This is a genomic window from Bacteroidia bacterium (genome assembly GCA_033391075.1).
Lineage (GTDB): Bacteria > Bacteroidota > Bacteroidia > J057 > J057 > JAWPMV01.
Window position 1 is genome coordinate 403,698 of sequence record JAWPMV010000001.1, and the last position, 57,671, is coordinate 461,368.

Annotated in this window: 35 protein-coding genes, 1 tRNA gene and 1 other RNA gene (1 of these 37 only partly in view); 16 read left to right on the top strand and 21 right to left on the bottom strand. The window is 42.3% G+C overall.

The genetic code is table 11. The annotated features are described in order from the left end of the window. The 3 genes in view from R8P61_01565 to R8P61_01575 are tightly spaced (at most 1 nt apart) and all read left to right on the top strand, a layout consistent with a single transcriptional unit that may run on beyond the window. Positions 1-2,002: the 3' portion of a hypothetical protein gene (locus tag R8P61_01565; GenBank protein ID MDW3645735.1), read on the top strand. It extends 188 nt beyond the left edge of the window; only the last 2,002 of its 2,190 coding nucleotides appear in the window; its start codon lies off the left edge, out of view; its stop codon occupies positions 2,000-2,002. Between the two features lies 1 nt (position 2,003). Next, on the top strand, positions 2,004-2,861 hold the full coding sequence (locus R8P61_01570; protein MDW3645736.1) for an aminoglycoside phosphotransferase family protein: 858 nt from the start codon (positions 2,004-2,006) through the stop codon (positions 2,859-2,861). 1 nt (position 2,862) lies between these two features. Continuing rightward, entirely contained in the window at positions 2,863-3,237 is a 375-nt protein-coding gene (locus R8P61_01575; GenBank protein ID MDW3645737.1) for a hypothetical protein, read from the top strand. 12 nt (positions 3,238-3,249) lie between these two features. On the opposite strand, the gene R8P61_01580 is transcribed toward R8P61_01575, so the two are convergent. The 13 genes from R8P61_01580 to R8P61_01640 form a co-directional block, all read right to left on the bottom strand. Then, positions 3,250-3,612 carry a hypothetical protein gene (locus R8P61_01580; GenBank protein MDW3645738.1) on the bottom strand — a complete coding sequence of 121 codons (363 nt, stop codon included), beginning with the start codon at positions 3,610-3,612 and terminating at the stop codon, positions 3,250-3,252. A 513-nt stretch (positions 3,613-4,125) separates the two neighbouring features. After that, a complete protein-coding gene (locus tag R8P61_01585) occupies positions 4,126-4,641 on the bottom strand; it encodes a hypothetical protein (protein MDW3645739.1) in 516 nt (171 codons plus the stop codon). A gap of 20 nt (positions 4,642-4,661) precedes the next feature. Continuing rightward, the gene (locus R8P61_01590) at positions 4,662-6,068 is read right to left on the bottom strand and encodes a SusD/RagB family nutrient-binding outer membrane lipoprotein (GenBank protein ID MDW3645740.1); all 1,407 of its coding nucleotides are present in this window, start codon (positions 6,066-6,068) and stop codon (positions 4,662-4,664) included. A 26-nt stretch (positions 6,069-6,094) separates the two neighbouring features. Beyond that, complete coding sequence (locus R8P61_01595; protein MDW3645741.1) at positions 6,095-9,208, bottom strand: SusC/RagA family TonB-linked outer membrane protein; 3,114 nt, start codon at positions 9,206-9,208, stop codon at positions 6,095-6,097. A 719-nt stretch (positions 9,209-9,927) separates the two neighbouring features. Beyond that, positions 9,928-13,383: a T9SS type A sorting domain-containing protein gene (locus R8P61_01600; protein ID MDW3645742.1), complete on the bottom strand. Its 3,456-nt coding sequence runs from the start codon at positions 13,381-13,383 to the stop codon at positions 9,928-9,930. A gap of 630 nt (positions 13,384-14,013) precedes the next feature. Beyond that, the gene (locus tag R8P61_01605; GenBank protein MDW3645743.1) at positions 14,014-15,645 is read right to left on the bottom strand and encodes a hypothetical protein; all 1,632 of its coding nucleotides are present in this window, start codon (positions 15,643-15,645) and stop codon (positions 14,014-14,016) included. A gap of 186 nt (positions 15,646-15,831) precedes the next feature. Further along, positions 15,832-18,867 carry a response regulator gene (locus tag R8P61_01610; GenBank protein ID MDW3645744.1) on the bottom strand — a complete coding sequence of 1,012 codons (3,036 nt, stop codon included), beginning with the start codon at positions 18,865-18,867 and terminating at the stop codon, positions 15,832-15,834. A gap of 207 nt (positions 18,868-19,074) precedes the next feature. After that, positions 19,075-20,511: an ATP-binding protein gene (locus R8P61_01615; GenBank protein ID MDW3645745.1), complete on the bottom strand. Its 1,437-nt coding sequence runs from the start codon at positions 20,509-20,511 to the stop codon at positions 19,075-19,077. Positions 20,512-20,513: 2 nt separating this feature from the next. Further along, positions 20,514-20,804: a PAAR domain-containing protein gene (locus R8P61_01620; GenBank protein ID MDW3645746.1), complete on the bottom strand. Its 291-nt coding sequence runs from the start codon at positions 20,802-20,804 to the stop codon at positions 20,514-20,516. 10 nt (positions 20,805-20,814) lie between these two features. After that, the gene (locus tag R8P61_01625) at positions 20,815-22,530 is read right to left on the bottom strand and encodes a phage baseplate assembly protein V (GenBank protein ID MDW3645747.1); all 1,716 of its coding nucleotides are present in this window, start codon (positions 22,528-22,530) and stop codon (positions 20,815-20,817) included. 13 nt (positions 22,531-22,543) lie between these two features. Next, on the bottom strand, positions 22,544-22,999 hold the full coding sequence (locus R8P61_01630; protein ID MDW3645748.1) for a phage tail protein: 456 nt from the start codon (positions 22,997-22,999) through the stop codon (positions 22,544-22,546). 37 nt (positions 23,000-23,036) lie between these two features. Then, positions 23,037-23,570 carry a DUF4255 domain-containing protein gene (locus R8P61_01635; GenBank protein ID MDW3645749.1) on the bottom strand — a complete coding sequence of 178 codons (534 nt, stop codon included), beginning with the start codon at positions 23,568-23,570 and terminating at the stop codon, positions 23,037-23,039. Between the two features lie 301 nt (positions 23,571-23,871). Further along, complete coding sequence (locus R8P61_01640) at positions 23,872-27,120, bottom strand: tetratricopeptide repeat protein (GenBank protein ID MDW3645750.1); 3,249 nt, start codon at positions 27,118-27,120, stop codon at positions 23,872-23,874. 621 nt (positions 27,121-27,741) lie between these two features. Between R8P61_01640 and R8P61_01645 the strand changes: the two genes are divergently transcribed. From R8P61_01645 to R8P61_01675, 7 genes are all read left to right on the top strand, one after another. Then, positions 27,742-28,461 carry a FadR/GntR family transcriptional regulator gene (locus R8P61_01645; protein MDW3645751.1) on the top strand — a complete coding sequence of 240 codons (720 nt, stop codon included), beginning with the start codon at positions 27,742-27,744 and terminating at the stop codon, positions 28,459-28,461. Between the two features lie 861 nt (positions 28,462-29,322). After that, positions 29,323-30,366 carry a PKD domain-containing protein gene (locus R8P61_01650; GenBank protein ID MDW3645752.1) on the top strand — a complete coding sequence of 348 codons (1,044 nt, stop codon included), beginning with the start codon at positions 29,323-29,325 and terminating at the stop codon, positions 30,364-30,366. A gap of 226 nt (positions 30,367-30,592) precedes the next feature. After that, the gene (locus R8P61_01655) at positions 30,593-32,773 is read left to right on the top strand and encodes a T9SS type A sorting domain-containing protein (GenBank protein MDW3645753.1); all 2,181 of its coding nucleotides are present in this window, start codon (positions 30,593-30,595) and stop codon (positions 32,771-32,773) included. A 391-nt stretch (positions 32,774-33,164) separates the two neighbouring features. Next, positions 33,165-36,251: a TonB-dependent receptor gene (locus R8P61_01660; GenBank protein MDW3645754.1), complete on the top strand. Its 3,087-nt coding sequence runs from the start codon at positions 33,165-33,167 to the stop codon at positions 36,249-36,251. 21 nt (positions 36,252-36,272) lie between these two features. Then, a complete protein-coding gene (locus R8P61_01665; GenBank protein ID MDW3645755.1) occupies positions 36,273-37,823 on the top strand; it encodes a RagB/SusD family nutrient uptake outer membrane protein in 1,551 nt (516 codons plus the stop codon). Positions 37,824-38,340: 517 nt separating this feature from the next. Next, entirely contained in the window at positions 38,341-41,160 is a 2,820-nt protein-coding gene (locus tag R8P61_01670; GenBank protein ID MDW3645756.1) for a polysaccharide lyase family 7 protein, read from the top strand. A 107-nt stretch (positions 41,161-41,267) separates the two neighbouring features. After that, entirely contained in the window at positions 41,268-43,205 is a 1,938-nt protein-coding gene (locus tag R8P61_01675; protein ID MDW3645757.1) for a chondroitinase-B domain-containing protein, read from the top strand. 552 nt (positions 43,206-43,757) lie between these two features. On the opposite strand, the gene R8P61_01680 is transcribed toward R8P61_01675, so the two are convergent. Beyond that, positions 43,758-43,832 (bottom strand) — tRNA-Val (locus R8P61_01680). Between the two features lie 82 nt (positions 43,833-43,914). Here R8P61_01680 and R8P61_01685 point away from each other — a divergent pair. Further along, entirely contained in the window at positions 43,915-44,460 is a 546-nt protein-coding gene (locus R8P61_01685) for an RNA 2'-phosphotransferase (GenBank protein MDW3645758.1), read from the top strand. Between the two features lie 232 nt (positions 44,461-44,692). Then, positions 44,693-46,087: a Gfo/Idh/MocA family oxidoreductase gene (locus R8P61_01690; protein ID MDW3645759.1), complete on the top strand. Its 1,395-nt coding sequence runs from the start codon at positions 44,693-44,695 to the stop codon at positions 46,085-46,087. Positions 46,088-46,148: 61 nt separating this feature from the next. Here the strand turns inward: R8P61_01690 and R8P61_01695 are convergent, their stop codons facing one another. The 3 genes from R8P61_01695 to R8P61_01705 form a co-directional block, all read right to left on the bottom strand. Beyond that, complete coding sequence (locus R8P61_01695) at positions 46,149-46,625, bottom strand: hypothetical protein (protein ID MDW3645760.1); 477 nt, start codon at positions 46,623-46,625, stop codon at positions 46,149-46,151. 51 nt (positions 46,626-46,676) lie between these two features. Continuing rightward, positions 46,677-47,384, bottom strand: a complete 708-nt coding sequence (locus R8P61_01700; protein ID MDW3645761.1) for a DUF2071 domain-containing protein — start codon at positions 47,382-47,384, stop codon at positions 46,677-46,679. A 270-nt stretch (positions 47,385-47,654) separates the two neighbouring features. Next, positions 47,655-49,205 (bottom strand): DEAD/DEAH box helicase, encoded by a 1,551-nt coding sequence (locus tag R8P61_01705; protein MDW3645762.1) that lies wholly within the window; start codon positions 49,203-49,205, stop codon positions 47,655-47,657. A 319-nt stretch (positions 49,206-49,524) separates the two neighbouring features. On the opposite strand from R8P61_01705, the gene R8P61_01710 reads away from it, so the two are divergent. Beyond that, complete coding sequence (locus R8P61_01710) at positions 49,525-51,258, top strand: hypothetical protein (protein MDW3645763.1); 1,734 nt, start codon at positions 49,525-49,527, stop codon at positions 51,256-51,258. Positions 51,259-51,417: 159 nt separating this feature from the next. Further along, positions 51,418-53,808 carry a thiamine pyrophosphate-dependent enzyme gene (locus tag R8P61_01715; protein MDW3645764.1) on the top strand — a complete coding sequence of 797 codons (2,391 nt, stop codon included), beginning with the start codon at positions 51,418-51,420 and terminating at the stop codon, positions 53,806-53,808. A 269-nt stretch (positions 53,809-54,077) separates the two neighbouring features. Here the strand turns inward: R8P61_01715 and rnpB are convergent. After that, positions 54,078-54,441: RNase P RNA component class A (gene rnpB, locus R8P61_01720), an RNA gene on the bottom strand. A 169-nt stretch (positions 54,442-54,610) separates the two neighbouring features. On the opposite strand from rnpB, the gene R8P61_01725 reads away from it, so the two are divergent. Beyond that, complete coding sequence (locus R8P61_01725) at positions 54,611-54,970, top strand: T9SS type A sorting domain-containing protein (protein MDW3645765.1); 360 nt, start codon at positions 54,611-54,613, stop codon at positions 54,968-54,970. Positions 54,971-54,972: 2 nt separating this feature from the next. Here the strand turns inward: R8P61_01725 and R8P61_01730 are convergent, their stop codons facing one another. The 3 genes from R8P61_01730 to R8P61_01740 all read right to left on the bottom strand — a co-directional run bounded on the left by R8P61_01730 (position 54,973) and on the right by R8P61_01740 (position 57,066). Then, positions 54,973-55,926 (bottom strand): DUF2279 domain-containing protein, encoded by a 954-nt coding sequence (locus R8P61_01730; GenBank protein ID MDW3645766.1) that lies wholly within the window; start codon positions 55,924-55,926, stop codon positions 54,973-54,975. A gap of 188 nt (positions 55,927-56,114) precedes the next feature. Continuing rightward, positions 56,115-56,315 (bottom strand): hypothetical protein, encoded by a 201-nt coding sequence (locus tag R8P61_01735; GenBank protein MDW3645767.1) that lies wholly within the window; start codon positions 56,313-56,315, stop codon positions 56,115-56,117. Positions 56,316-56,493: 178 nt separating this feature from the next. Further along, positions 56,494-57,066: a DUF5675 family protein gene (locus tag R8P61_01740; GenBank protein ID MDW3645768.1), complete on the bottom strand. Its 573-nt coding sequence runs from the start codon at positions 57,064-57,066 to the stop codon at positions 56,494-56,496. A gap of 125 nt (positions 57,067-57,191) precedes the next feature. Here R8P61_01740 and R8P61_01745 point away from each other — a divergent pair, with 125 nt between their 5' ends. Further along, a complete protein-coding gene (locus R8P61_01745; protein ID MDW3645769.1) occupies positions 57,192-57,581 on the top strand; it encodes a RidA family protein in 390 nt (129 codons plus the stop codon). Positions 57,582-57,671: the final 90 nt, after the last annotated feature.

Consider the following 57,671-nt stretch of genomic DNA (forward strand, 5'->3'; position numbering starts at 1 on the left):
GTATAATTTCAAATTTGAAAACTCTGGCAAAAAGGTAAACCAGGTGGAGGCACTTAGGAGGAGAATCAAATTGCAGGACAAGGCTGCAGTTGACCAATATTCAGAATTCTCTTATCAGGAAAAGTTTGATGTGAGTTCGAATTGGAACAAAAGGGTTGAAAAAGTTTTTGCAGGATTCAAGATCATAAAACCCAATGGAGAAGAGCAAATTGTAGATGTAAATACAGCAGTCAGAATTGAGGGGACGGAAGATTATCAACGGAAAATTGCTATACCGGGCCTGGAAGAAGGAGATATGATTGATTATTATTTTTATTCTTTCAATCCCTCGATTTATCAAAGTATGCATGCTTTTGATCCTGTGTATACTCCTTTGAGTGGAGAATATCCGATCAAGGAACAAAGAATCACCTTTGAAGTAGAACGAAAGTTTTTTGTTGCCTTCAATTCTTATCATGATGCTCCCGAACTCAAGCTTGTGAGTGGACCGAAAGATAAACTGGATAGATACAGTCTGGTCGATAAAGATCGGGACAAGATAGAGACAACCCGATGGTTCTATCCCTATCGGGTCTTACCCAGCATCAAGTTTCAGGTGACTTTTGCTCGCAGCAATTTTGAACTCTACCAGCTGAAAGCAAATCTAAAAGCTGGAGAAACGATAAAGAAAGAGATCGATGGAAAGGAAGTTATGGATGCTTATGAGTATAATTTCGTTCCGGGAAAATTTGAGAACAAAAAACTGGCTGCCTATCTCGCAAAGAAAAATCTATCTCTGGAAAAGGATAAGCTAAAAACACTAGAGGCAGTTTTCAATTATCTACGGACTACTCAACAAGTCTATGCTTCTGAATTGAGAGCTGTGAATCAGGCTGGAGGATTAAAGGCTTCGGATAGTTATGCTATGCAGTATGGAAGTAGCTATTTTAAAATATGTAAGGAGTATGCCAGCTATCTTAAAACCAATAAGATTGATTTTCAATTATTGATCGGGGTTCCTCGGCATTATGGGGAAATTCAGGAAGTCCTCTTTTTTCAGGAGCTTTTCATTTTGCTATACATCCCCGAATTTGAAATGTATGTAGCACCCGTAAGTGAACATGCGCCTTTGGCATCCTATCCCGCTTTTATGGAAGGAGTCGAGACCTATACCATTCCCTTTGCCAGGCGAAAAAGTTCCCTCATAAAAAATCATTTTGTCGTTTTGAGTGGCCATGAGGACAATAGTACTTTTCAGAGATCTGTAATAGAGATTGGAGAGGATATGAATAGTTTATCGATAAAAAGGGTAAACACCAGTTGGGGGCATCTAAAGACCGATGAGCAAAATCGTTATCTCGTCCTTTCGGATATTTTAAGCGAGGATTATGCAGAAATAGGGAAGGCTAAATACCTGGACGAAGTCAAACTGAAAAAAGATCTGAGTAGTCAGGCAAAACTCAAATTCAAAGCCAATGCAGAAGAAGAACTGGAAGCTCAAAAAGAACTATTCAAGGCTACTCTGGAGGATGAATTAGATTTGGAAGTGCCGGATTATCTTAGCTATGAGATTACTTCAACCGGAAGGAAAACAGCTAATGAAGCCTTCTCTTATAAGGAGTCTTTTCTGATCAAGGAAGACCTTATCCAAAAAGCAGGACCCAATCTCATTCTGGAAATAGGGAGATTCATTGGAGGACAGGTAGCACTCGAGAAAGAAGAAATTGATCGGACAGAGGATGTGTATCTGGACCATGCACGTAGTTTTGATAATGAGATCGTCCTGAGCATTCCGGAAGGATATAAGGTAGTCGGGCTGGACAAATTGACCTATAATATTGAAAATGAAAGCGGAGGATTTGTGAGTAGTGCCAAAGTAGAAGGCGGAAAATTATTGATCAATACAAAAAAGTTCTATAAGCATACTTTTGAGGAAGCTAAAGATTGGCCTTTGATGGTGGAGTTTTTGGAAGCTGCTTACAAATTTTCGCAAGAAAAGGTCTTGCTGAAGAAAGCATCCTGATATGGATCTGAAAATCCCTTCATTCTTATCTGAACTGGCCCAAAGTCATGTGGAAGTAGCGGATTGGCTGGGAAAACTCCCTCACTATGTTGCTGAATTGAAGCAAGAATGGGAGCTGGAACTCGGTGAGGCATTCTCAACAGACGCGAGCTGCTCTTTTGTCGCTCCTGCAAAAAGAAAAGACGGATCAAGCGCGATTTTTAAACTGGGATTTCCCCATCTAGAGGCCTTACATGAGATTGATGGTTTGAGTTTTTTGCAGGAGAATGTGAGTGTGAAACTCTATGATTTCGATAAAGAGTATAATGCGCTCTTATTGGAGAAATGTGAGCCAGGAATGCATTTGAGGAATGAGCCGGAGGAAAAACAGGATGAAATTCTTGCTGAAATATTCCCACGACTTTGGAATACCGATTTTTCAGCAGCTATCTTTCGGCCCCTCAAAGAAATGGTCGATCAATGGAATCAGGAAACGAAAGAAGCGCTCGCGACTTTCCCCGACAAAGAATTGGCCCTCAAAGGCTGTAGGCTAAAAGATGAGTTGATCGAATCTACAAAGCGGCATCAGTTACTAGCTACCGATCTCCATGCCGGCAATGTGCTATCTGCCCAAAGAAAGCCCTGGTTGGTCATCGATGTCAAACCCTATGTCGGTGATCCACATTATGACCTTACGCAGCACTTACTCAATTGTATGGATAGGGTAGAGCTAAAAGGAAAAGAAGTAATTCAGAAGTTAGCAAAAGCCTGTAAATTGGAAGAAATCCGATTACAAAAGTGGTTCTATGCGAGACTAATTTCTGAGCAGGAAGGAGTGCATCAGAAACTTGCTCAAGAACTTTTCCCTGAATTTCAGTGATATGCAAACGATCAAAACGGAAAAAAGCTATAAAGACATTGGATACTGGCTGCGAAAAAAGAAATTCGCCCATATCGAATTCAATAGTAAAAGTGAATATATCAGCACCTCCTGGCTCAATCAGCCTGTTACCTTTAAGTTGACAGAAAAAGTAGGCTTCGAGACCTGGTATAAGGAAGCATTTGGAGGCTCCTTGATCGTTTTTGAATTGGCTCTGGAAAATGGGAATATGAAAATGATGGGTTACTGTCCCCTCTTACTTTTTGGATTCTGGCCCTTGAAGTTGAGTTTTAAAAAGAAAGCGGGTTTTATATTTAAATACCGCAAGCAGGGCTACAACATCCAAAAAGAATTTCAGGCCTTTCTCTCAAAATAAACTCCTATGCATTTACTTTTCCCGATGCCAGGTATTTACATCCGGGGTAAACTGAGGATGAGATTTTGTTAAAATCTGAATTTGTTCAAAAGCTCCTGAGACCGGTACAGCTTTGGCTTCACCGGGATAGGTGCTCAGGGTATCAGGAGGGAGCTTGGAAAGCTGTTTTTCCATTACCATAGAACTTCTATCCACCATATAAAAGCTGGGCTTGGCATTGATAGCTTCTAATGAGACAGGTTCCGGCAAATTAAAGGCACCGATATTGGCTTGCTTGTAGGCATCTTTCTGGCAATCGCAAGTGGCAACTGCGCTGGCTCTGAAGATGGCGGAGAACACCACCACCGCAACGCAAATCATGATTAATCGGTCCATATGTAAATGTAAGGTGATTTCATAGTAAATAAAAGGTCAACTTCCTTAGTGGTATTGAATATTTCTTTAAACGGGAATTTTATGTTGTTTTCTGTGGGGTAAATAGGTCTTCTTGTTCTTTTTGTCGACAAAAAGAACCAAAAACCGGCAAGATTTTAAAGCCACGCCACTGTCCGCCCCGACCACCATATCTTGCGGGCCATCGCGCCTGGGTAGAGGGGGAGAAGGGAGAGGTGTTAGGGTGTTTGAGTGTTAGGGTGTTAGTGTACGTTGGATAATAATATTAATCCCAAGAAACTACCCACCCACCATCCAAGCGTGGTGGCCCTGTAGAGCCCATCGGGAGCTGGGGCGGCAAGTGGGGCTGGCTTTGGGCTCTGCGCTTTTTTGCCAAACTTTTTTCTAAAAAAAGTTTGAAGATCAACAAGAACTAAATCAACCAAAGGAAGAAGTCTAAAAAACAAGAGGGCCATCTAATAAGACAGCCCTCTTTCCTAGCTTTAATAGATCCGATCAATCAACATCGGCAATAACCACATTGGCAGTTTTGAGCAGGTCTGTACCTCCTCTACCCACTGCAACCGTCCCTTCTGAATTGGACGCATCACTCAAAGTGAGGGTGATTGTTTTTTCGCCATCAGCAACACCATCTGTCAATAGTTCGACAACTATGGTAGTTCTGTTGGTTTCATTTACCGCGCCGGAATTAGGTCTGATTGTCAGGCTACCACCGGAAGCGCTTGCGCCTTCGATATTGTAATCTGTTCCGAAAACTGCTGAGCCACTGAGGGCATAGTTAACGCTGATATCAGACAAAGTTCCTGTTGGGTTTTCTACGATGACTTCTACTGTGCCGTCATCTTCAGCGGCTTCGAAATCATCCAAAATCGCGTTGTTACCATCTGCATCAAATGCCACATATCCGGGCAACTCTTGCAGATCGAAATATTGAGATACTTCGTAATCAGGATCGCAGGCAGTTAGAAAAGCTGCACTTACGAAAAGGATAACTAAATAATATATTTTCATTTCGGTATAAGCTTAAAGGATTAATTCTCAAACCACATAGGCGTATCGGTAGTCGGATTCGCAGGTGTATTTGGGTTAGAAGCAACCTCATCCGGAGGATAGTTGAATCGCTTCAGGATAGTGCTGATATTGGTTCCAGGAACCGGATCCAGCTCAGGTACTCCCGTACGACGTACCGTATTCCAGGCAACAACCGGACGGATGAAAGACTCTAGATACAATTGAATATGAATATCTTCCATAGTAGGTGCATTAAGAGCATCTACGAAGCTCTGAGCATCTACCGGGTTGATGGTCAATTCTGCACCAGGGATATCTCCTCCCCACCAGGCGATGTTGTTTGAAATACCTCTTCTGTACTGCTGGTCTGCAATGTCCAATTGACCATTGGCCATAGCGATCTCCGCACGATAGAAATTGATCTCTGCAGGCATGAACAACATATGAGGCAGGTCATTTCTAATCACATTGTCTCTTACAGAAGGACAAGGACTTGAAAATGCAAAAGTACCAATGTCACAAGGCTCCAGCGCATCAGGATTGCTGATCAAAACATCCGCTCTGGGATCTCCTTGTAGCAATTCATGAACAACAGGTCCGAATGCATATACTCCCTGAGCTTCATTGGAAACCCCAAAGAAAGCTTCCACCAGGTTGTTGTATCCATTCTGTCCACCAGGAGCGTCTGAGTAACGAATCAAGGCAGACTGATTATTGGACTCAATCATGGGCTCATTCAGAACCGCATTGATTTTGTCATCAACGTTGACCTTGTTGCGAAGGATCATGAGAACTCTCAGTTTGAGAGAGTTTGCATATCTTCTCCAAAGATCCATGTCGCCATCATAAATGATGTCTCCTACAGATACATCGAATATTCCTTCATCAGGAATCGCATCGATCAAAGCGATGGATTCATCCAAAATGCCAACTACGCCATTCAATACATCTTCCTGCTTGTCAAAAGCGGGTTCAGGAAAGTCAACAGCATTCAGGGCTTGTGCAAAAGGTACATCTTCCCAGATACTGGTTAACTCAAAGAAGGTATTCGCCTTCAGAATTTTTGCAATGGCAGCTACATTATTGCTCGAAAGACCTGCAGCTTCTGCATCTTGTTCAACCAAAAGCAGGTTGCCCAATACTTGAGAGTACATCATGGCCCAGGTATTTCCGGTTAGGAAGATAGAGGTATTCCCCTGTCTTGGGCTATTGAAACAAGCAGAAAAGTGCTGAGGTACGTCCATGATACGCGTACCGAGCTCTGTTGTATGACGATTTGAATACTGCGCCAATACGAATGGCAACAATACGTTGGGGTCGGCAGTGGTTGCTGCCAGGGGATTTCTGTTGATATCAAGGGCTTCTTGACAAGAAGGACCGATAAGCCCAAAGATCAACAGGATTGCGATTAATCTTATATTTTTCATTTGAAATTTCTTGTTTAAAAGCTTGACTAGAATGCCAGTTTAAGGTTCACACCAAAGCTTCTGGTAGAAGGTACAGAAGAACGTTCTACACCAAATCCATCAGCACCCGCTCCAAAGAGGTTGTTCTCAGGATCTATATGAGGAACTTTGCTATAAAGCAAGGCCAGGTTTCTTCCTTCTACTCCAAGGCTGATTCCTTTGATAAAAGTATTTTGAAGTACGCCTGCAGGAAGGGTGTAATTAACGGCGATTTCCCTCAACTTCACGAAAGAAGCGTCAAAGATGAATGGCTCAGCGATGCTGTTGTCATCCAATGCCTGCCAGAAGTCAGCGGCACTTGCTAGAGGAATATCATTGTCTCTTACAGTTCCATCTGGATTCTGAACTACTCCTTCGAGGTCGATGAAGGTACCTCCTCTGTTGAGCAAAGTTTCTTCAGTCAAGCCACCTGTTTGAAGGTTTTCTACCGTAGAGGATTTCATTACTCCACCAGATCTCCAGTCAACAGTAGCGGAAATATTGAAGTCTCCCAATCTAAAGTTGTTTACAAATCCCATGGTGAAATCTGGCAATACAGATCCCATAGCTTTTGCTTCTCCAGCAAGACGAGTTCCGTCATTTGGGTTGATCAAAGGTCTTCCAGAAGCGCTATCTCTTCTCCAAGGAATTGCAAAAAGCTCAAATCCGGTACCTACTTCAGCTACAACCTGTACACTACTAAATGCACTAGCTTGCAATACGCGGTCTACATTAGCCGAAAGCTCAACAACTTCTACTTGTGCTCTGGAGAAGTTGACAGTAGTATTCCACTCAAAGTTCTTCGTTTTGATAGGAGTCGCATCGATAGAGAATTCAAATCCGCGAGTATTAACCTGTCCTACATTGGTTCTGAGGAATCCAAATCCAGTAGATTCTGGAATAGGCAATGGAAGGATCTGATCTCTGTTCTCTGTGCGGAAAAACGCCACATCAACTCTTACACGGTAGTTGAAAAGATCCAACTGACCCCCAACTTCATAACTGGTTTGTTGTTCTGGTCTCAAATCTGCAGGAGGAATGGTATTCACTTTCGAGAATGCCAGACGATCGTTGAATGGGAAGTTTACATTTAAGCTATACTGTCCCGTTGCAACTGTTATAGGGTTGAATAGGAAGTCCAATTGGTAAGGACCCGTATCATTACCTACCTGGGCATAACTGGCTCTAACCTTCAGGTAGCTGATGATGTCAGATTTGATATCAAGAGCGTCCGAAAGTACCAAAGCAGTACTTACAGAAGGATAAAAATAAGAGTTGTTCTCGATAGGAAGGGTTGAAGACCAGTCATTTCTACCGGTAACTGTTAAAGTTGCCCATCCATCATAGGTCAAGTCAGCAGAACCATAAGCACCAAAGAGTCTTCTTTCGCTGAAGAATCTGGCAGGAACGGTTTGCTCAGTATTACCAGGAGCGAAGAGCTCTGGAACAAGGAGATTGGAACCGAAGAAACCTTCATCTTCTCTTTTTCTGGAGTTGTAGTTGAATCCACCTACGATATTCAAGTCAAACTTATCTCCGAGGCGACCATTGTAATTGGCCAACACATCAATGTTTTGCTGAATATTGTTGATGTTATCAATACGGTAATCTCCTTGTAGTCTTTGGATGGTTCCTTTTCTATTGGAGAAAAAGCGATTGTCCTGGTCAAAGTCATATCCATAACGAGCAGTTACGGCAAGATTGTCCAGGATATCGAAAGTAGTGGCAATGTTACCAATGATACGCGTGTCTTCGCGATCATTTCTGTTCTCATTTCTGATCCACAGATAGTTGTTTGCCGTAGGGCCTGCAAAATTGACCTGGTTGCCTGCATCATCAATCCATGGATTGAAGTCATCAGGATTCAGGGTGCTACTGAAAGAGCTAAGTCCCACAATGTTGGGGTCGTTTGCTCCGGTTGCGCCTGTACCTTCAGAGCTAGTTCTGGCGAATTGAATACCAAAGCTGGTTTTTAGTCTTTTGTTATGCTGAATACCAGCATTCAAACCGGCATTGAAGCGATCCAGAGAAGCTCCAGGTAGAATACCTGTTTGATTCAATGAACCCAGACTCAAACGATAGTTGAACTTTTCGTCGGCATCTGAAATGGCGATGTTATTGATGAAAGTATTTCCTGTGCGGAAAAATCTGTCAATACCATTGTTTTCATATCCCTGCAAAACACCACTCTCCCCTGAAACAGGTAGATAGTTTACCGTTTGTCCGACCAATTGTGGTCCCCAGTCAAAACCAACGGAAGAAGAATCGTATTTAGCGAAATCTCCCATTCCGTAATCTTGCTGAAATTTTGGTGTGATAAACAGATCATCAACACGGTATGAAGAGCTAACTTCTACACGGGTAGATCCGTCTATATTCGATTTGCCTGATTTGGTGGTTACGATTACAGCACCTGCTGCTGCACGAGAACCATAAAGAGCAGTTGCTGCAGCTCCTTTCAAAATACTGATACTTTCAATGTCGTCAGGATTCAGTACAGATGCACCATTACCGAAGTCTCTGTTTCCGGTAATACGGCTTCCATTAGAAACAAACTGATCATTGTTGATCGGAATACCATCTACAACCCATAGGGGGTTGTTATTGCCACTCAAAGAAGTAGCACCACGAATGATGATTTTGGAAGATCCACCCAGGTTTCCATCGGTATTTCCGATGTTTACCCCGGTAACTTTTCCTTGCAATGAGTTTACAACATTGGTAGATCGGGCTCTTGTTAATTCTTCGGATTCGATTTTATCGACTCCATAGCCCAGCGTTTTGGCTTCTTTTTCAATACCCAGGGCCGTAATAACAACTTCTTCAACGACCAGGTATTCTTCCAGGCTCGCATTGACGGTAGATCTGCCGTTGATAGCTACTTCTTGTGTACCATATCCGGTATAGCGAAAGATCAAGGTATCTGCACCTTGGGGGACATTCAAGGAATAGTATCCTTGTCCATCGGTGAGTGTACCCAGAGTTGTACCCTTTACTATAACACTTCCACCTACAAGTGGTGTCCCATCAGTAGTGGTCATGTTACCCGAGACCTTCTGCTGGGCTAATACTGAAAATCCGGAGAAAATCAGTATCGAAATTAATAGAAAGATGTTCTTCATGTCTCTTAATTTCTAGGTTAGTTACTTTAATGATTAAAAATTACTACAGTGAAAAGAACGTTAGACAGACTTATGCCTTTAGGGGGCACAAATCTCCTCCTTTAGCCTCTTTAGGCTTGCGTAAATTTTTAAGTGCACGAGTGCACCTATCGACTAAAAAGCCGATTCACATTATATAAAAGGGTATATAGATTAGACACTGCTGAAATAGCAGAAGGATAGTTGCCGTAATGACGAGTGTAAGCGACTAAATGCTTATAACATATTGAATAGGAAACTGATAGATGTTAGTCGCCAGTGTGGTTTTTCAACTGTTTGGGGATAGCTTGGCTTTCGAGTTTAACTGATCTAATAACGCGGACTTTTGTCCTTTAGTTGTTTCCGTTGGTGTGTACACCTTATTATTTCCTGCTCTGCGGTGATCCTAAACTAGCGTGCTTTCGGTGCGTCAGATTTTTAATTCTATCAGTTGCGAGTGTATTTTTTCTGAAACGGTTTCGAAATTATAGGTTTTTTACTTCTCCCCAAAATTTCTATGCAATATTTCTGAAAAAATATTTAATCAAAAAATATTATTCTCCTGACACTAAGGCTTTTGGAAAATTATTCTCTATCTAAATAATTTTTATACATAGGATCTTTTATATGTAAAAAGCTAAAAAACAAAAGGCCCACCTTTTTCAAGGGGACCTTGTGAAAAACACCTAAGGAAATTAGGATTATCGTTTTAGGACGATTCTTCCAGCTTTGTGGAATCCATCACCACTTATTTTATACAGATACATGCCTTCTGGCCATCCGGCAGTAGATATATCCATGCGGGATTTTCCCGGTATCATGTTTGGCTTTTCTTTTTGATAGAGTAAACGACCCTGAAGGTCAAATAGCTCGATGGTCAAATCCTGCGGACTTTCCAGTTCAATGTCCAGATTCAATATATCCTGGAATGGATTGGGGAAAGCATTGATCTGGAGTTGTGCAAGTAGTTCTTCTTCCGTTGAAGTAACTCCTCCCGGATAGAATATGGCTTCATCTTCTGAGAGTGTGCAATTGGGGTTGAAGAGGCAGGTCCAACCAATATTATTTGAAACTCCATTCCCATTTGGATAATCATGAATTTCATTGGGAAGATTATCAGAAGGATCCAAAATGGCTACAACTTTGGTGTTGGGGCCGAGGTTGGCAGGAATGTTCCAGGGGATACTGATGATGGACCTGTCAAAACCATTGTCTCTTCCCTGTATCCCTTCCCCCAAAATAACCAGACCTATGCTTTCGAGTGTATCTGTACCATCCGGATCGACATAATAGAAGGCAACATCCAAAGAAGTCGTAGGTATATCTGCGAAACCGTAATTGTGGATACGAGCACTGATGGTGATAGCCTCACCCGGAGTTGGACGTTTGTCAAATATGATGTCTCTGGTTCGGTAGCGATCTGTATTATTGTAGGTTTCCTTTGCTTCAATGTCCTTTTGGGTCTTGTGAGGATCGAGTAATAGGAAAGCAGGGTCATAGGAGTTGTAAAAGTTCTGCCAGAATCCGGTTTTGGTGATATCAACGAGATAATCCAACACCAGGGTTCCATCTTCATTCCAATACACAAGAGGTGTTATGGCATAGGGATAATCTCCCGGTATGCTGCTCCCTTCTCCTGCCCCTAAAAATCCACGCATACTTACTGAGTCCTGGTATTTGGCCGAACGGTTTTGAATGTCTGAGGTGCTATAGGAACCCTCAACTGATACATTTATGCCAAATCCTTTAAATGCTCCACCTACATTGGCTCCTACTGTGGTATTAGTCGAAATTTCGGATTGTACGCCTTCTGCTCTGGCTTCCGTTTGAGATACTGAAAAACTGGCTCCAAAACCCGATCCTTTTTTGATCTCCTGAGATTTGAGCCCTTCATAAACATTGGTGATGGAACCCGGAGGTAAATCTAGTTCATTCAAATTTGTTGGGTAAGAAAATAGATTCCCGAACTGGTGCGTATTTTTATATGTATGTCTGGGGCTTCTGGCACCTGTGAAAGTAGGCCTTACATTTTTAGGCTGAACAACGATCACATGGGTAATAGGAGTTATTTCCCCAAGGCGATAAACCGGGTATTCGAAAATGGAATAATCAACCAGATATGCCAAAAGTTCATCGTCCTGAGTCGCCTTACGCACCTGAGTGATGGTTTTGGAAATAGAACTTGCATTGATCTTGGAAAATCGCTCTCCATAACTGGCGGACATTTTTGCACCTAAATCGAATCCCGCAGCAGAAAATCCCGCTTCAACGCTGGTAGATACGGCCCAGTCTGTGGTAAAATTGCTGGAGAAAGAAAAGCTCTCGTTTACAACCTCTTCATATTCTGAAAAGAAATGATTTACACTAGAGGAGGGAACGGCTTCTCCTGCGGCATAGAGATTACATACATCATAGCTTGTCTGATCAAAAACATCGAAATGAGTAGGAGGTGCATTCAGGATAATACTGGGATTCAGGATTTCTGAAATATTGCTTCTGTTGGGAGTTCCTAAAATTACGCTACCTCCGTCTACATCACCGAAACTGACAGAAAAATTCCTGACTTTCAAACCACTAGTACTTTGGGCTATCATATCTTTCTCAGCTTTTATAACCGGAGTCCAATTGATGGCTCCCTGACTTCCTGATTCATTAAAGCCATATACCGTTAGCTTGAAATGTTGAGAAATGTCATTGTTGATAGGATCTGATATGAGGGGAAAGTTTTTGCCTACCAAAATCTCAGCTCGGAATTCTGAACCGAAATTACCGACAAGGGGATCGATATTTCCAACGGCAATAAAGTTGTCTGCAAATTTGGCCTCACTTCCTATCTGCTGATTTGTATAGGAGCTGGGTATATTAAAAGTAGTCAGTTGATTGAATTCCAGATGTTTATTTCCACTGGGATAGGTTCCGGTAGCTCCATTCAAAACAAAAACCCTGCTGTTTGTTCCTAAAACCACCTCATCATCCAAATCCCCGTCAAGATCTCCGGTAGCCACACTTACAGCTATTTGTTCATCTGAAAAGAGAAAATCTGAATTGGTAAAGTAAAAAGGAGTTCCATCGCACCAGTTTAATTCAATAACTTGTGCTCCCGAATTTGTATAAAAACTACCGATAGGAAATACATATAGTCCCTGATTCAAACCGGCTGATCCCACACCGTTTGTCAAATCAAAATGAGCAGCTAATACCAACTCTTCTCCCGGCAACTCTGGACTCAAATCTCCGGAAGCCAAATCCAGACTTAAACTGGTAAAATTAAAGGAACCCGAACCCGCACATGGCACTAAAGAAGGGTTGAACAGAATACTATTTTGCTTGATAGTAAGGTTTCCTTGCTGATTTAATTCATATACTCTCAGTACAATATTGGACCCTTCCCTATATGCAATGGCCAATTCATCCAGCCCGTCAGTATTCATATCAAACTCTGCAATGCTGAAGTTTTTGAGTAATCTTACATCATTATTTACAGGCGCAAATATGAAGTCTTCCTTAACATTAAGTTGAAAAGTAACATTATTGCCGGATCTGGTAAGGCTGAGATCATATACCTGTAGTCGAAGTTGATCCCCCGGAGCGTTGTATACAATCACCAATTCGTCTTCAAGATCATCATCATAGTTTCCGCTTGTCATCTCCACTCGGGGTATCTGGGAATTGTTGTTGAAGACAGCTGGATTACCTGCCCAAAATATCCCATTAGTAGGAGTCAGACTGGCATGAGTGCCGACCAATCCCTTAAGCAAATCGACCCGAAAATATACACCAGGTAAAGCTCCGTCTTTTCCTATATATGCATGTACAATTCCATCCCCATAATCTTCTCCAAAGAAATTTCCACTTGTGGTCGCTACGATAGCTGGGTTAAGCGTATTACTTCCAGTAGTTTGGCTACTTTGATTTCTGATTTCAGTCAGGCTTGTGCCAGAACCCTTTTTATAAACCAGTCCCTTTAATCTTGTGTCTGCAGGACTGTTGACAGAAATCTCAGAATAGGTTAAGATAACTTCCTGTTCTTTTATCAGATTTCTACTGTTGCGTAAGGGGTCATCTTCATTTATTTGAGCCGAAAGCGGCAGAGAAATAAGTATCATCTGGATTACAAACCAGATAAACATGCTTTTGGAAAATAAGGTGTCTTTCATAACTAAGTAATTAGAGATTAAGTATTGATTGTCGATCTCAAATAGCTCAATGATGAGGGGAAAGGCTGTAAAGGAAGTCGCAATGATTTGTGCTCTGGTTTCATGGACTGCAGAAGGTTTTGCCAGGGACTCAAATCCTGTGACTCAGGTCGCATAGGATGCAAGAGAGGTCGCAAAATGTCTTTTTTGAGCATTTTAGGGCTATTGTGAGGAGGAAATGATAAATCCTTTCATAAGTATTTTTTGCGTGTAGGAGGGGAGAGGAAATTCCTGTCTCATAGCAGCTGTCAACCCTGTTTCCATCCTTCGACTTGATCTTCCTGCTGCTGATCTATGCCTTTGAGAAGGTGCAAGATGAAGCTTGTGCCTTTACCCAACATACGCTCGGTCTTTCCTCTATGAAATGTCAAAATAGAAGAGACCCGACTTCCCAGTCGGGCCTGTGAAAAACACCTAAGGAAATTAGGATTATCGTGTTTAGACGATTCTCTAGCTACATCTAACGCATCCCTATTTTCTAGTAGGTATGCCTTATGGTTTTTGCTGTAGAGAAATTAACTGGGGCTTTTCCTTAGGTTGAATTTCCATGTAGGAAGCTTTGGAGACTTTTCTCCAAAGCTTCTATGCATATTAGTTGCAAGGATCGCCGTCTTCGAGGTTACGTTTTACAACTCCCCAGGAATTGAACTTTGCTTTTCCTTTGATGGTGATTTCCACAAAATCCAATCCTACTTCAGTGATGATACCTCCAAAGAAAGGTGCGGAAAGCTGATCTTTGATTGCCTCTCCTGCTATGGACGCATCGTTCATATTGTTTTTCGCTTTCAAACGGAGACGCTGAACGAAAGGAACGCTGATTTCATCGTAATACTGGATCACATCATAGGCCTTGACACTGGTTCTGGGAGGTACTTCGATGCTTCTTACCGTAGAAATCTTGATGGTCTCAGAACTGGTTTGCGATTGACCCTGAGTAGAGGTCGAAGTAATGTTTTGATTAAGGGTATGGGAAATATTGGCGGTGGCAGTAACTGAACCTCCTACGCCGTAGAACTGACCCGAAGCTGTAACTTCCGCTCCATAGGATTGGGTAAAGCTTTGGCCGGTGAACAACTGAAGGCTTTCTTCCTGAGAAACAGTCATGCTGAAGGTTTGCGAGCGTTCCTGTCCGATTTGAGCGGTAGCTGTTGCATCGCTACAGTTGCGGATCTCTTCAGTGAAGGCAAATTGCATCTTGGCCTTAGGCAATACCGGTGCATTGAATTTAGAACCTAAATCTTCAATTGTCCATTCGATACTGGCTGCAATAGGTTTCCAATGTGCCCGACGATCTTCAGAATTGGTTCCTATGGGATATGCTTTATTGTCTCGTGTTCCTGCGACAACGTATCTGTTATGTCCGGACTTTATATGGATAAAACCATCTGCTCGCTTAACAATAGAGAATCTGTTTTGTGTAGTTGCAGAGGCGGCTCCATCCGGATAGACCGTGAAATCCTGGTAGGCTCCACTTATCGTATGAGCCATGGTTTGCATATCAGGTACATCCTGAAATATCTGGTGATATATTTTGAATGAACTTCCATTTCCGGTATCCCCAAATACAAACTCCTGGACTTCATTATTGGCAAGCACCTCATTGGGATCAAAATCGACCAGATGGTAGGATTCATATATGCCAGGCTCCAGGATAAATCTCAGCACCTGACCCGTTTCTCTATTGACGAGTATGTATCGTACATCAGGGGCAAAATCGAAAGTCTCTCCACTGACAGGTGGTGCTAAATCCTGGTCATTTCCTAACTCTAGTACACGATTGCTGCCGTCAAATATGGCGGTAGATTCTGAACGATCCACGACGATCTGATCATTTTGATCCATTACCAAAATCTGAACGGCAGTTCCATCATTCAACTCTTCTATTTGAGCCGGAGTAAGGCTATCTGCCGGCCAGCTGAAAAGGGTCAAATGCGTCAAAGGATCTATGCTCTGACTTGTCCATAAGTTGTTGAGTAAACCGTCCTGAAATTGGAGTTCAATTCTGCTGGCAGATTGTTGCTTTCGAACGATCTCGCGGGTGTCTATGGTCAGACCTACTTTACCTGAATCCAGGGGAAGATCGATGTCAATATTTCCTATGCGTGTGAGTTCTGTTTCGGTCGGAGCGGGGGGCTCTTCTTCACATGAAGTGGTGATAGCAAGGATGAATATTGGGATCAATATCCAGAATAAGTAGCTCTTGGGAAAAAAGGTGTTTTTCATCACTAAGTAATTTGAGATTAACAATTGATTGTCGATCACAAATAGCTCAATGATGAAAGAAAGAGCTGTAAGGGAGGTCGCAATGATTTGTACTCAAGTTTCAGGATTTATGGAAAGTATTTTTACTCCCAAAATTCCTATAATTCATGTCGCAGATGATGCAACAGAGGTCGCAAAATAGGTTTTTTATGCCTTTTCTGGCCATTGAGAGGGGGAAACACCAAATGCCTCCATAAATATTTTTGAAAAATAAGAAGGGGATGAAATTCCTACTGCATAGCAGACATCCGACATATTTCCATAGCCTTGTTCGAGCAATTGTTTGGCTCTTTGCAAGCGAAATTGTTTGATGAACTCCGTAGGGGATTGCCCCGTCAAGGCTTTGAGTTTTCGATGCAATTGAGAGCGGCTTAGGGCCATTTCATTTGCCACAATTTCCACCGATAATTCTGAATCATCCAGCCTTGCTTCGAGTAGTTCTGTAAGGTCGTTGAGGAACTTGGCTTCCTGCGAACTTACGGCAACTTCTGAAGGCTTGAGAATGACCTCTCCCTGGAAGCGGACCTGCATTTTTTGCTGGCTTCTGACAACGCTGTTTACGACCAGCAAAAGTTCATTGGCATTGAAGGGTTTTGTGAGGAAGGCATGGGCCTCATGTTTCCATCCTTCAAGTCGATCTTCAGCGCTGGCTTTGGCGGTCAGAAAGATCACCGGAATATGGTCAGTACGGCTATCGGCTTTGAGTTCCTGGATGAACGCAAGTCCGTCCATCTTGGGCATCATAATATCCGAAATCACCAGATCTGGGGTCTCCTTTTGGGCCAGCTCAAGGGCCTCCTTTCCATTCGAAGCTATCATCAAACGGAAATGCTGAAAGAGGATATTGTGCAAGTACTCCTGCATGTCTTTTACATCCTCCGCGATCAAGATAAGGGGAAGTGTATTATCCTCGGAGGGAGCTGGGACCGTTCCCAGGCTGGCAAGACTGGCAGCTTTCTCCAGAAAAATCTGATTTTCGTCCAATTCCTTCCTCGAACGTACATAATTGATCTGATCTTCCTGCAGATGTTCTTTGCCTTTGAGAAAATGCAGACTAAAGGCCGTACCTTCTCCGACTTTGCTCTCGATTTCAATCTTTCCTCCATGAAGCTCTACCAACTCTTTACACAAAGCCAAGCCTATTCCTGATCCGGCATCCTCAACCTGACTTGCCGTATCGGCCTGAAAATAGGGATCGAAAATATGCGTCTGCTGTAATGGAGAGATTCCCGGACCATTGTCTTCTACCCGGATGAGAACTTTATCCTGTCGATCCTCAACTTTTACATGGAGTTTGCCCTTTTCCGGAACGAATTTGCATCCATTGGAAAGCAGATTGCCCAGGATCTGCTGGAATTTATCAGCATCCAGGTAGAGTTCTACCTCATCTTCGGGGAGGATAAGTTGGTAGTCGAGCTCTTTTACTTCTGCCTTGGAGGAAAAAGAGGTGAAGATGTATTTGATTAAAGGATTGACTTGCAAGGGAGCGGCCTGTAATTCCAGTTTGCCGGCTTGTATTTTTGAAAGATCCATCACCTGATTGACCAATTGGAGCAGGCGATTGGCATTTCGTTTCATCAGGCTGAGCTTGGAGACATCTTCCGGACCCTTGATGCTTTCCAGGAGTTGGTTAAGGGGGCCTAAAATGAGGGTAAGAGGCGTTCGAAGCTCATGGGACAATTGGGTGAAGAAGCGGGATTTCATGCGATCCAATTCACGTCCTTGCTCCAGCAATTCTTTGCTTTGCTTCGCCCGTATCCTGAAAAAGAAAAATACGCCTAAAGCAAGCAAGGCAAGAAATATCACTCCTCCAATTAGAAAATTTCTTCTCAATTCGTCCTGAAGGGATTCATTTCTCAGTTCCGCAATTTCCCTTTCCTTATTCTCGGTTTCGTATTCCAGTAAGAGTGCCTTATAGGCTTTCTTATTTTCTGCTTCATCCAGGGAATCTTTCATTTGGATGTAGCTATTTTGTATTTCAAAGGCTTCGGTATATTTCTGTTGGGCGAAAGCAATTTCTGACAATAGCTGCTTCATTTCCAGGGTGCTTTCTGTGCTTCCCCTCGATTGGGAAATTTCCATTGCTTTTTCTCCAAATTCTCGAGCCTTATCAAAATTCTTCAATCCTATGTATGCACGCGTCTGAATTATGTGTATGTTTCCCCGTCTCCCTTGATCTATGCGATCTTTATGCAGCACAAAAATTTGCTCGCAATCCTTCAGAGCTTGCTGGTAATTGCCCTGAAAAACCTGCACATTGGCCTGGTTGACGTCTATGGTGAGTTTGTACAATTCATATAAATATTTATCTACTTTCCCTTTAAAATCATTTTCAGCAATGATTCTTTCCCCCTCAGATAGATAAAAACTGGCCGAATCCAACTGATTTTCTTTACGAAAGAGGATGGAGCAATTGATGAGAGAAGGGATTTGGGTAAAAGGATTACTGCTAAGCTTGCCTATAGATATCGCCTTGCGAAAATAAATCAATGCATCTTCTCTTTCTCCCTTTTTCGAAAGCATCAAGGCAATATCTCCAAACGACCTAACTACTTCGGCTGTATCCCGAAGTCCTTCTGAAAGCCTGCTGCTTTTCATATAGGCTTTGAGAGAAAGATCGATTAAGGAGAGTTTGCTAAAATAATCCCCGTCTTTGGCATGAGCTACCGCAACCAGCACGCTATCATTCATTTTCTGGGCCTGCTGACGATAAAGCTCATTATAGAACAAAGAGCTATCGATTTGATTGAGGTAGTAAAAGGTATTGGGGATATAATCATAGCCTCTAAGGATGTGGTCGTCCCAGCCTTCTTCGAGGGCTGAAGCAAGGCCTCTTTTATAGAATGCAACAGCTTGCTCATATTCTCGGTAATAATGATAGAGAGATCCCAGGAGGTAACTGCATTTCATTTTCCCGTATGAGAAATTGAGGGAATCCGCAATCGCATAGCCTTTTGTTACGTATTCTTCGGCCTCTTTTTCCGGAACGTGAAGAGAAGTTCCCAGGTAGATGTAACTATGGACCAATTGAGTATCCCGAACATTGGGGAGTTGTGCCCGAATGCTGTCGATTTGAGCTTCGGTCCAAATTTGAGCCTGGAGGGGCGCAAAGGAAAAGCAGAGGAAAGTACAGAGTAGAGCAAGGGGGAATCTTCTGGTAGACGCAGGTTTTAGGAAATCCATGGTGAAAGATCGAATCGCTGAATTCGGCAATCAGAAAACAGAACCCCAAAAATTTCTGTTCAATGGCTGAATCCTTTAATCAAGCTAGCCCTATGAGAATGATTCGATAGAGCGTTAAAATACTTATCCTGAGGTGAATATACTTTATTATTCTCAGCAGGGAAAATTCTTCACAGCTTGTTCCGAAAGAAACAGCTTCAATGCCTTTTAGTTAATTTTTCCATCTTGAACCAATTCCCTTCTGATTCCTTCCAGTATGTCTTTCTTCTCGATCAGCGTTGAGTTTCTCCCAATAGTTGCAGTGGTGGCATATTTGAGTACCTGAATGATGTCCTCTCTATTTACCTCATATTTGGAAGCAAGCTCTTGAAAATCGATGTCCTTAGCCAATTGGTACTTCTTGTCATCTCCCCCGAAAATACTGGTCCATAAGACTAATCTTTGTCTGCTGTCGGGTTCAGGAAATACTATACTAACGTCTAGCGGGAAGGGAAATTCGATCTCTTCTTTTGATTCGGTAGAAAGGAGGATAATCCCACTATATTCCTCTATTTTCTGTCTTAGGTAAGAGACTTCCTGATTTGCATAGCGAGCATTTGATTCTCTTACGTTTGTCCGTTTTCCAAATAGGGAATCTGCTTCATCAAAGAATAAAATCCAGTCGTTTCTTTCTGCTGTCCTAAAGAAACTATCTATATGATCATTATTTCTTCTGAAATGTCGGGCAAGCAAAAGGCTGGTTTCAACCTCATAAATCTCTCTCTGCGTACTTTTTCCAATCAAGGCTGCTGCCAGATTTTTCCCTGTACCTGAAGGCCCGTGAAAGAGACTTTTGTATCCGGCTTTTATGTGCTGGGATAGTTTCCAGTCATCCATCAGGACTTCTTCATGTTTGATCCAGCTGAGTATTCCCTCCAGTTCCTTTTGAAGCTTGGGATTTAAGCCCAAATCAGACCAATCAAGCTCAGTACTTAATGGCTTTAAGGGAAATTTGCTGCTGTAGGACGGCCTGAACCCTTTGCCTGTGGTCAAGACTTCCAGAAATTCTTCAGATATTCTTAATTGGCCCCGCATCCTGATCCCTCCATTGCCTATTTCGTCGAATTCCAGGATGTGCTGACTAAAGAGGGGATGCTTTTTGCTGAAAATCTCAGCTCCCTTAAATCGCGCTTCAAGATCACCTCCTGACAGCATAAAGAGAGCCGTTTCACCGGTGGGTAAAAACCCTTCACGATCCCCCCTCGAACGACCGCCAAATTCTGTATAGCCTCGATTGGTCGTTGGATTTTGAATGAGGAATATGTCCAATAATTCGGGTTTTACATGCGGGGCGAGGCTTAGGATCAAAACCAGCCTTTCGGATGCATCCAGCTCGAGTTCTTGGACCAATTGAGCGTAGGCGGATGTGTCTTTTGACAGATCGGGTAGGGGAATATCAAAAATGCCTGCTTGCGTCTCCCCTGACTTGAAGTACAATTGTATCCGTTTTTCTAAGACGGATTTCAGCCAATTGAGTTCCTGAGAAAGTGTTTGTGCGTGATTTTCCATGAGATCAGGTTTATGTTTTTTGAAAGAACTGTTTTTGGCTGATTTTCCAGCCATTAGTCTTCCTCTTCTTGGAGTTAAGTCGGGTCGTTTTGCCATAATTATCCTCCTATCATTACGCTGGGGGTACCTAATACAATCACTCCTCCATGGGCTGTTGAGTCGCCCATACGAGCAGCCGGTTTCCCCCCTATCATGACAGAGGCTGATCCTTTTATGATGGTATCCGGTGGGCCTACACAGCTACACATATCACCTAAAACGGCTGCAGGCAATCCGGCGATGAGGACTGTGGGAACTCCTGGCCCTATAATGGGGCCGCCTACATGAGGTACTTGTCCTGTGACCATGGGGCAGTTGTGCTGGTCTGATATTCTTGCTGCTGGAGGCATAGGAGTATGATTAATTGATTTTTACGAGTGAACCCTGAATTATTGCGATTGCGGAGGTCTTCAATTCGGCTCCGGCATTACCGGAAGCAGAAAATTGGGCATTGGCCTTATGACTTACGTTGAGGCCTTGAACATTTACATTCGCATTTGCTTTGAGGCTTATATTGGATTTCGCGTCAAGGTTTATATTACCAGCCGCTTTGAGCTTGATATCAGATTTGCTGTCCAGGATGATGCCTGCTGATGAATCAATGCTCACTTTATTCTTCTTGTCATCTTCTAGTAGGATGCGATCACTGTTCAGGAAAATCCGCTTCCCATCAGAAGTTTTTATTTCAATGCTTTGCTCACCGTCATCAAAAGTCAAGCTATGGCCACTTCTTGTTTTCAGTTGCTTTACCGGATTTTTATCTGAGTATGCTAGCGGAGGACTATGTTTTTGATTATACAGCATACCCACTACTATCGGTGATACCTCTGAAGCTTCTTCAAATCCGATAACAACCTCATCCCCAATTTCCGGAAGGAAAAAGGCACCAGAATTATTACTGGCCGCGAATTGAGAAAGTTTTGCCCAGAGTCCTTCATTTTCCTCCATGCCCGGCAACTGAACGTTTATTCTGTATGCTCCTGCCGGATCATTCTCCAATTTTCGTACACGGGCTCTTTGTAATCCATTCATGGATGGAGAAACGGTCTTGCTTCCAGGCATTTCCTGCCAATGATCGGGCATGCCCACCGTCAAATAGGAGATCCATGTTCCTTCCTCGATTCGGTGTTCTACTCCCTGGAGAAAGGCTTTCCCCGAATACATCTTCCCCAGACCTTTTAAGCTAAGCATATCTCCGGGGCTAATCTTTGAGGTGCCATTGATACAAATTCGACCTTTAAGTTGAGCCATTTCCTCCTCTTTTACCTGTATATTTTTCCTGGAGGCCGTAGTTTTTGAACTGGAACTAAGGCCTTTATCAAATTTTCCCAAGCCGCTCCTTTCGGATAATTTCCCTTTTACTAAATCCGTTGCATCATTTTTTGAGACCGAGGCTTTTCCCTGATTTGAGGGAGGACTCAAAGGCTGGGATATCAGGTACTGGTGATCCGTATCCTGTGCTATGTCCATATCCAGAATGGATTTTCCGTAGGTGATTTCCATACTGGGGGTAGTGCCCAATTGGGGGCTGGAAACCTTCAGTTTGTTATCCCCTGAAAATACAAACATGGCATTTTTGGCAGCGAGTCTTAGGATCATTTCCCAATCACTCAACTGGTACTGGAATATTTCTATTTGCTGTTCCTCACTGGCTTCAATCGTATGATTTATGCCGTTATCACTAAGAATTTTTTCGATCGCCTCGCTCTCTTTCATATCTGAGAACAGGCGCGTTTTCTTTTCTTGATTCAGTTTTGAGAACGTGTCAATGCAGCTTAGGCTCAAAGCAGGTACATTTCCATCCAGGATCTGGATCCTTTGGCCTGAAATCAAACCTTTGAATAAGCGGCCAGGAGGGGAGCTGCTTTCTTCTTTGATCTCAATAGATTTCCCCACTGAAAAATCATCTATTTCTGTCCCTCCAAATGCATCTTCTCCGGCATCTAATAAAAGGACTAAGTCAGCCGTAGAAAATTCATTGGCAGCTTTTTCTATCGTAATGGTTTGAATCGAAATGCCTGGGTCAATTTTATTCCCATCGAGGGAGACGGAGATTTGGGTTATATCGTTCTGCATGCTCATAGTTTTTTTAGCTGTTTTCGATTACAATGCCTTCATGATAAAGTTCTAAGCTTTCTATAGCGACTTCATTTTCCACTAATTTTAGGTCAGAGAGGATCATTTTTGCAGGCCAGGCATTAATCAGGGTCCAGGTCATGGTGGGCTTCCCGCTTTCATCCAATAAACCTATGCTAAGCGTTTTCGGCTTGATGGTATTCAGTTGGATTTCCTTATACCAGGCCCAGAGTTGATTGCTTTTTGGAAAGACCGCTTTCTTTAACGTAATGGGACTATACTTTTGCATACCCAGCATTTTCATGGGGAAAAACTCCTTAGAATTTCCGTGCTTATACGTGATGACCTGATTTTCATCATTCAGTCCGGAAACTTCCCGAAATGGGATTTCCTCCTCCTCTATTCTGAGTAGAAAATAGATAGTGGGTAAAGGCCAAAGATTGTTTTGATATGATCCGTCAGCGGGCATGGCTATTATTTCTAAGAGGTCAAAAAGGAAATACTGCTCAACTTTCCAGACCAGAAATACTTGGGATTTCTGTCTGAATGGAATCGCTACCTAAGCTAAGTATACGCACTCTGTATACCAGGGAAGGTAGATAGGGACTTCCCAGCATACTCCACATTTGACTCTGCTCTTCGAAACTCTGATTTACAAGCTCCATACTGATCTTTTCAAGAGCACCATTGCCCAGGTTCGGGCTATTTTGTGGATTGAACAGAGGTTTATTATGGAAAAATCGTACTACTTCTGAAAGGTATTTATAAGCCTTCTCTGAATTCGATAATTCAATGGAGGCGGCAAATAAAAGGTATAGGTTTATAGAAATCGGAGCCTGCTGGAGGCTCTTAGACGGATTCAGGGACGTGGATTTTAGAGATGAATCCTCTTCAATCTTTACCAAACTAAGGATCAGCTTATGCTTTTCCAGGTCCTGTAAAGGACTTCTAACAATCAAGATATCCTCAGCTAGTTGAAAAGCTGTTTTTAGCTGCGTATTGAGTTCCTGTTGGATGGTATGAATAGCGGTTTCTATCATTGTGATTTCTAAAAAATTGATCCTCTTTGGGTTTCAAAGGAGTGTAGCTTCAGGCTTTAGTATGTGGGAGATAAATCTTTGGAAGGAGAATACTAATCTTAGGCTATTCTCATAAGTTAACAGAATTTTTCGAAATATTGGAAGGGGCCAAATGGGAAAAATTCCTTAGGGTCGAATAGGAATCATTGCTGGGCAGGATGAAGTAATGTCAAGCATAGAGCGACGATTACAAGCTCATCGCTACGGATTAAATGGAACAAATTCTTGAGCAAAATCCTCCTTCAGTACCTGGGAGTTTCGATTATTTCTTGGTCAGATTTTTCGGGGGAAAGCCAAATTCTTTGGAGAAGGCTCTGGAGAAATAAGAAGGATCAGAAAATCCCACCTCATAGGCAATTTGAGAAACGGCCTGCTCAGAACCTTGTAGGAGTTCTTTGGCTTTGAATAAGCGAATGGCCCGAATGTATTGGGTGGCAGATCTATTGGTGAGGGCCTTAATCTTCATGTACAATTGGGTGCGACTCAGGCCCAATTTTTCGCAGAGCAGATCAACTCCCAGATCAGGATTCTGCATATTTTCCTCTATCACTGCACGCACTTTTAAGATAAACGTGTCTTCCTGCTTTACCTCAACTTCTTCACTGTCTTCCGGTACTTCCAGATTGAGGTAACGGTCTTGCAGTTTTTGCCGGAGCTTCTGCAATTGTTCCAAACGGATGAGTAGTTCTTTTTTGTTGAAAGGCTTGGTTAGATAAGCATCCGCTCCTCTGCTAAGGCCTGTTAATTTGGAATCATCATCGGCTTTGGCAGTTAACAGGACGATTGGGATGTGACTGGTCCTCTCATCCTCTTTTAGGGTAGCACATACCTCATAACCATCTTTAATCGGCATCATGATATCACTGATGATCAGATCAGGAACTTCTTGTACTGCCAGCTCTATACCTTCTTTACCATCCCGCGCAATAAGAAGTTCGTAGTTGTCCTCTAAGAGGGATTCGAGGTAGGTAACTACATCCGCATTATCTTCAATGAGCAGGAGTTTGATGGGATTTATAGGGAAAGAAGTATTGCTCTTGGCAGCAGTAGCATCCAGTTTTGGCCTGATTGGGAGATTTACCTGAATTTCTGCTTCCGATATTTCCTGGATAGATTCCTCCTGGCTGATAGGAATTGTCAGACTAAAGGTAGAACCTTTATTTAGCCTGCTTTCAGCTCTAATCTCTCCCTCCATGAGTGTTACTAATTCTTTCGTGAGGGCCAGTCCTATTCCCGTTCCTTCTCCTTTCCGGCTTGAGCTGGTATCCACTTGATAAAAACGGTCAAAAATATAGGGAAGCTTATCTTCCGGAATTCCCAAGCCTGTATCTTTAATGGACAACTTCAGATATTCCTTTGAAGGCTGATTGGGATCTGCACTTTTGTCAAGTATCAAATAGATGTTGCCAGCTTCTGGCGTAAACCTGATCGCATTGGACAAGAGGTTGGAAATGACGCGTAACATTTTCTCCCGGTCAAAATCCATCCAAAGTTCCTCCATTTCGCAAAGGAAATGCAGAGCAATATCCTTACTCTCTGCCAGGGATTGGAAGGATTCAAATACATAGCTCAGGTAGAAAACAATATCTCCCTGTTTTTTATTCAGGCTTAGGCTCCCTGACTCCAGTTTTCGCAGGTCCAGAATCTGATTGACGAGGTCCAGCAATTGGGTATTATTTCGCTGAATGAGATTCAAGCCTTTATCTGTCCATTTTTTAGGTTCAGACTTTATTTGATCTACCATACCGCCTATGACCGTAAGAGGGGTCCTAAATTCATGGGAGATATTGGTGAAAAATCGGGATTTGAGAATATCCATCTCCTCCAGCTTTCTTTTTTGCTCACTGACCTCGGTATTCAAGCCAACCAAAATCCTATTGGCTTTTTGCTTCTGATAGTAATACCAGGCAAAAGCCAGAATCACCAGAATGGCAACAATCAAGGCAATCCACATAGCCTTTTGGGCATTCTTTTCCTCATTGAGTTTCTGTTCCTGCTCAAAGGAAAGCTGTTGTTTTTCCTGCTCAAATTTATGTCGGGCTTCCATTTGCGCCAGAGCCCGGGTGTTTTCCTTGTTAAATAGAGAATCCTGCAAATTTTTATGCAATTCCAGATAGGCCAGGGCTTTAGGGCTATTGTCTTTTTTCTTATAGAGGCGATATAAGAATTCTGCTGTTTGGGAATGCAAGTTTTTTACTCCTGCCAAAGATGCGATATTCAAACCTTCCTCAGCATAAGAAATGGCTTGCTCAAAATTTCCTTCTCTTTCGCTGACTTGTGCCAGCGTCAATAGGGTTTCTATATGAGTAGTTTCCGCCCGAAAATTCTCGCAGATGATATGAGCTTTGTCTAAGAAAAAAGTAGCCGAATCCAGTTGGCCTAGATTCAGGTAGCAGCTTCCCATTTTCTGTAAAATATTTGCCGTTACTCTTTGGTCACTGCTTGCCGTTTTCTCTTGAATTCCTAATGCCTGGTGAAAATAAGATAAAGAGTTCCTGAACTTCTCCTGTTTCATATTAATGATTCCCAGGCCAGCCAAATTTGATGCTAATACCCTGACATCCTCTATTTTTTCACTTATTTCAATGGCTCTCCTTAAGTAGGTTTCTGCCATGTCCAGGTTCCCATTTTCTTCATAGAGCCTGGCCAAAAACTTTAAAGCAGAGCAGACTTTTAGGTCGGAATTCATCTCTTCCGATAGTTGAAGATTGTATAAATAGTAATCGAGACTTTGGGCAAATTGTCCATTCATTTTATAGGCAAGAGCCATTTTAACAAGCACGTTCGATTCTTTTTCTTTATCCTGAATCTCACGACTTAATTCAAGCGCCTGCTCATAATAGTACATGGACTTTTCAAGATCATCCTGAAAAGTTGCGGTTAATCCCAGATTGATCAGGATAATGATGATGGTAGGCTTTGCTCCGAGTTCTTTGTGAATCTCAAATCCTTTCAGAAAATATAGCTCAGCTTTCTCGTATTTTTTCTGGTCTAAAAATATGGTTCCGATGTTATTAACTGCCGCTGCCTCACCTTCTATATTTCCCCTTTTCTTTTCTATGGCCAAAGCCCTTTCATAGGCTTCCAAAGCCTTATCTGTATTTTTCAGAGATTTGTATAAAGTAGCCTGATTCATCACTACACTTGCCAGGGTCATCTGGTCATTCAATTCTTCAGCCAGTTTTTCAGCTTTTTCAAAATACCATAGCGCGCTATCCGTCCGATTCGCATAGAAATGAATGATCCCCAATACCCTCAGAATGTTATCGATCTTTTGGTCAAAATGGATCTCCTTGGCAAGTTCGTAGCTCTGATGGCCTACAGCAAGTGCTGAGTCCGGCTTTACCGAGCGCATGATATAGGCCAATTCTCCCAGCATATTGACATGCATGGTATCACCCTGAGCATTCCCCAGGACACGCTTCAGGCTATCTGCACGCGGAGTTTGAGACCATGAAAAAAGGGGAATAAAGCAAAGGAGGAAAATGTGTGCACGAAAAAACTTAATCATTCGCAATAGATCGACAAGGCGGAATTCAAGATTTAAATTACATATAATTTAGACAATATGTTCAGCAAATTGTTTCGTTGACCTTGCTAAAAAGGGCTAAGGGATCGATATCCGTTTCAAGTACCTCAACTTGAATAGTTTTATTCCGACTTTTTGTTATGCTGGCTTGCCTAGCGATCTGGGAAGTTCTTTTTATTCTGGTATTGAGGACTTCTATTTTATCTCCTTTTGCGTAGGCATAAAATTCATCTCGTTGAGAAAAATAAAATCCCTGATTCGACCCTGTAATTCCGATTTGCTTGTGGGAGATGAATTGGCTGTCAACAGCAGGAGCCTCAGAGATTTTGTGGACTTAAAAATATCAAATTTGAAACATTGTGTAGTAAACAACATGCCCTTAGAAATTCATAAAACATCCCATACATTGGAGCAAAAATTCTTTTCCGTTTCTGGAATTTACGAATCTAACATGCAACAAATAATAAGTGGGCTGCCAGATCCTGATATTCATTTTTACCAAAAGCGATATCTGAAGGGCTTTTAGCAAATCTTTGTACTCAAATTTTGTAATAAAAAAAAACCCCTCTATATTAACTAGTAATTGGTAAGCTAATTTCCCCTATGGCTATTTTATTCGAAAACGGATCTGGCAAAATCTTCAAAGAAATTTCCTGGGCAAGACCTTCAGAAAAAATAATTGATCAAATCAGGACCATGATTAGAGAGGGTCAATTGAAACCTGGAGATAAATTGCCTCCAGAGCGGAAATTAGTTGAGCAATTTGGAGTTGGAAGAGGGCATGTTAGAGATGCTCTTAAGAAGTTGGAATTTTATGGAATCCTAAAGACCTTTCCTCAAAACGGGACAGTTGTTGCAGGCTTGGGAGTAAAAGCCCTTGAAGGATTGATTTCGAATGTGCTGCAAATTGAAGATCCCGATTTTCACTCTTTGGTAGAGACACGTCTGATGCTGGAAGTAAAAGCCGTAAGTCTTGCTGCGGAAAGAAGAACGGAGGAAGATTTGACTCAGATCTCAAATGCATTATCAGAGTTTGGTAAAAAGGTAGAAATGGAGGATGCAGGGGTAGAAGAAGACCTGATATTTCACCTGAAAATAGCTGAAGCAAGTAAGAATTCAGTCCTGAGATCACTCTCCATGATCATTTTTCCTGACATGGTAAAATATTCTCAAAAACTCGATATATGTGGAGATGGACGCTTCCGTCAATCCCTTACGGAACACCATGAAATCCTTGAACATATCTATGCAAAGGATCCGGAGAAAGCAGCAAACGCTATGCGTTTACACCTCGATGATATGCTTGACAAGGGTTCTATCTAAATAATTCACCCGAAGGTCCCAAACCCACATTGCGGACTCATATGAATCCTCTCTTTTGAAATTACATTCCTCCTCTCAGAGATATGCTGGAAGGAATAAATTGTTTTTTGCTGAAAATAAATCTGTGGAATTGTAATTAACTCTTCCGATAGAGAGGGGATGCAGATTTAAGTGCCATCTATGAATAATTCATTCTCTGTCCATCACCTATTCACTTTATAAGATTACATTTCCCCAAGATATGGGACTGATGTACTAAAATAAAGTCGAGCTTCTTATCAGGTGGACATTGAATTAAGAACCGGTGTATTTCTTTGGTTTGCCAATAGATGATACAAGCAAGAATCAAGTCTAAGTAAGTGGGGGTGTTTTTCTGTTCAATCCAGTCCCTGGCATTGAATAAGGCACTTTTTGTATATCTGAGCTGATCGAAACAATTGAATTCTGTAGTTTTTCTACGATAAATGGAAAAAATATGGCTTTAATCTTTACTCCATATTTAGCTCCAGATCAGATGACTATCAGCTATATTTAATTGTATAAGAAATAAAAAAAGAAGCAAAAAGTTTGGTTGTTTAATCACTTCAACATAAATTGGTTAACCAATTACCAAATATGGCACTTTAACATGTCTATTTAAAAAAGAATAGTGTGTTATGGTGGGCGTGCAGTACTTACTATACAAGCGTATGAGGTAGTGTCAGCACAATAGAAAGGACAGTGTAGGGGGGCAAAACGTGAAGAATGACTCGTGGATTTAACACTTTGTACATATAGTTCAGATTTTAACCCTATAAATAGGCTCAAATAAAAGCCTATAATAAAATTTCATATTCTTTAAAACTTGGAAAAATAGCAAAAATGAAAAATCTATTAACTAAATTAAATAGGAGCGTCATTCTCATGATGTCCTTGTTTTTGGCACTAGGCTTGAATGTTGCCTGTGAAGGGGAGACTCCCGAACCTGAACCTGATCCATCTACGGTTGTTGCTGCTTTCTCAGCACAGGTTGATGCGGATAATTCTTTGACATATGCCTTCACCAACACCTCTGTTGTAAATGGAATCACGAATAGAACTTTCACTTCTTCCTGGGACTTTGGTGGAAACGGAACTTCTACTGAAGAGAATCCTAGCCATACTTTCACCGAAGAAGGTACGTATGAAGTAAAATTGACTGTTACTGCATCCGACGGAGTAATGGGTACAGCTACTGAAACAATCATGGTTACTGCACCTAAGAACAGGTTTGCTGTAATCACTGACACCAAAGGTGATGATACAGGCGAACTTAGATTAGCTGTTGATTCTATCCAAAATGGGAAGGTGACTTTCATGTATAGAGTAGCTGAGGGTCCAGTAGATATGGATATTCAGGACGCCTTTATCAATGTTACAGGTTCTTCAACTAGCGGTAGAAACTCTATTGTCGAAGTAAGACTAAAAGACAATGCAGAACATGCCTTCCGTGAGGGAGCTTCCGATGCGACCATTGCTGCTGCTAATTTCCCGGACGGAGTAGCTGACACATGGGTAGAGGTTGAGGTAAGCTGGACTTCTGATGGTACCAATACTCCTTTATATACTGTGATAATAGGTGGGCAAACAGTAATTACGGATGCGCCTAGTACAACCAGAGATCCTAACAATGCTGATCAGGTTGCTGAGCACTTAGGAACTGTCATAGACGGTGCTCGTAATTTCCAATGGAAGTATGCTTCAAATTCAGCGGTCAGTGATGGCGTTTATCACGTTGATGATATAAAAGTATATAATGATGGAGTTATAGTTTTTGAAGATGATTTCCAGGGAAGAGTAAAAGGTGATGATCTAAACCCAGATGTTAACCTTGACTCTCCTTATCATCCAAACTCTTCAGATGCTACAGTAGGGGAAGATGAATAATTCCTAATAAGCTACTAAGTAATATGTATATGGAAATTAGGTTTCCATAAACGAAAAAAGGGGTGTCTATTTAGGCGTTCCTTTTTTCGTTTTACATAAATAAATTATGACCGCATCTCGACCCAATACCTAGCGTGTAATCAAGCTTTTTAATGAGCAAGCGACCAATTAGCCTTGATTACGAATGTTACTACTTGCCTGCTGACCAGGTTTATGCAGTTAGATTATGAATGTTCATCGATTATCTTTTCTAATATTCAGCCTTTTTGGAGTCTATTTTACTCATGGACAAAATTCTTCTCAATTGATCTATTTGGATCAAGGTGAATTAACTTACGTTCCATTCGCCATGCAGGGGCAATCAAATGAGGTCAACACGATTCCCGATTTTTCTTATGCTGGTTATATGGGGGGAGGCGTTTCTCTTCCTACAAATATTCCAATTGCAGCTACAGTTAGTCCGGAGGAGGGAGAGGATGCCCGAAGAATTCAGGCCGCTATAGACCTGATTGAAGCGCTCGAACCTGATCAAAATGGATTTCGAGGAGTAGTATTGATTAAAGCTGGGCATTATAGTTTAGAAAACATTCTGACCATTAGAGCCTCTGGAGTTGTATTGAGAGGTGAAGGGCAGGGCTTAAACGGAACAGTTCTTCATTCCAATCCCCGAATTTCTCATAATGTAATCAGCATTTTGGGGGCAGGGGGTGTTAATAAAGATCCTGCATCTGAGCAGGCAATCACAACAGAGTACGTACCGGTTGGATCTTATTCTTTTGAGGTTGCGGATGCCTCGAACTATACGGTTGGAGATAAAATTCTGCTCACTCGAACACCAAACCAGGCCTGGATCGATGAATTAGGTATGGATCAGTCAAGCTTATGTCAAGGATCCAGTGGGTGTAATGGCTGGACACCAGGCAGTTATGTTATTGATCATGAACGAATGATAACAGCGATAGATGGAAATACTATTTCCATAGATATTCCCATAGTTGATGTTATGGAAGTAGCTTATGGTGGTGGGACAATTTCAAAAATTCAGTCATCAAGGCGAATCAGCCAGTGCGGCGTTGAAAACATGAGAATCCAATCTTTTTACAACAGTAATTCGGACGAATCACATGCCTGGACCGCGGTAAGGATAAGCGCCGCGGAACATTCCTGGGTAAAACAAGTAACCGGTCAATACCTTGCATATAGTACGGTCAATATTGATGATGCTAATTTTATAAGCGTTCAGGATTGCGCTTATATTGACCCCAAGTCTCAAGTTACAGGAGGTAGAAGGTATTCTTATGCAATTCAAGAGGGAATAGGCAATTTATTTCAGCGATGTTATGCTATAGATGGGCGACACGATTTTGTGACGGGATCCAGAGTCACAGGGCCAAATGTCTTTTTAGATGGCTTGGCGGAGAGCGCCGAATCGGATATCGGCCCTCATCACAGATGGGCAACTGGAACCCTCTTTGACAACATTCGAGGAGGTTCTACAAGGGTCTGGAATAGGGGGAGTTCAGGCACTGGACATGGATGGTCAGGTGCTCAAACCATGTTTTGGAACATATCATCATACAAGGGAGAGTTTCGGGTAGATAGTCCGCCTGGTTCAATGAACTGGGGCATTGGCTGTATAGGCACGAATCAGACCGGTGCAGGATATTGGGAAAGCTGGGGGACTAATGTACAGCCGAGGAGTCTTTATCTCCAGCAATTGAAGGATCGTTTAGGGGAAAGCGCAGTTGATAATGTTGTGATACCTGAGCAAAAATCCGGGGAAATTTATGATTTGCTGGCGAACTGGGCTGGTCAGGGAAACTTTTCAGATGGAGGCTTTAGTGGGGATATACCCAATGTGAGTTTTATAAATCTCACCAGCGCAATTGATGTGTCAAGCTGGGAGGGAGGTGATATTCAAGTAGCCGCGACAGATCGTGATGGAAGCATTCAAGATGTGAAGCTGCTTATCAATGGCGAACCCATTGGGAAAGACGAGGAAGCACCCTATATATTCACGGATGTAACTACTACGATTCAGAATCTTTCTCATGAAATTCATTACCTGCAGACCATTGCTACAGATAATGATGGTAATACCAATCTTACTCGAGTGGCTATTATAGGAGGAGATCCCCCACCGCCACCACCCATGGAAGAGGAAGAACGCTTGGAAATACGCGTATTTCCAAACCCAACACCCAACAAGGAACTAACTATTGAAATGAAAGAGATGGGATTCTATACCGTCCGTATTTTTGACTTGTCCGGTCGGAAGATAGATCAATTTACGTTTGAAGGAATCGACTATCAGTTCATCGGTAATAATATAGCTGCTGGAATTTATATTCTGGAAATTCAACATCAGGATGAGATCCTCTTTAAAGAGAAGTTAATGATTCGGTAAAAAATAGCCTTCAAAAAATTTGGTAACAGATCGAGTAGATCATAAGTAGGCTGTTTCCAGGGCATCGATATGTACCCTTAGACCTATCCCAAGCCTTCTAATTCTCGATTATTCACCAGTAGAATGCTTAGTAATGGGAAAAGTAGCAAATTTTATTTGCTTATAAATTTGTATCGTTCTAAATTGGTTAACCAATTTATATTTTCTTTGTATTAAGATAATTTGACATCGATTGGGTAAGAGCTGAAACAGGATTAAAAGCTAATGCCTTTTTCGTTTTTTCTTTATCCGAGCTAAGAATTTAAATAAGATTGTTTCAATGAATTAACATGTTAAAGAGGACAAAATTGATTGGACATTATCGAATCGATTGTTTTATAAACTACTATAAATGAATAATCTACTAGAAAATTTTATTGAACCTAGCAAGAAGTTGATGGGACTCTTTGTCCTATTTATAAGCTTGTCTACCCTGAGTGTAAATGCACAGGTCATTACCGGTAAAGTCTCAAATGAAAACGGCGAGGCTTTATTTGCAGCGACAGTTGTTGTTCAGGGAACTACTACTGGTACAACTACCGATGCCAATGGTAATTTTAGAATAGAAGCTTCCTCTGAGGCCGTGTTGCGGATTTCATATGTAGGTTATGAAACGCAAACCATTCCTGTGAATGGGCAAACCAGCTTTAATATCACCATGGTTGAGGAAACAAAAGAATTAGAAGAAGTTGTCGTAATCGGCTACGGAACTGTTCAAAAGAGTGATGTTACGGGAAGTGTATCTTCGGTAAAAGCTGATGAAATTCAAGCTTTCCCATTATTGAATGCTGGCCAGGCACTTCAAGGTCGTGCGGCTGGAGTGGTTGTTCAAACACAAAATGGTGGTGAGCCCGGCGCGGATATTTCTATTCGTGTTCGAGGTAGTTCATCACTTAATGCAAGTAGTGACCCACTTGTTGTGGTCGATGGTTTTGTAGGAGCTTCTTTCCCTCAACAAAATGACATTGAGTCTATAGAGATATTGAAAGATGCTTCTGCCACCGCAATCTATGGATCAAGAGGATCTGGAGGAGTTATCCTGGTAACTACTAAGAAAGGTAAGTCTGGAAAACCGACCTTAGAGTTTAATACCAGTTATTCTTCTCAGGAGACTACCAATAGATTGGACTTACTGGATGCAAACGGATTTGCTCAATATCAAAACATGATCCGTACGAATGCCGGAGATTCTCCATATGCTCAGGGAACTGAAAACACAGACTGGCAAGACGAAATTTACAGAATGGGAAGTACACAAAACTACCAATTGTCAGTTTCGGGAGGCAGTGATAATGTAAACTATTATCTATCTGGTACCTTTTTTAATCAGGAAGGAATTGTTGTTAATTCTGACTTCGAAAAGATCCAGTTTTTAGCAAATATAGATGCAACCGTAGGTAATAGGTTGACAATTGGAATGAATAGTGTTGCTAGTAGAAGTGAGCAAAATGGGGTTTCAACTCAATCGACCGGAAGAGATGCTATTGGTTCTGTTAATGGAGGAGGAGATGATGTAGTCGCTTTGGCTTTTAGATTTGCACCTGACGTTGGGAGATTTAATGATGCAGGAAATTTCTCTCAAAATACAGTAGGAGACGATATAGAAAATCCCTGGGCTGTAGCTACTCAGATTAGGAACCAAACCAAATCAGATAATGTTAGAACTAATATGTATGCTGATTTGGAAATCCTGAAAGGGCTGAACTTTAAAACTACCCTGGGTTACAGAACTCAAAACAGCACAGAAGGTTATTTTAAACCACAGACCTTTGTGCTTTCAGCGGGTGGAGCGTTTTTAGAATCCGTAAAAAGAACACGCCTACTTAATGAAAATTACCTAACCTATACGACACCCATTGGTCAAGGTAATTTAACCGCTACGGCTGGTCATTCTTATCAAAAAAGTACTACCGAAGGGCTAGAAGCCGGCGCAAGAGAATTATTGACAGATGTCTTTTCCTGGTATAACCTGGAAGCCGGTCAGATTGATCAACGCACCATTGATTCACGTTTCTCTGAATCTGAAATAGAATCGGTTTTCGGGCGCGTTAATTTAGACTGGGCAAACAAATACTTGCTTACCGCTACCGTTCGTCGGGATGGTGCGTCAAACTTTGCTGCAAATAATAAATATGCAATTTTCCCTTCTGTTGCAGTTGGATGGAAGATTTCAAACGAAAATTTCTTAGTCAATAACACTAAGCTTTCTAACCTCAAATTAAGAGCGAGTTATGGGTTAACGGGTAATCAAGCCATCGGGCCTTATGAATCACTTGCTATCTTTAATGTTCAGCCACCTAGTGTAGTTGATGGACCATTTGGGGTAGAACTGGCTCGTGAAGCAAACCCGGATTTAAAGTGGGAAACCTCTATTCAAACAAATATTGGAGTGGATATTGGTTTGTTCAATGATAAAATCACGCTTAGCGCAGACTATTATAACATTGACACAGAAGACCTTTTAGCGATAGATAGAGCTTCAAGTTTTTACTTAGGAACAACGGACTTAGATGTCCTGAGGAATGTAGGTTCTATTAATAATAATGGGATTGAGCTTAGCTTAAGTTCAAACAACATTAATAAAAAGGATTTTAGATGGACTACTAACCTCAATTTTGCTAGAAACAGAAATGAAGTAGTAGAGTTATCTGGAGGTACAGAAATTATAGGTAGCGGTGCTCCTGGTTATTTCTCTGGTGCTACCACCTATATTTTACGAGAAGGAGAGGCCCTGGGTCTATTTTGGGGCTTAGATTATCAAGGTGTATATCAGGGAGGCGATATTCCTGCAGGTACAGCCTTGAAAGGAGTGTCTTTCGATGGAAATGGCAACCCAATACCCGGAGAACCCTTGTTTGCTGAAGTAGCCGATGAAGATGGCAACTTTGATGGTGTGATTGACGACAATGACAGACAGATAATCGGTGACCCAAATCCTGATTTCACCTTTGGTATTGCGAATACGTTTACGTACAAAAATTTTGACTTAAATATCTTCTTCCAGGGAGCAGTAGGCGGAGAAATTTTCAACCTGACAGCTGTTCAGTTATATAATGGCGACAGCAATGGCTTAACAGATGTTTTAAATTCCTGGACGCCAGAAAATACAAACACTAATATACCCCGAGCAGTTATAAGAGGGAGAGAGCGTTCCTCTCGTTTCGTAGAAGACGGAAGTTATCTACGACTGAAGAATGTAGCTTTAGGATATAGCTTGCCTACGGGAATGTTGGAAAAAATAGGAATAGGTTCTGTTAGGCTATCTGTTAGTGCTCAAAACATACTTACGTTCACTAATTATTCCGGATTAGATCCAGAGGTAAGTTACTTTGGTAGTGGAGGAGAAAACAGAGGAGATGATAATATTATTGTAGGACATGATTTTGGTAATTATCCTAACCTTAGATCAATTACTGTTGGCCTTAATTTAAAATTCTAAATCAATAAAAATTTTCTCAAGATGAAAATATATAAGATTTTATTTACGTTGATATTTGCCCTTTCAAGTGTGGGATGCTCCAATTTGGAAGAGGATGCAATAAGTCAATTGGAGCCGAGTGAGCGGTCGGTAGATTTGGAAATAGTCGAAACTACTGTTGCGGGTGCTTACGGCCATTTAGATGCGAGAGCATTTCTGTCCAGAGCACTGGGCTTGACTTTAATGTTGCGTTCAGATATGGTAGATATAGGAAATCCTTCTACTAATGCTGAAAGAGTTGAACATGATCAATTTACCTTATCCGCTAGCAATCCTCTGATCTTAAACATATCAAATCCTGAAAGAAGTTTCTGGCCTCGACTTTATCAGATGGTAAGAGGTGCCAATGAAACCCTTCGGGAACTTGAGGTTTTGGATGAACAAGCTCCTGGGGTGAAGGAAGAGATAACTGCTAGAGCACGATTTATAAGAGCATTTGCCTACTATCATTTGGTAAGACTTTTTGGAGATGTTCCCTATTTGGATGAAACAACTACTACCGCAGAAGCATCTGTAGCAGCAAGAACCTCTGCTGATGCCGTTTATGAAAGCATCATTGCCGATTTGGAATATGCCAAGCAATGGCTACAGGATTCAAGAGCCAATAGGGCTATTCCTGCTAAATCAGCTGCTAGTGCTTATCTGGCAAGTGTGTATCTCACCAGAGGAGAATATCAAATGGCATACAATGAAGCTACTGATATTATCTCCAAGGCAGGAACGTATAACCTCGCATTGGAACCAGATTATCGTAACATTTTCCATGCAGAAAATACTGATTTTTCGATAGAACCCATTTTTGTAATAGACTTCGTTGGAACCAATATTAATGATGAATCCAGAGACTATCTGGCTGCATTTACAGGTTTCTTTGGTCAAGGCACCTATTATGCTTCAGGCGGATGGTCTGTAATGGTACCTGCTCAAGCAGTATATGATACCTGGGATGATGGAGACTACAGAAAGTCAGTCAATTTTGATGCTGAGGCAGTTGATAACTCTGGAAATGTAATTCCATTTACCAATTATTCTAGCCTGGACGGTAGAAACGCCAATCGCCCACATATTTCGAAGTACACTGCCATGGCTGGCGATTTGCCACAGGCCAATACTAGCGGAAGGGATTCTCATTCCAATTATCAATTGATGCGTTATGCAGAGGTGCTCTTAATCGCTGCTGAGGCTGCTGCTGAATTGGGTAATACCACAGAAGCTGCTCAGTATGTCAATATGATTAGGGAAAGAGCAAGAAATGGTGATGGTACAGCTGCTCCAAGTGCTGTACCCGCAGACATTGCATCAGCTACTGTTGAAGACGTACTAGAAGAAAGGAGATTAGAGTTGGCCTTTGAGCAGAAAAGATGGTACGACATTGTCAGAAGAAGAATGGGAGATAGCGTATTTGGGCCAAATGGTTTTGAAACTGAGCTCCAGGGCACGCAAAACTTTGATCCATCCAGAGATTACTTGCTACCCATTCCACCTTTAGAAATAGCAAACAATCCTAATTTGACCCAAAATCCTGGCTACTAATTGGGTGAATAATGTTTAGCCGTTCTAGATATTTTCTAGATAAAAAATTGGAACCGATACTTCGTTTGTTTGGTTCAATCACATACTGAAATCAAATACTTTAGCTGTTTCTTCCTTAAGAAACAGCTAAAGTAAAGGTTTCAGAAAAAAATACTCCTCGCTTAATAATAAGGTTTTAGGTTCAGGCGCTAGTTAATCCATTGCTGAATTACGCTTTGCAGAAAAAGCGAGCATTTTGTGCAATATCCCAATTACAAATAAGACCTTTTGACGATTATCTATTTCTTGAAGAATGTCCTTTAAAGGACTAATACCTGATTTTTCGAAGAAAGATGAAGTATGGCACTATTAATTTTTGTATTTTAGTAAAATTGGTAAACCAATCATTGGTTATCCAATTTTGGAATTTGCGGATACTACTCAGCTGTTCATTTTTATAGTAAACTACGCTGTTATTAATCGTTTTTTTATTCAAGTTTTTGATATTATTCTTAGACATTTTTCAAAAAATTTAATTATGAAATTGTCATTTGGCTACCCGGTCGCAGGCTTAAGGAAAATTGAGTTTTCTTATTCTCCTTTTTATGCTCGACTTATATTGCTGCTGTTAGCATTGAATCTGTTTGTCGATTCTTCAATGGCACAAGGATTAGATCCAAGCCTTCCTCCAAGTGGAAATTTTGATCTTTCTTATTGGAAACTTACCCGCCCAAATCAAACAGAAAGGGATGAGAACAGTCTTTCAAATGGCTATTTCGTACCTGGTGAGTTTTACACCGACTCAACCACAGGTGCCATGGTATTTTGGTGTCCCAATGATGGTAGGACGGGTGGCAGCACATATCCCCGGAATGAATTGAGAGAGATGATGCGTAGGGGAAACACCAGCATAGGCACCCAGGGAATAAATAAAAATAACTGGGTTTTTTCTTCATCTACGATGGCGAATCAACAAGCAGCTGGAGGAGTAGATGGCGTTATGACTGCCACGGTAGCTGTGGATCATGTATCATTGACTTCTGACCAGAGTTTTAAGGTCGGTCGCACAATTGTCGGGCAAATACATGCTTCTGATGACGAGCCTTGTAGAATTTATTACCGCAAATTACCAGGGAATACAAAAGGTTCCATTTATTTCGCTCATGAACCTACCACAGGCCCCGAACAATGGTACGAAATGATTGGTAGCCGAAGTGATAATGCGCCTGATCCAGCAGACGGAGTTGCATTAGGTGAGAAGTTCAGCTACGAGATTAAAGCAATTGGCAATACGCTAACTGTAACCATCATGAGAGATGGGAAGGCTGATGTTGTTCAAACAGTGGATATGACTAATAGTGGCTTTGCTGATGATTGGATGTATTTCAAAGCTGGAAACTATAATCAAAACAATGCGGGAAATCCTGGCGAGTACGCGCAAGTATCTTTCTTCGCTTTAGATGTTACGCACTTTGCTCCAGCTCCTCCATCATCTTATGCGGCCCCATCTGACATACCCAGGTTTCAAGCTTTTCTGGCAGACTGCAAGCTTCAGGCTCCTACCAGTTCTACTTTAGCACACCTTGCTACCCTGAATAATGGATATACGCATCCGACATATTTCTATGTAGTTGATGGGGATAAAATACGCTTCAATCAGACTGGTGATAGCAGGCGAACAGAGCTCCGAAACGAAACGAATTGGGACCTTACGCAAGCCGATCGATCGCTACATGGAAGACTTGACATTGTGGAGCAGACCTGTGATCAGGTTACGGTCATGCAAATTCACGATGATGCAAATGCAGGTCCCGGACCAAATAAACCTTTGCTAAGAATTTATAAGCATAATGGAAGAACTCCGACGAATCACATATGGGCAGCAATAAAAACAGATAACATAGGAACTAATACCATGCATGTGGATCTTGGCGAAGACCCGGGAGGATATTTTACCTGTGACATTCGATTGGTGGGAGGAAATATGATCATTGATTATGAAGGGCAGGAAAAGGTGAACATGGATGTCTCCTTCTGGACTTTCCCGAGCTATTGGAAGGCAGGGGTTTACCTTCAGGATAATGGACTGGCAACTGCACATTTTGATGAACTATTTGAAGCAGATGGTAGCCCGCAAAACTATGCTCCTTCTATTAGTGTAAGTGCTCCTTTGGCGGGGACAAATTTTTTGCCAGGTAGTGACATTACGATTGATGTTGACGCTGTAGATTCGGATGGTTCAGTAACAGTTGTAGAATTTTTTGAAGGAGGTAGTAATAAGATTGGGGAAGATTCTGTCGCTCCCTATTCATATACATGGACAAATGTAGCTGAGGGCAACTATACATTAACAGCGAAGGCTACTGATAACGAAGGAAGATCAAAGACAAGCTTAAGTACCAATATAAGTGTTCAGGTTCCGGTGAATGTGACCGGAGTAGATTTGATTGATATCTCAGGCCCTATTGCTGTTACCGGCAGCACTACTTTAGAGGCATCCGTATTTCCTGCTAATGCTACCAATCAAAATTTTGTGTTTGAATCTGATGACTCTAACATTGCTACACTTACCAGTGAGGGCTTATTAACCGCTATTGCTGAGGGTACAGTGAAAGTCAGAGTGACAACAGATGATGGAGGATTTAGCGATTCACTCATGGTTAAAGTAATGACTCCTTCTACGGATTTTAACTGGGCATTGAATCAGTGGGTTGGGGGAAGCGCTACGCCCGATGCAGGCAATGTTGAAGCTAATCTTGTCGATGATGATACCAATACGCGTTGGTCTGTGAATGGCTTTCCGCAGTCAGCTATTGTTGATTTAGAAGGAGACATAAGGATAACTCAGACAGAAGTTACAACTTATCAAGACAGGGCTTATCAATTCATTATTGAAGGTTCTCCCAATCAAAATGGACCCTATTCAATGATCGTAGACCGATCAAATAATAAAATTAAGGGCATTGCTGATGCCCCAATTATCAATGATGTAGATAGCTTAGAAGCTCGCTTTGTGAGAATAACCGTAACGGGTGCAGATGTCTATACGGGTCCTTGGGTAAGTCTTACTGAATTTAGAGTGTTTGGGGAAGGTGAGAGAACCTATACAACGAATGTGAACGATCTTGAAGCAAATAAAATCCTCCTGTCTCCCAATCCTGTTACATCTGTTGTGTCAATAGAAGCTGGTGTAAAATACGATACCGTATCCATTTATGACGTATCAGGTAAAATGCTTATCCAGTCAGAGATCAATCAGGAATTAACACTAGATATTAGTGCCCTTCCAGCTGGGCTTTATATGGTAAAACTTGAAGGCAAGGCTCAGCCACAAGTTGCTAAGTTGATAAAACGTTAAATTTTTGAATTTTCTGAAAGTGGATGGTGTATCTTTTACTCATTAAAAGATACACCATTTGCTTATAGGAATAAGATATTTGCAAATCCTTACTTACAGAATAAACAATGAGACTTCCTCTGTTAATTTCTTTTCTATTCCTTACGGCTCTTCTTAGTGCACAAAGCCGCTACCTTGTGTCCTCAGGTACAGAGTTCAATACCGCCCATCAGCAGGCCAGTGCAGGGGACACGATCGTATGGGAATCGGGTGTCTATTCCGATATACGCATGGACATTGACAAAGACGGCTTAACAGTGACTGCAGAACCCTACGGAAGTGTTTTGTTTAAAGGAGTATCAAGAGCGGTCATAAATGGCGACAATGTTACTTTTTCCGGGATTCAGTACGTGGGAGGTTTTATTAGAAACTTAGATGTAATAAGAGTCTATGGAAGTGATGTCTTGATTACGCATGTGAATATTCAGAATTATACCTGTTACAAATACCTAAGGGTATATGAAGAATCCAGGAGAACGACCATTAGCTATTGTAACTTTGAAAATCGCCTCAACCTGGATGACCAGAATATACTTTCCATATTAGTAGATGATGAACCCGGCTTTCATAGGATTCAACATTGTTCCTTTAAAAATTTCGATGGAATAGGAAATGACCAGGGGATTGAACCCATAAGAATTGGGGTCAGTACACAGGGGCATTTAGACAGCCGTACGCTTGTAGAGTATTGCTACTTTACGAAGTGTAATGGAGATGGGGAAATTATCTCGCATAAGTCCAGGCAAAATGTATATCGCTATAACACTTTTGAAAATAATCCCGTAGCCGAGCTCGTCCTGAGACATGGCGATGAAGGAATCGTTTACGGCAATTTTTTCCTAAACAATATGGGAGGAATTCGAGTGCGGGAAGGTTCCAATCACTTCATTTACAACAACTATTTCGAAGGCTTGAAACGAAGAGCCATATACCTGCAAAATGATCCTTCTGACCCCTTGTCCGAAATTCACATTTATCACAACACCATAATCGATTCAGAGGAAATAATACTGGGAAGTAATGGAAATAATCCGCCGACCAATGTCAACATAGCCAATAATGTCTTTACAAATCCCAAGGATCAACTATTTGTCCAGGCTACGGGAAATGAAACATGGATCGCGAACCTCTCATTTGGTAATCTTGGAATTGATAATCCAGCAACAGGAATTACCTCTATAGACCCTATGCTCATTGAAAATGTGGAGGGCTTTTTTCAGCCTTTGACCAATAGTCCGCTTATTGCCTCAGCTGATATGGGCTATCCGCTCGTTCCCCTTTATCCGGGCATGGATTATGACAATGAGATATCCCTCGATCTAATGAAAGAATCAAGGCCCCTGGCTATAACTGATCGAGCGATTGGGGCTTCTGAATTTTCATCAAGTGTCAATGTCCAACCACATGCCACTGAGATGAATACGGGCCCCTCATACTTATTTGAAAATCCTGTCGATTACGTAGCTGTCAATGCCTTGCAGCTTTTTGTCGATGAAGAAGGTGATACGCAGTCAATTAAGATTTCCAGCAACATAAATTGGACCGTGACGAGTAGTGAGGATTGGATATCTACGGACCTTCGATCTGGATCCGGAGATGCCAAACTCAATATTACGATAGCTGCAAACCCGGATAGTCTGCGTCGATCTGCAAGCCTGACAATAGCCGGAGGGACTGAATCGGCGACTATAGCAATTAACCAGGACCCTGGTGAGGGTCCCACTATTGAGGATAGTGTTATAGTCGGTGAGTTCATGATATTCCCCAACCCAACAGATGGAAAGCTGATATTTAATAATATATCAGAGGAATTTTATAGCGCGACTATAGAATTAATTCAGCTAAACGGAAGCAGGGCTTTCTTGGAGGAGTACATAATACGGGATAATGCAGTAGAGGTTGATCTGGATAAATTGGCACCTGCCATGTATATCATGAAGGTGAAATTCGTGACTCTGGATGGCACTTTTCAGACGGAATTGACGCGTACGCTTGTGAGGAATTAATCCCTTGTCTGGGATTAGCCGAAAATAGTAACACGCAGGATTTATAAGAACTAATCTAGCTATAGCAGATCCGTTCAAGGCTGCAGATTTGTAGTAATATTTCTTGCATCGAGCTAGCCGGAACGGGCACATGCATTAGCAGAAAATCTGGAGCATAGATTCTTGCGAATTATGATTTCTGTGTTGCTCATGTGATTGTATTCATATTGTACCCAAAGTTTATAAAAATTACCCAAAATCGAGCAGAAATCTATTTTCGCTTGAAGAGGAACTTTTGCGTTTATGAGTTAATTTTTGGGTTTAAATGAGTCTGGGAAATATACTTTTTGATAGAAATCTGCTGAAAAAATCGAAGAATTTCTGAATATCCGCGATTTGGAAAAATATAGCCTGGGAAGCTCTTAGGGTACATTCCGTCCTGAAAAAAGCAAGCTTGATGAGAGGGTGAAGGGATAAATTATTAAAGCGTAATTTGTACGCAAATTAAATTTCCCTATATTTGTCCCAAATAAAAAAATCCCCGACAAATTGCCGAGGATCTTCTTAAAATTGTGGGAACTACTGGACTCGAACCAGTGACCCCCTGCTTGTAAGGCAGGTGCTCTGAACCAACTGAGCTAAGCTCCCTTTTTTTTACAGAACGAGGACAAAGGTAACCGCAGAAGGTTTATCCTCCAAATTATTTAGAGAATATTTTTAATGAAAAACCATGTTAAGCAAAAAAGAAGAAATAAAACACGGACGATTCCTGTCCATGGTCCTGAGACATAGACCAGAAGTACTTGATATTCAACTCGATGCCCAGGGATGGGCCGATATCAAGGAATTGCTGGCAAAACTGAAAGACTATGGGCGATCTGTCAGTAGATCTGATCTGGATCAGATCGTAGAGAACAACAACAAAAAAAGATACGTCATTTCGGATGACGGAAAGCGAATAAGAGCCAGCCAGGGGCATTCAATTGATATAGAACTGGAGTACAGCCCTATCGAACCACCCGAAATGCTCTACCACGGCACAGCCGATAAATTTCTCCAATCCATTTTTAGAACGGGTCTCAACAAACGCAAACGCCATCATGTCCATCTTTCCGCCGATCTGGATACTGCCTCTCAGGTAGGGAAACGACATGGAAAACTTGTCATCCTCAAAGTCGCAGCGGCTAAGATGCACAAGGCAGGACACACCTTCTATTGCACCCCCAATGGCGTCTGGCTCACAGAATCTGTACCTGTCGAGTACCTCAGTAACTAAGGAGTTCCAAATAAAGGCGTGCTGGCCATCAAAATTCGGTGTTCGGGGCCGGGTAGTGTGTTGGCTTTAGAATTTTGACGGTTTTTGCCTCCTTTTTGCCGCCAAAAAGGAGGTGGAACTTAAATTCATCAATCCCCCAAAGTATTTAGTCGAACGACATGGATTTTCTAGCAGGAATATCCTAACTTCTATTCTAGTAATCCTCATTCTAACTACTTTAAAAACTACTACGATGAATTCCCGTCGCAATTTCCTCTATCAATTGAGCGGCCTGGCCTCCGGAACTGTATTGGCCCCTTTTATCGATTTTAAACCTTTTCTTGGACGAAAGTTGAAAGTAGCCCTGGTCGGAACCGGCATCCGAGGCAGCAGTTTCTGGGGCAAAAGACTGGTCGACAATTATTCGGATATCCTCGAATTTGTAGGTCTGAGTGATGTCAATCCTGGTCGTATGGCAGGAGTAAAAGAATACATGGGAGTTGGCTGTCCTACTTTTCTGGATTGCGATGAAATGCTCAGGGAGACACAGCCTGATTTATTGATCGTTACCACCAAAGATTCTACTCATCATGAATTTATCATCAAGGGCCTGGATTTTGGCTGTGATGTTCTGACAGAAAAGCCTTTGACTACAGATGAAAGAAAGTGCCAGGCGATTATCGATGCGGAGAGACGTTCGAAGAAGAAACTGATTGTAGGCTTCAACTATCGCTGGAGTCCCTATATGACCAAGATAAAAGAACTATTGGTGGACGGAACCATCGGAGACATTACTTCGGTCGATTTCCACTGGTATCTCAACAATTACCACGGCGCTTCCTATTTCCGGCGTTGGCATGGATTGAGAGAGGCAGGAGGAACGCTTTGGGTTCATAAAGCCACCCACCATTTTGACCTGCTCAATTGGTGGCTGGACAGTGATCCAGAGGAAGTATTTGCTTATGGAGACCTGGAACATTACGGTTCCAATGGGCCTTTCCAGGCGAAGAATTGCCGGACTTGTCCGCATACCAAGGATTGCAAATACTACTGGGACATCACAAAAAGCGAAAGTTCCATGCGCCTCTATGCGGATCATGAACAACACGATGGATACATTAGAGATGCCTGCCTGTATCGCCCGGAAATCAATATTTACGATAAGATGTCTGCTCAGATCAAATATGCCAATAATGCTTTGGTCAATTATTCCCTGACTACTTATTCTCCTTTTGAAGGATGGAGAATTGCTTTCAATGGACGAAAGGGTAGGATAGAGGCCTGGCAGGACATTCCGTACTATGAAGATATGGAAACCTCTCAGGCTGAACTCCATGCAGCTGAGATGGCACAGGGAGGACAGGAAAATATGGTCTTCAATCCCATCATCGTGCACAAGAATTGGGAAAAGCATGAATCGGTGCCCGTAACTTATTCGCGCCGAGGACATGGGGGAGGAGATAAGCGTTTGCAGGATCGCATCTTCAAGAATCCCGCCGAAGCAGACCGCCTCAAGCACTTTGCAGGCATAAGAGATGGTGCAATGTCCATTTTGATTGGAGTGGCTGCAAGAAAGAGTATCGAGGCGGAGGAAGCTATCAAAATTGGAGCACTGACAGATTTGCAACCCAGAGCAAAAAGAATCTAGATTTTATAAAATATCAGTAGGGACAGATTATTATCTGTCCCTACTACCCATATTTTATCCATTAATAAATCAAATTCCCCATAAAATCGGGTATCTTCCCTTCTTTAATCTCTGCAATCCATCCTTCCCTCATCTGATTAGCCATTGGGTTGTTCCAAAATTCCCCACATAATTCAAGGTAACTAAGTACAGCTTGCGCTTCCCCTGCCAACAACAACTTTTTCGCCAATAACATATTAGGACCAAAAGAATTTAATTGAGGTGAGCCTTTTGTTTTACCAGCCTCCAATAACTCTTCTATGGCGAGGGCTGTATTCCCCTTAGCCAAAGCAATTCTCCCTAAGAGTTGGTGTGCATGGTGGAGGATATTACCTCGATCCCAATTATTTTGGTCTTCTTTGCCTGCTTTAGCCAGGTATTTTTGTGCGACTTCTTCTGCTTTTTCCCACAGCTCTGCGGCTATCATACGTTCGATCATTGCCCTGATTTCTTTTGAAGGCATTTGGTCGAAAACGGCATTTACATCTGGAGTTTTCATGTGTTTTCTATTTGTGATGTATTGGTTGTAGAGCAAAGGGAAAACTTACAGCTATAAGCTCTTTTTTCCTTCCACCGTAATTTCAGAACCTTCTGCCAACATGACGGAAACCGGTTCTAACTGATTGATAAAAGAAAATCTTTCTCCGTAGACTTTCCCGAAATCGACATCAATCTTATGGCTCTTTACTTTGTACTGTTCCCAGCGAGGATGTGTTACCTGATATTCAAAGCTTTTGCGGGCATTTACTTTTGTATAGCCCCAATAATGCTCGGTGATAAACTCTGCTTCACTATTTGCTCCTATTTCACTTGGGGCATATTCTGCTATGGTTTCAAATTTTTGCCATTCGCCCTCACTTTTCCATTCATAAACGATCTTTCTTCCGGCTTTGTCCTCTTCCCAAAGATATCGCATGGGCAGGGTCTGATAGTGTTCCTTATATACGGTATTGGCTACGAAAGTCAACATAGGCTTGGGTACAATCTCTTTCACAAAAACAACTCCGCGTTTCCATTGATCTCCATCGAAATGTTTGACATAAAACCGCAAATTCACCTCCTCAAAATGGGTGTGAAAAGGAATGGGTATCCCCAATAAGCGAGTATTGACAAATTTGAATCCTACAAGGCTGACATAGCATTTTCCATCCCATAGATCCAGTTCAGTTTTTGCGGGTACCAAATCCTTTAAAATTTCTGGATCAATGACATAATTTGCCAGGGCCAGTTTGCGCCATTCTGCCTGTAAAAAGCTCATAGAAGTCAATCTGAATATGAGTAGAGAAGTTACGCAAATCTGAGGGGATTCAAATGGGTATTTTGGGTCAAGGGGATTGCTTCGCCCTTAGCAAGGACACGCAATGACATTTGCTATGTACGACCAAAACAATCTGTCATTGTGAGGGAACCGAAGCAATCCCCTTGATAACAGATCGTAAATTTTAGTCAAGCAGATTGCGTCGCTCAACATTTGAGCTCCCAATGACAAGGGTGTTTAAACTTCTTGCTAAGAATTCTGTGAGAATTTCTACTCCTCACGCTTCACCACAGGCTGCCCATTTCCCTGTGGGCCATTTTCTGGCTTTTTCTTGCGTCTGCTACGGTGGCGACGCTTCTTTTTGGGGCCATTCCCATCCTGACTTTCCGAGTTTTGAGAGTTGGAATGACTGGATCCTTCATTATGGGCTTTTTTTCCGGGATTTGGAACCCTGCCCTGAGAAGAGTCCTGGGATTTGAAATTCTTGCGGCTGGGGCGATTTCTTCTTCTCTTGTTTCCTCCTTCGCTTCCTCCTTGTCTATCTGAGGGACCATTATTGCGGCCTCTTCCATATCCACCTCCTTGTCTTCCTCTACCTCCTCCGGAGCGATTTCTTCCTCCTCCATGTCCTCCATGTCGTCCTCTGGGACCACGAGGGCCACGAGGACCTCTACCTTTCCGATATACAGGCCTTTCGCCCAATTCATCAGGAATATCCGGCTGAGGAATCTCTGCTTCAATCAATTCTTCGATTTGTGCAAAGCGATACATGTCCTTGGGATTTACAAAGGTCATGGCCTCGCCGGTAGAACTTGCTCGGGCTGTACGTCCTACACGGTGTACATAATCCTCTGCGTCAGGGGGAGCATCAAAGTTCACCACATGACTGAGGTTGTCGATATCGATTCCTCTGGCAAGTACATCTGTTCCGACCAATATGCGGAACTCTTTATTTTTAAATTTCCGCAGAGTAGCCGTTCTTTCTGATTGATCTTTATCAGAGTGGATGGCTTCTACTTCATATTTTAATCTCTTTAGCTTACGTGAGATGTTGTCGACACTCATCTTGCTCGAAGCAAAAATGATCATGCTATCAACTTCCCTCGTTTTGAGCAAATGCTCAAGTAAAGGAATCTTCTGTTCATCATAGACCATAAAGGCCATTTGATTGATTCCTTCGGCAGGTTTGGCCAGGTTGAGGCTGATCTCTTCTGGCTCAAACATAATCTCTTTTGCCAACTTCCTGATCTTTTTCGGCATAGTCGCTGAAAACATCAGGGTTTGTCTGTTTTCGGGCAAATAGGAAACTATCTTCAGAATGTCGGCATGAAATCCCATATCCAGCATTTTATCTGCTTCATCCAGAATCAGGGTTTCTACATGATCCAGGTCCATATATCCCAAAGCTAAATGCATGAGGAACCTTCCTGGAGTTGCTACCAGAACATCTGCGCCATTCGTGATGGCATATTTTTGTTTGTCAAAGCTATCTGCATCCTTTCCCCCATAAATAGGCACGGAAGAAATACCCGTGAAATAGGAAAGTGCTTCGATATTTTGGTCAATTTGCTGAGCGAGTTCGCGAGTAGGGGCAATGATAAGTGCTCTTGTATTCTCACTTTCATCAAAGGTGAGATTATCAATTGTGGGGATTACGTAGGCACCCGTTTTACCGGTTCCTGTTTGAGCACATGCGATCAGATCCTTTCCTTTGAGAACAATGGGAATCGCCTCTTCCTGGATAGGAGTCATCTCTTCAAATCCGAGGGACTCTATCCCATCGAGCAAATTTGGATCTAAATCTAATTCTGAAAATTTCAATATCCTGTGTTTTTGTAAAGCTTCTTTTTAACTAACTGCCGATTTTAGTTTCGGTTTGAGTGGAAAGGGTGCGGCAATAAAATTGGTAATTGGGGCAAGATGTTGCAAGATACGTAGATATAAGTTGTGGGGCAAATGAGCCGGTATGCGCACTTTTACACGTATCTACATCTCAACAACACGCATGATAATTATAGCGTGTTTTATGTAAATGAAATGGTGAAATTCGAGTATTCATTAGTAATCATGTGCCTATTCACAATTGTTTTACCCTTTATTTAAGCCCAAGATGAGATATAGTATTTTAATCCTAGCATTTTTGTTCTCCTTATCAACAGGAGCAAATGCGAAGATCCATTACACGGGAAGCTTAGATACGGATGCCACCTTCAGCCTGGATAAGAATCTGAAATTTGATGCATACGATCTGACTTTCAGCCCTGATGGAGTTGAGAAGGTAGCTGAACCAAACCATGGGGGTTATGACGATTATTGGGACGAAGATTATGATGATTTTCGTTTTTCACGTCGTTTAAGGCGATTCCACAGACGCAATAGTGTCAGGGATAGCTGGAGTTATTATGATCCTTTCTATACCAGCGATATCTATTTCGTTCTCGGTACACCATACTGGAATCGTTGGAACAGATGGTATGATCCATTTGCTCCTAATGTAAGAGTAGTTAATCGTAGTTGGTTCGGAGGCCTTTGGTCAACCACCCGCGTATATACCAGTGGATGGAATCCTTATGGATACGATCCTTTCTGCTACTATGGCGGAGGTTTCAATGACTTCGGTTATAGTTATAATTATGGTTACGGCAGTGGCTTTGGCTTTGGACTTGGCTGGAATTCCGGCTGGGGCAATAGCTGGGGCTGGGGTAATCGCTACAACCGTGGTTTTAACAGAGGATTCAGAAGAGGATACCGTGCTGGATTCAACAATGGTTTCAATACCGGATTTAATAATGGTTATGGAAATGCATATTGCCCTCCAGGTGGTGGAATTGGAAATAATTACTGGTACAGAAGCAGAGGATATGCCAGCAATGCAAATACTGGCCCTCGTCGACCCAGTACCCGTTACCAAACTCCTCGCAGACCTAGCGGTGGTAGAAATGGTGTAGCAGGTAGTAATGGAAACAGCCCTCGTAGAGCTGGAGTTACTACAGACCGTCGCCGTGGTGTCAGCAATGGTAGAAGCGGAGTCCGTAATACCGATTCACGTGTGATCTCCAGAAATGGAACTCGCACAGGGAGCAGCAGAAGTACCGTTACCAATAGAAACCGGACTTCCACTACAGGAAGAACAACGAGTAGAAATGGCCTGGACCGGAATACTTCCGGAAGAGTTTCTACCAATAGGAATTCAACTTCCTCTAGTAGAGATCGCATCAATTCGAGTAGATCGTCCACAAGGGATCGTGTAAATTCGAGCAGATCTTCCTCAAGGCCTAGCTATAGTCCTAGAAGCAATAGCTCCAGCAGAAGCACTTCTGTAAATAGAAACAGAAGCACTTCTCGCCCAAGCTATACGCCCAATAGGAATTCTAGTTCCAGAAGCAGTAGTGTAGATCGCAACCGCTCAACTTCTCGTCCAAGCTACAGCCCTAATCGCTCTAGCTCAAACAGAAGTACTAGCGTGAACCGTAACAGAAGCACTTCTCCTTCTCGTAGCATGAACCGCAGCTCAAGTTCAAACAGAAGTAGCGTAAATCGCAACAGTTCGTCTTCTCGTCCAAGCTACAGCCCTAATCGCTCTAGCTCAAACAGAAGCTCAAACGCGAACCGTAGCAGAAGTTCTTCTCCTTCTCGCAACATGAACCGCAGCCGTAGTTCTAGTTCAAATAGAAGCAGCATGAACAGAAGTAGCAGCTCTCGTCCGAGCTATTCAGCTCCCAAGCGTAGCAGTTCTCCTTCTCGTAGCGTGAACCGCAGTAGCTCAGGTTCAAAATCTAACGCGAGTCGTTCCTCTTCTTCTTCACGTTCTCGCTCGTCCGCTGGACGTAGCAGCTCAAGAAGCAGCAAGCCTTCTGGAAGAAGAAGACCATAAATTGAAAATGATAAAAGCAGGTATCTACCTGTAGAATCAAAATATTGTCTTTTGGTGGTGTGTTAGGGCCTTTCTCTTTGAAGAAAGGCCCTGCAATTTTTTAGAGCTTGGTCGAGGGATTCCGTATATTGTTTTTCCCTAACCCTCAACTCAAAAGCAATGGCCCAACGTCCCGATCAAAAGCAAATTCTGCCTCAAATCTCTCTCAGTAAAGAACAAATTCTCAAAGATTATAAAACTGCCTGCATGAGTAGAGAACTGAGTGGGCTAGTTAGAAAAGAGGTACTCAATGGTCGGGCAAAGTTTGGCTCAGGTGGTGCCGGCAAAGAAATTCCACAACTTGCCCTGGCACATGCTTTTCGTCTGGGAGATTTTCATTCTCCCTATTATCGTGAACAAACTTTCTTGCTTGCCCGGGGACTGCTAAATCCTCAATCTTACTTCAGTTTTTTATATGGAGATGCCGAAAATGATCCCTTTACCGGAGGCAGGCAGATGAATAATTGCTATAGCAATGCCTTGATAGATGAAAAAGGTAGAGACAATCTCCATCTGCATCAGGACAATATTGCTTCCGTGATTTCTCCGGTTGCAGGACATGTGGGAAGAGCTTTGGGGATAGCCTTAGCCTCAAAAAAATATCGGGAAGCTCCGATCTTTCGACCACACAACATCTACTCACAAAATGGAAATGAAGTGAGCTTTTGCAGCATTGGAGATGCCAGTACCTCGGAAGGCGCCTTTTTCGAAACCCTCAATGCCGCTGCAGTAATGCAAGTTCCGCTGGCTATGTTTGTCTGGGATGATGGCTATGGAATCTCCGTTCCCACCAAATATCAAACCACTAAAGGGAGCATTTCTGAAGCCCTGCAAGGCCTGGGAAAAAATGAAGCTGGCGAGGGCATGGATATTTATCGATTCAAGGCCTGGGATTATCCTGCTTTGGTGGAGGGAATCAAAAAAGGGGTGGAGAAAATTCGCGATAGCCATATGCCGGCTTTATTCCATATACAAGAATGTACCCAGCCTTTTGGGCATTCGACTTCCGGTTCTCATGAGCGTTACAAATCTGCCGAACGTCTGGCGTGGGAAGCTGAGGTGGATGGTATAAAAAGCATGGAAAACTGGATAATCACATCTGGAATCGCTAGTCCTGAAGAATTACAAAAGCTAAATGCTACTGCTCGTGAAGAAGCTGCTGCAGGAAGGGATCTAGCCTGGGATTTGTTTCAGGGAAGGAATGAAGAACATAAAAAAGAACTCTCGGCCATTTATGTAAAATTGGAAGCAGAACATCCCCTGGAAGATACTATCGAAAGAAAAATGCATAGCCTAGATGAGCTGATCAATCCGGTATTAAGCCATTTGCTGGATCATGCTTTGCAGGTAAAATTTGCCGGGATACGTTTGGACAGTGCCGCTATGAAGGCATTGAAAGAGTGGATTTCGGAGAAAGAAGCCTTATTGGCAGAGCGATATCACACCCATTTGTATAGTGAGTCTGGAAAAGCCGCAGTAAAGGTGAAAGCTGTTCCTGTGCGGTATGCTCCTAATGCTCCCGAGCTCAATGGATCTGAAATTCTCAATACGTATTTTGATGGAATTCTGGCCAAATATCCCAACCTCTTTGCTTTTGGAGAAGATGTCGGACATATCGGAGACGTAAATCAGGCCTTCAAAGGTTTGCAGGAAAAATATGGAGAAGAAAGAGTCTTTGATACGGGAATCAGAGAGTGGACCATCGTAGGGCAGGCACAGGGAATGTCCATGCGTGGACTCAGGCCGATAGCAGAACTCCAATACCTGGATTATCTTGTCTATGCTTTCTCTCCTCTGACAGATGACCTGGCTACGCTTCGATATCGCTCCAATGGCCAGCAAATGGCTCCAGCGATTATCCGGACCCGAGGACATAGATTAGAAGGGATTTGGCATTCTGGATCACCCATTGGGATGCTGCTGGGCTCAATGAGAGGGATTCATGTTTTGGTTCCACGAAATATGGTACAGGCAGCTGGCATGTACAATACCCTCCTGGCTTCTGACGATCCCGGCTTGATGATTGAATGCCTAAATGGCTATCGCCTAAAGGAAAAACTACCCGCTAATTTGAGTGAATTTCGAATTCCCTTTGGGCAGGTGGAAATCTTGCAGGAAGGTGAAGACCTTACGCTTGTTACCTATGGTTCCTGTGTTCGTATTGCCCAGGCAGGCATGAAGCTCCTGGAAGAACATGGGATTTCTGTTGAATTGATTGATGCGCAAACGCTTTTGCCTTTTGATCTGGATCATCGCATCCTGGAATCTTTGAAAAAAACCAATCGGATCATATTCATGGACGAAGATGTGCCGGGAGGAGCTACTGCATTTATGATGCAGGAAGTTTTGGAAAAACAAGGTGGCTATCGATACCTGGATTCTCCTCCCAAAACTCTAACAGCTGCGGAGCATCGACCCGCCTTTGGGGATGATGGCAACTATATTTCCAAACCCAATGCGAATGATGTTTTTCGCCTCGTATGGGAAATGATGGAAGAGAGTGGGTTTTGAGATGTGTTTAGGTGTTCTGGAGGGAGAGGTGTTTTTTGTTGTGGTGCAGCAGTCAAGATTCAACTACAACACTACAACACTACAACACGCTTGATTGAAGAACAAGGAACAAGGAATGGAGAAGTAAGAAGTTTCCTTCGACACCAACACACCAACACACCAATACGCCAACACGTTTCGAAAAGCAAAAAGCCCAACTCGAACAGCAGAACACCTCACCCGCTTTTTTTTGCAAACAGCAAAAAAAGCGGGAAGCCCCCTGGCTTCCCGTGTATAAAAGGCTTATAAGCCGGATTCTGTATCTCAGGGGAGATCTTCATCATCTATCTGGGCCATGCCTCACGACAGGGCTCTAGCAGCCTACCCTCCGACATCGAACGAGCAGTTCTCAAGCATCGGTGTATTTGGCCTTGCAGCAGCTGAGGTTTACCTGGCTAATGACATCACTGCCATCACCGGTGGGCTCTTACCCCACCATTTCACCCTTACTCCTGCAAGCAGGAGCGGTATACTTTCTGTTGTACTTGCTGTCATCTGCTATGCAGATGCCTTCCCGTTAGGAAGCAGCTTGCTCTACGCTGTCCGGACTTTCCTCACGCCACCTAAATGACGAGCGATGAAACCACCTTTTATCTTGCAAATATCCATGCTTTTGTTCGAAAAGCAAAAGATCAGGAGGGCGAGACCTATTTAGAATACTTTCTTACATGCGCTTGTCTACTCTGACTGAATTGGCTACTTTTAGAAAAATGGGAATATTATATCGATAAAATTTCCATAAAAACGCAAGGCAATTTTACGCATGAATAAAACCTTTACCCTCCTACTTAGTCTTCTGTTGCTTTTTTCTGTTCAGCTTTGGGCAGGGGGAAAGTATGATAGAGACCTCTTTGCAGATAAGTGGGACATTGAGGTAAAGGTATTTCCCAATCCCAGTACCAGCGGGACTTTTACCCTGCAACTGGATAAACTTCAAGCAGATGAATCGCTTGAAATCGTAGTTTACAACCTGATTGGAAAAAAGATTCAGTCCTTTCGCATACAGACTCAGCAAGGATACTTTCAGCAGGAAGTAAAACTGGGGAATATGGCCAAAGGCATTTATATGCTACAGATTGTCAAAGGAGATCAAAAGATCACCAAGCGCCTATCCTATATCTAGACTTATTTGAAGGGAAGAAATTTGGGTCCATTTCTGTCAAATTGAATGGCGGGCAATGGAATCCTGATAATATTGACTACACTCAGTAATCTTTTCAAGAAACCGGAACGCGTCTGAATATTGTCGAGATCAATATCCAGGCTAAGGTAGAGTTGCCGGTATTCCCGATCGCGCCAGCTTTCATTTGGCAAGTGATAACCTCCTTCCAGTCCTTCCGCCCCGTAGCCAATGGCCAGGTTTAACCAGGGTGGATATATATCTTTAAACTTACTATCGGGCAGAAAACTGTGAACCCTAAGGCTGAGCCAATAGGTTTGTCCATTATAATCTTTGAGAAACCATTCTGGATAGGTGGAGCCAAAGAGTCTGGCAAATTCCGGATCACCTGCATAGGGCGAACGGATGTAGGACATTTTTAGTTGAAGCCGATCTTCGTTCCACAAAAGTTGGTTGCCGGCATACAGACCTGCTCCTGCTAAATTGGCTCCTATGTCGTACCAGGAGAAACCCCAGCTTTCCCCGAAAGCATCAAAAAGCTCTATGCTGCTCATCGCCAAAAAGCCGGATAGGGAACCTTGTAGTATCGCTTTTTTCCTGGGAACACCACTCCATTTCAATAATCCTGTTACGTAACGACTTCCGTGATATCCTCCTAGCATATGCCCGACTTTATCCATTTGTTTCCACTCATGGCTGTCGTCGAAAAAATGGAAAGTTGTCAAATCTTCTCCTGCATACCAGGCTGTTCCAAAATAAAGCCCTAATCCCAAATAAGCGCCTCCCATAATGCGAGTTGCTGCTCGTTTTCTTTTAGGATTGAGTTCAGTCGCATTTTGGTAGAAGGACCCCTGTTCCCGAAAATCATACTGAATATGGAAAGGTCGTATCTGCCTGTTGTCCTGTGCAGGCAAAAGGATGCTGAGACTGAGCAAGTACAGAAGAAGGGCTTTGCGCATGGATGGCTAAGGAACAAAACTAAGACCCACGAATAAAGGCATAATTTGGGTATATTTTACGTTGAGCCTTGAAATTAAGCTCGGAACGCAAAAAGGGAAGATTTCTCTTCCCTTTTCTGCTTTTTTTGCTATTTCCGCTTTAAGAGCCGGAGAACTTTTGTCAGGCGATTGAGATGCCTTCGTTCGAGCTATTTTTTCTTACTTTTTTTCTTAGTCTTGGCTTTCGCCTTTTTTACTTTTAGCTTTTTCGCTTTCGCCTTCTTTTTAGCCTTTTTCTTCTTCAAAGCCTTCTTTTTTGCGACCGCTTTTTTGCGGGATTTTTTTGCTGCGAGCTTTTTTGCTGCAGCTTTTTTCTTATCCTTTTTTGCCGATTTCTTCTTCTTTGCCATAACAATTGGATTACATTTTGTTAACAATAAGGTAATTTTACTGAAATTTATGTTATGGATGAAATCTAAGAAAGCTTTCTCTTCGAATCGAAGATATTCAGCAGGAGTAAAGGCCCTGAACTTTTGATAGTTGAAAGAAATTTTAGGGACACCAGAAATTTTCTTGCTGAAGGTATTGCTACGAAATGATAAGGCTTACTTCATTTCCTTTTTCAAGTTCTGTAGCAATTTGGGGATACATGCTGGCATAAGCTTTTTCACTATACCAAATCTCCCTTTTGCTATCTTCTTGCTCCTCATTGTTAAATTGAGTACCCATCAAAATGCTCCCATTTGCCTCACTACCCAAATTCCCTATGCAGATATAGGGATAAATATCTTCTTTCTCTGCCTGAAGGAAGAGCATTCCTTTATGCATATCTCCAAACTTATACCAATAGCTCGCGTGTCTTCCTCCTTCCTTTCGAAGACTCAGTTTATAAGATCCTGCTTCCAGACAAACAGGCTTCGGACTTTCCATGCTAAAAGCGGCAAATTCCCCATTGATATAAAGTTTGCCAAGGGTATCATGCTTGCCATGGCTCGATCTTTTGAGTTCGAGACTTAGTTCTCCATTGCCAGATGCCTTGTTTTCTTCGGGGGCTTGATTAGTGCCGGTAGATTCCTGGCTTGGAGCTGTATTTTCTGTTGTTGAGGCTTGTTCACCGCCTCCAAAGATCATTCTAAAGAGTTTTTTGAAAAAATCGAGCATGATGTTGGCTTTTTGCAAGTATAGCTATTATTTTTTCGCTTCGCTGAAATTCCGGGTGGAACTTAAAGTCGAAAGCTTCAATATCTTGAAATTTTTTTGAATTTATCCAATATCTATCTGCATAAATGAAAGAAAGAAAGAATATCTCCTCGGGAGCGAAATGGGAAAACATTGTCGGATATTCTCGTGCAGTCAGGGTCGGTAATATAATTGAGGTCTCAGGGACCACTGCAGTTGAAGGAGATGAAGTCATGTTTCCGGGTGATGCTTATGCACAAACGCAGTACATTTTGCTGAAAATAGAGCAAGCCTTGAAAGATGCCGGAGCAAGTCTGTCAGATGTAGTAAGGACCCGTATGTATGTGCTCGATATTAGCAGATGGGAAGCAGTGGGAAAAGCCCATGGAGAAGTGTTCAAGGAAATTAAGCCTGCGGCGACTATGGTCGAAGTTTATTCTCTGATCCAGGAAGGCCTGGTGGTGGAGATAGAAGCGACAGCGGTGGTGCAGGATTAATTGAGAAAAGTCAGTCAAAATAGATCTACATAGAAAGAAAAAGCATTTGATTCTCTGATGGGAATCGAGAATTTCTGTTTACACACACAA

Excerpts from the sequence above, each read along its gene's own strand:
- R8P61_01670 (MDW3645756.1), top strand. The coding sequence starts at position 38,341 with ATGAAATTGTCATTTGGCTACCCGGTCGCAGGCTTAAGGAAAATTGAG.
- R8P61_01625 (MDW3645747.1), bottom strand. The coding sequence starts at position 22,530 with ATGCAGAACGATATAACCCAAATCTCCGTCTCCCTCGATGGGAATAAA.
- R8P61_01650 (MDW3645752.1), top strand. The coding sequence starts at position 29,323 with ATGAAAAATCTATTAACTAAATTAAATAGGAGCGTCATTCTCATGATG.
- R8P61_01595 (MDW3645741.1), bottom strand. The coding sequence starts at position 9,208 with ATGAAGAACATCTTTCTATTAATTTCGATACTGATTTTCTCCGGATTT.
- R8P61_01630 (MDW3645748.1), bottom strand. The coding sequence starts at position 22,999 with ATGCCCGCTGACGGATCATATCAAAACAATCTTTGGCCTTTACCCACT.
- R8P61_01690 (MDW3645759.1), top strand. The coding sequence starts at position 44,693 with ATGAATTCCCGTCGCAATTTCCTCTATCAATTGAGCGGCCTGGCCTCC.
- R8P61_01660 (MDW3645754.1), top strand. The coding sequence starts at position 33,165 with ATGAATAATCTACTAGAAAATTTTATTGAACCTAGCAAGAAGTTGATG.
- R8P61_01580 (MDW3645738.1), bottom strand. The coding sequence starts at position 3,612 with ATGGACCGATTAATCATGATTTGCGTTGCGGTGGTGGTGTTCTCCGCC.
- R8P61_01725 (MDW3645765.1), top strand. The coding sequence starts at position 54,611 with ATGAATAAAACCTTTACCCTCCTACTTAGTCTTCTGTTGCTTTTTTCT.
- R8P61_01615 (MDW3645745.1), bottom strand. The coding sequence starts at position 20,511 with ATGGCAAAACGACCCGACTTAACTCCAAGAAGAGGAAGACTAATGGCT.
- R8P61_01715 (MDW3645764.1), top strand. The coding sequence starts at position 51,418 with ATGGCCCAACGTCCCGATCAAAAGCAAATTCTGCCTCAAATCTCTCTC.
- R8P61_01685 (MDW3645758.1), top strand. The coding sequence starts at position 43,915 with ATGTTAAGCAAAAAAGAAGAAATAAAACACGGACGATTCCTGTCCATG.
- R8P61_01585 (MDW3645739.1), bottom strand. The coding sequence starts at position 4,641 with ATGAAAATATATTATTTAGTTATCCTTTTCGTAAGTGCAGCTTTTCTA.
- R8P61_01600 (MDW3645742.1), bottom strand. The coding sequence starts at position 13,383 with ATGAAAGACACCTTATTTTCCAAAAGCATGTTTATCTGGTTTGTAATC.
- R8P61_01610 (MDW3645744.1), bottom strand. The coding sequence starts at position 18,867 with ATGGATTTCCTAAAACCTGCGTCTACCAGAAGATTCCCCCTTGCTCTA.
- R8P61_01570 (MDW3645736.1), top strand. The coding sequence starts at position 2,004 with ATGGATCTGAAAATCCCTTCATTCTTATCTGAACTGGCCCAAAGTCAT.
- R8P61_01700 (MDW3645761.1), bottom strand. The coding sequence starts at position 47,384 with ATGAGCTTTTTACAGGCAGAATGGCGCAAACTGGCCCTGGCAAATTAT.
- R8P61_01730 (MDW3645766.1), bottom strand. The coding sequence starts at position 55,926 with ATGCGCAAAGCCCTTCTTCTGTACTTGCTCAGTCTCAGCATCCTTTTG.
- R8P61_01590 (MDW3645740.1), bottom strand. The coding sequence starts at position 6,068 with ATGAAAAATATAAGATTAATCGCAATCCTGTTGATCTTTGGGCTTATC.
- R8P61_01740 (MDW3645768.1), bottom strand. The coding sequence starts at position 57,066 with ATGCTCGATTTTTTCAAAAAACTCTTTAGAATGATCTTTGGAGGCGGT.
- R8P61_01640 (MDW3645750.1), bottom strand. The coding sequence starts at position 27,120 with ATGATTAAGTTTTTTCGTGCACACATTTTCCTCCTTTGCTTTATTCCC.
- R8P61_01645 (MDW3645751.1), top strand. The coding sequence starts at position 27,742 with ATGGCTATTTTATTCGAAAACGGATCTGGCAAAATCTTCAAAGAAATT.
- R8P61_01735 (MDW3645767.1), bottom strand. The coding sequence starts at position 56,315 with ATGGCAAAGAAGAAGAAATCGGCAAAAAAGGATAAGAAAAAAGCTGCA.
- R8P61_01635 (MDW3645749.1), bottom strand. The coding sequence starts at position 23,570 with ATGATAGAAACCGCTATTCATACCATCCAACAGGAACTCAATACGCAG.
- R8P61_01575 (MDW3645737.1), top strand. The coding sequence starts at position 2,863 with ATGCAAACGATCAAAACGGAAAAAAGCTATAAAGACATTGGATACTGG.
- R8P61_01655 (MDW3645753.1), top strand. The coding sequence starts at position 30,593 with ATGAATGTTCATCGATTATCTTTTCTAATATTCAGCCTTTTTGGAGTC.
- R8P61_01675 (MDW3645757.1), top strand. The coding sequence starts at position 41,268 with ATGAGACTTCCTCTGTTAATTTCTTTTCTATTCCTTACGGCTCTTCTT.
- R8P61_01605 (MDW3645743.1), bottom strand. The coding sequence starts at position 15,645 with ATGAAAAACACCTTTTTTCCCAAGAGCTACTTATTCTGGATATTGATC.
- R8P61_01695 (MDW3645760.1), bottom strand. The coding sequence starts at position 46,625 with ATGAAAACTCCAGATGTAAATGCCGTTTTCGACCAAATGCCTTCAAAA.
- R8P61_01665 (MDW3645755.1), top strand. The coding sequence starts at position 36,273 with ATGAAAATATATAAGATTTTATTTACGTTGATATTTGCCCTTTCAAGT.
- R8P61_01620 (MDW3645746.1), bottom strand. The coding sequence starts at position 20,804 with ATGCCTCCAGCAGCAAGAATATCAGACCAGCACAACTGCCCCATGGTC.
- R8P61_01745 (MDW3645769.1), top strand. The coding sequence starts at position 57,192 with ATGAAAGAAAGAAAGAATATCTCCTCGGGAGCGAAATGGGAAAACATT.